Below are 56,185 nucleotides of genomic sequence, written 5' to 3'. Positions count from 1 at the left end.
CATTAGGGGATTGAGATAGTCTTGTCTGCATAGTCCTAAAAGGGAACTATACTGCGCGATTTGCAGCGAATTACGTAAGTTGGCAGCATAGAGAGCGTTTTTTCTTCGACTTTTAATATGCAGCTTTTTCCCACGTTTTGCAAAAAGCACTTCTGTAACATCGGGGATGTTGTAGCGCCGTGCAATCTTGTTTAATATGCAGTTGGGAATATCGAAGTAGGTGACGCGGTTAGCTGTCTTGGGGGGTGATTCGTATTTGACGGGTTTACCTGTCTGCCAATCAATGCGGGGGAAGTTGGGCTTAATGCGCCCCCATTCCATTGGTTCCCAATTATTCAACGGGTCAAGTGACTGAATCCAAGTTCCACCCAGTAATAGATGCTGGTACATTTTTATGTATGCATCTGTGACTCGACCGGCATTTTTGCGAGGGATTTTATCAGAGATGAACAGGTAGTCGTAAACCGATTCTCCCTCGATGTGGAAGAAGTTGCGCTTAATCAGTGCCGAATGAATGGCGCTGCCAGTTAGCAACTCATGGTATTCAGCAGCCGTGAGATTGTTTGGGTATTCAATTGGATGTGATATCTGCTCAACTGATACCTTAGAATCTGGTTTAGGCTCGAATGACTCTTTGCTACCACTCTTAATTGCATTTTTATTTGTAAACACAATCTCTCCTCAATTTTTTCATGACAATCATTGGCGAATTGCAGCACCTAGTACCGCTTTTTCTTAATTCGATGCATTCCGTGAAAGTCATGGGGATTTACACCCCGACACTTTCACGCGCTGCCCAACAAAAGGCAGGGGACTTAAACCCCTAAACTTTGTTAAAAGGTGCTGCAATTCGCTTTTTCTTAATGAGGCGATGCACAGTCGCGCTTCGCTGCCTACCCGGTAGGGGAAGAAAGCGGCAAGCTTTGCGTCTCTAAGAAAAGAGAGCTTTTTCCGTGAAAGTGACGGGGATTAAGTCCCTGGACTTTTCACGGGATGTGGAAAAGTCAGGCTTGCTCCCAAGGGCAACTCATTCAAGTAATACCTGCTTGTTTAAATCTTGTTCTTGAGGTAGAGAAGCAATTTCTAGAGAATTGATTAATTCTGTTTCACAGAGAGTTAATTCCGCCCAATAGTCCTGTTTAATCACTTCGTAGTGTTGGGCAACAGTACAAAAGTCCTGCCAATTACATCCAGGTTTTGCAAGTACTTGCCTGATTTGACTAATAGCCACAGGTAATAGTTGTAATTGCTCCGTCCTTGTTGCGATGGCATCGAGTGTGGGACTAGTACCCAAGATTATCGCCGCAGCCTCAAGAGCTTGGGTATTGTTCATGGCAACGCTTAGGTTTTTCAATGCCATACCCATGAGGCGCAGACATTCAGTCGCATTTTCTTTGGGTGGTTCGGCTGCAAGAGATCGCAAATCAATGGTTTTTTCTAACGCCTCTTTGACTTGCTTGTTCAACACAATAGTAGCCTGTTGGGTCATGGTATTTCCCCATTGTTGAGAAGGACGTTCAATTAGTGCGTGTTCTAGTTCCTGGATACGTTGGTGGAGTTGCTGATTCTCAGTTGAGAGCTTTCTCAACCCTTCCATTTCATCCAATCGCTGCTGCAACTGGATATTTTGCTCCTTTTGCTGGTTGTACAGGAAATGCATGGATTGGATTTGCTCACTTACTTGGGCTTCGGCTCTAGCCGACACTTCTGCTTGTAGTCCAATTCTCAATTCCTGCTCTAGGCGCTCTAACTCAAGCTTGTGTTGCTCTTTGAGTGCTGTGATCGCTTCGGTGTATTCTTTTGGATATGTACGCTCAGTCGAATCGGACACAATTGCGACATCCAAATCAGTGTTGTTTACCAGCAGCCTTTCACCATCAGCGAAAGTTACAATCTGCTGCGAATTATTCGGTGCGTCTGCCTCAATTACTCCTGATTCTCCATAACGGGGATGTTCTGGTGAGGAAATTGTGATGACATTTTTGGGAACCAATGGTTCCTGATGGAATTGCTTTCTCGCTCTTGGCATTGGGGCAACTTGATTTGCCGCAGCAGCGAAATCTGATTCACTAGGGTCTGGGTTTGATTCAAGAGCCAGTGTTATCGCAGCAATAATTTTTTCAGGTTCTTTGGCTAACCTCAAAAGAGGACGGGCTTGGCGCTCATTTTTAATCTGTGACCCCAACTCCCCTGCTGCAACAATAACTTTTGATGCCCCTAAGAGTTGATTTATACGCCGATAGCCGCCATATACACGCAATTCGCCTTGGCAATATTGTGAGAAGTTTTTGTACCCAGCGATTCTGTACATCTGCTCGTCATGCATGAGGCGAATCTGTTCTACTGCTTGCAACTCAAATTGGTCTATGGTAGCGAAGGTGTCTTTGATACTGCTGTTGAGATCATCGTAATGAAGTGCTGATTTGCTTTCTTCTCTATCTAGTGTCAGCATAATTTGTACCCTGATGCTAGCCACCACGCAATAGTTGTGTGGCGTACCACTAGTGGAAACAGCGAACGCACACCAAAAGCTAATTCCACTTCTATAAAAAGTATGACAATTTTCGCTCTAGCCAGGATATTCCTGAAATTACCCTCTACTAGACCGCATACAAGATGTGTAATCTTACTATCTGACCCAATGCGCTCTACTACTGCGCCCTTGGGGGTTTTGCTATAAGTCATGATTTCGCCTCTGATAACTCGGTTTACAAGCTTCAGAGGGGGTTGTATCAGTTATCAGTCAATAGTTGACAGTTATCAAGGACTGTAAATTCCAATTGATAACTGATAACTGTTACTCGCACTGCTACTGCTTTTAACTACAAAATTCGGGATATTTCTTAATCAAACTTAACTTTACAGAAATTTATGAATTTCGACAGCCAAAACACACCGCAAGGAATGGACTTTCCAAGCGGCAGATCCTATAATGGATCTGGCAGCGCGGATTATACTCTCGGACAAATTTAGTAGTCGTCTTGGTCGCCAAACTTCAACGACAACTTATTTTGTTCCTTCGAGATCAACCCCGCTCTTTTAAACGATGAATTTTACAAACAGACAAAGCGCCTACTCCTTAGTGGCGCTTTGTGCTTTAGGCTTTTTGATTGTTTCATATTTACCTCCATGTTTTGCTTCAATTAGCTTGATATTACAGAAGTTTTAGTCGCCTAGTATCGACGCTATCTTCTTTTTTGGTTTTGAGTTTTCAATATCTCCATAGTCCATAAGTGTTTTGGGAGTATCTAAGGACTTGTGATAACCTTAGATAATGTCTAATAGAAAGAGACTTTCGCTCAGACGGTACTTACCGCAGATTTTGCCTCCACTACTACCTTCCAAAATTTGCACCTGAGCCTCTGCCTCCTTGAGTTCTTGTACTTAAAGCTCAATTGTAGCTTTAATGACATTTTTTGAGGACGTGTTATTATTTATGCAATGTAGCACTCTAAACTTATATCCTGTAAAAGGTAATGATAGCAAGTAGCTTTTTATTAAAAATTGTAAAAAAGCTATATAAAAGTTTTAGGTAAAATTTGAATAGCTATTATGGTAGTGCTAATAACGTACTATTGTAGGTAAGTATGTCTTCAAATAAAAATTTAGACCTAGAAGCAGTACTAGAGATTTTAGAAGAGCGGGTGCTTCAGCATACCGGAAGATATTTGTCGCCCTCTGAAATGGTTTTAATCAAAGGGTCTTGGGATGGTAAAGACTATAAGGAGATAGCAAACGATTCGGGGTACAATGTGCATTATTTGCAGACTGGTGTAGGTACTCCGTTGTGGACAATGCTTACAGAAGTTGTTGGAGAGGGAGTACAAGTAAAAAAATTAACTTTAAGAAATATTTTGCTTAAACTAGCAAAAAAAGAATATTTGAAAAAGCTAGAAGCGTCATACCAAAATGTTGATCGTTTAATAGGCACAACTAGATTGTATGGGGATTTTCCAAAAATAACATCTTTTTATGGACGACAAGATGAAATAAGTATTTTAAAAAGGGAAGTCAATCTTTTAAAAAAACGGTGTATATCATTAATTGGAATTGCCGGAATTGGGAAAAGTATACTAGCGTCAAAGTTAATAGAAGAAATACTATTAGAAGATTCAAATAATTACGAATATGTTATTTGGAAAACAATAAAGCGTTCTTCAACAATTGATAATTTAGTTACGGATATAATTAAGAGTTTTAATATAGAACAAGCAGAAGATATAACTCTTCAGTCCAAGCTATCTTTATTGTTAAATTATTTGCAATTACATCGTTGTCTATTGGTTTTAGATGGTTTTGAAGCTATAGCGCCAGTAAATATTTTTGAAAAAAGATTAGAATACGAAGATTTTTTTGTTGGTATTACACAAGAAAAACATCAGAGTTGTGTAATTGTAACAAGCCAAGTGCCTTTAAAAGAAATTACTTATGTGAATGTAAACTCATCTATTGTATCTATTCAAATAGAAGGTTTAGAAGAAGATGCAGCAATCCAGTTAATGCGTGAAAAGGGCATAGCTGGAGAAAAATGTAAAGAATTGATTGAAACATATCGTGGAAATCCGTCAGAACTAGAGGCTGTTTCTGATCGAATAAATCGCATTTTTGGGGGAAGCCTAGAAAAATTTTTCGATTATAGGACTACTGTAATTGGCCCGCGAGTTGAGGCGATGTTAAATCTCCAATTTGGACAAAGTGGGCTTTTGACTGATCTTCAAAAGCAAGTAATGGTTTACTTAGCTGAGGAGATGGCAAAAAGTTCTGCTTTAATCCCTTTCTCAAAGCTTATTAATGATTTAAAAGAGCGATTAAAATTAGAAGCAATGTCAATTTCAAAGGTAATATCAGCTTTGGAAGCTTTAGAGCAACGCTCGTTAATTGAAGCCAGTAAGAAATCAAGTAAGCATGAACTCAGCTATGGTATGGAACCAGTTATTAAGAAATATATCTTAGTAGATCCATACGGTTTAGTATATAAATCATCAAATAAGAAAGAATTAACCAGTTATGTGCAGGAGCAAAACTCTCCGTGAGCTACTGTATAAATCCCTTGTGTAGTAGGCGGCATAATCCTGAAGATACTGAAAATTGTTTAGCTTGTGGTAATCCCTTACTAATAGATGGGCGCATTCGTTTACTGCGCCCATTGCGTTCTTTGGATGAAGATCCGTCTACCTATACAGATGTTTTTGAGGTTGAAGACGTTGAGCCGTCATGGGGGACAAAATCTAGAATCAGAGTAATGAAAGTACTAAGGTGGAGCGATCCTAAATTAGTTCGTCTGGTTCAGAGAGAATCACTTATATTACAGACGTTATATCATCCAGGAGTTCCTAAGTGTGGTGTGGATGACTATTTCACTTTTAAACTGAAGGACGGTCGTCTAGTATTGCACTGTTTAGTAATGGAAAAAGTTGAAGGAGAAAATTTACAACAGTGGTTAAAATCTTATGGAATAATTCCTCAAAAAGTGGCACTGGATTGGTTAGCACAACTAGTTGATATTCTGGAATCTGTACACCGCTCTGGCTTTTTTCATAGAGATATTAAACCAGAAAATATTATCTATCAACCTGATGGTCAACTGGCACTCGTTGATTTTGGAGCATCCAGACAGATTACCACAACATATTTAGCAAAAGTTGGCGCTAGTGGAGTGAATAAAAGAACACGTTTCAGTAGTGGATATGAAGTAACAGTTGTTAGAACGATTCGATTTTCTCCACTTGAACAACTTAACGGTCAAGCATTGCCTCAATCAGACTTTTATGCTTTGGGACGAACTTTTGTGAATTTGTTAACGGGGATATCACTATTGGAATTACCAATAGATCAAAACACAGGAAGACTAATCTGGAGAGATAAAGCACCACAAATTGATAAGCCTCTTGCTGATTTACTTGATGACATGATGGCTCCTTTTCCAGGACAACGCCCACAGACAACTCAAGTAATATTGGAACGTTTGCAGCGTTTACCATTTAAATTAAAACTTAATCGTTTTTTGGTTTCAAATATATTTAAATTATTTTTAGCAGGCTCATTATTAGCAACTATTAATACTAGTTTTAAACAAATTAATTTGGCTTTGTCTGCTTACTATTTTAATCAAGCTGGACATTATATGAATGAACCTAAAATAGCTAAAAAATATTATGAATTAGCATTAATTTACAATCCAAAAGATGATGAAATATATAATAACTTGGCAGTAGCTTGCCAGGTAACTCAGGACTTCAACTGTGCAATTGAGAACTACCAAAAAGCTTTCAAACTCAAGCCTAATGCTTGGGAACTGCACTATAATCTCGGCAATTTTTACGATGAGCAAGGTCAATATGACCAAGCAGAGCAGCAATACAAGTTATCGATTAAGTACGGCAAGAATCAACCGATGAATGCTGTCAACAATTTATCACGGCTCAAAAATATACAAGAAAAATACTCTGAGGCAGCACAACTAGCACTTGAAGGATTGAAAGGCACTTCAGATCCAGTATGGCAAGCAGCCTTGTACAAAAATTTAGGCTGGGCAAGATTCAAACAACAGCGTTACGCAGAGGCCAAAGATTACTTGCAGAAATCGGTGAAATTAGATTCTCGAAGAGTAGATGCTCACTGCTTGCTAGCAAAAACACAAGAAGCGTTAGGTGAGTTGGATAATGCTAGGACACATTGGGAAGTTTGCTTAATATCAAATAATTCTGGTCTACCAGAAATCTCAGAATGGAAACAACAAATTCTACAGCGCATTTTTCCAACAAATTGACTAAGGTGCGTGAATTTCGATAAGCTATCAAATAGATAGAAAATTACTAAATAATAGGAATGCTGATTGTACCAAAGTCAACAGCCAAAAGAAAAAAAGTTTCAAACTCTCAATTCGTAGCCATTGCATTAATACTGTTGTTTTCAAGCTTTAGCAGTGCAGGGGGACAAGCTCAATCAGTAGGTAGAAGCGATTCACATGAGCGAGACTGTGAAGTTGTAGCAAAAGTTATTAGTGGCGATATCAATTGGACACCCCAAAGTAAGCTTTGTAAAGATGACAAAATTCATCCAGTTCGTGGGCGTAAGGTTGAAATTTTTTGTTATTCACATGGAAAGCTTTTATACCTCACAGATAGTACTGTAAGTGAACATTGTTTACCGCTTTCCCAGCGCCGATTTGAGAATTGTACTTTGAAAAATGGGTATACCTGTGTGACACCCAAAGGGCCAGGGGAAGATGAAAATATACCTACATTAATCACTCCCTATGGTGTCGTCATTTTAAATACTAATCCGATACTATCTTGGTCTGCCACTCCTGAAGCTACTAGCTATATGGTGCAAATCGAAGGCAAAGGAGTTAACTGGTCAGTTGAGGTTAAGGCAACTCAACTGCCATACCCGAAAGATCAGCCAGCTATGGAGTCAGGGAATGTTTACAATGTAAACGTCATTGCTAATCGTGGAGATGAGCCGATTGCTGCTAGTGCCTCCATCCTCCTGATAGTCCCTACTGATAAGGCACAAGAGATAGCGACGACAATCAATCGTCTTCAAAGTCTCAATCAGTTCCAAGATGAATTGGCTATTGATGTAGATAGTGTATACGAAACAGAGAACTTGGTGAACGAATCGATTCTGGTGTTAAAGGCAAGAGCAAAAGCAGGTAGTAAAAATCCCACTATCTATCGATTATTAGGCGATCGCTACCTAGAGGCATACTTGCCATCTGCGGCCATATCTGCATATGCAACTGCAACCAAATTAGCTCGAAAAGAGAATAATGCCGATGAATTAGTCAAAGCAGAAGCAGGAGCGAAAATTGCAGATCAGAGCCAGAAAAGACGAGAAAGAGCAAGGGGCGGTTAGATTTAACCAGTGCTGACTCGTTGCAGACGACACCATAAGTTGTTGCACAGTGCTTTGTCGGTGGGACGATAACTCAGGGCGGCCGCATCACGTCAATAAAACTATTTTATTCTCAATAGACTTGAGAATAATCTCATTAAGCTCTGTTTTAGCGACACCGAATAGCCCGTCGTAGACATTGCATTGAGTCTTGGAAAATAAATTAAACGAGAAAAGCTAATTTTTCGTTGCTTCTCAACTTAGTTGTGATCAAGAGTAATTTAGATGCGGCCGCCCTGGACGATAACTGGTCTATAAATGGAAGCAGTAGACAACTTATGCTTCCACTGACATGCTTTTTGACTCAGTTGCCAACAAGAATAAAGCCAGCCCAGTAATAGGGATGGAAATATTTTTCACTAGACAACAAACTCAGTTTTGCAAGTCTTAGTGCTTCTGGTAAAACAAGTCCATTTTTCAATCCTTTGTAGAACTCCTCCATCAATAGAGCAGTAGAATCAGCATCAACTAGCCACAAACTAGCTAATGTACTGCGTGCTCCGGCTTGTACAGCTATTCCAGCAATTCCAAGGGCAGAGCGTTTATCACCCTTTGCAGTTTGACAAGCACTTAAAACAAGTAAATTAATTGTGTCGCCTTCATTTTTGAGCAAAAATTTCAAGTCTTTGACATTTAAAGGTTTGTCCCAAGTCAAGACAAAGGTTTGTTCAGGGTCAGAACTGAATTGAGCGTGAGTACTCAAATGAACTAAAGAAAATGAATTTTTTTCAATTTTTTGTTGAAAGCTGCGACTATTAAAATCACTATCAATTAAAGTTAAAACAGAAGTAGTATTTTTTTTGATATTTTCAATTTCTGCTTTGACTTCTGGCAAAGCTGGTAAATTTTTAGGAACTGAGGGGTCGTTAAGACTAGGACTAGGTTGAGAAATCCCGCCAATTAAAATATTAGAATTTTGGAATTTAGCCGAATGATTGTGCAATTGTTGAAAGCTTGAAGCTGTGACAATGCTATATGAATCAGTCAAATATTTTTTTCCATCATATAACATATCGATAGGTAAATTCTGGAAATAGCTATCTAGAACAAATCCTAAACTTCCTGAACTAGGAAGATACTGCTTAATCGGAGAAAACAAGAGGTTATAAAGAGTTTTAGAATAGATAAAATAGTTAACATCTTCAGTTCTAACAAACTGCTTTTTTTGAACAATTTTAAGTAAATTATCAATGGGGTCAGCTATTTGGTTAAAGTCTACTGTATGGCGATAAAATTTTTGGGGTGTTCTAACAACTACTTCTACTTGCTCTCTCAACTTAATTAAATAAATAATTGGAAATAATTCTTTTAGAGTTTGTTCATTCCTTAAAGAAGATAAATTCAATCTACCACATTGTAAAAAATTCTCTATTTCAGCGAGTCTTAGCTTCTCTTGAATTTCAACTGCTCGTTTTGACTTTACCTCATCTTGGGAAAATAACAACTCCATATATTCATGGTAAATAGGTTCAACTTTATCCTTGAAATTAAATTGAATTTCCGGGTTTACCCCTAGAAGATTACCTCGAACTTGTTCAAGACTGTTAATAGCAGATTCATATACTTGATTGGCTTTATCAACTTTTCTTAAGACTCGATATAAACGTCCTAATTGCCATTGCCACTCATAAGCAATATCCCAAGCTTGTACTGATTGAGCTAGTCCCATAGCTTTTTCAAAATATTGTGTTGCTTCAAGTGTTTTACCTAAAGAGTTGTAGATGGTAGCAATCGTTCCTAATGCATAAGATTCGGCTCGGTTATTATTCAGCTTTTGGGCTAAAGTGTTAGCTTTATTCGCTAATAGTAATGAAATTGATAACGGATTATCTTTTCTGGAGAAAACAAGTTGCTTTAACTGGATATCTTGGTCAATTTGCACTAAACTCTGAGCGATATTAAGTTGAGCATAGATAGATTCGATTGCAGGGAATGATTCAAATCTTTCCGGGCGACTTAATAAGCTATTAACTAATGTTTGAAGGTATTCATTTGTAGTTGGATTTTCTAAAATTACTATGCTCTTCCACTTTTCTATCTCTAAGATTAAACTTAACTGGTTGATTTTTGCTTGCAGGGGAAGTACATTTTGTTTTCTGCCTGCTAACTCTTGATAAAATTTCAGAGCATTTTGAGCTTTTGACTTAAGTTTTTTAAGTGATTTCTGTTTAGTAAATACATCATCAGTTAGCTGATATTTCCCTTTAGCTTGGATGTAAAGGGCACGTTCTGTATTACCTAAACTCAATAAAATTTGATTATAAATATCTGATTGTTTTGAATCTAGAGTTTCAGCCATTGCCATAGCATTGAATAATATAATCGAAGATGCTTCTGGATTACCAATCAGCCGCAGCACATCACCTAGATTGCGGAGTCCAATAATTCTGACTCTTGAAAATGGCTGTTTTTCCAAAGCAAACTTTAACGTCTCTAGATAGGCTTGTTGAGAAATTTCCCGTAATTCAATCGGGCTAGAGCAAATCCAATCCTCTAGCTCTAGAATCTTGCTTAGAGTTTGACAAGCACTAAGATATGAACCACTTGCTTGTAGTGCTAAACTTTGATTAATTAAGCTACCAGCAATGCCATCAGAATCTTTTAATTTGTAGTAAATATTGTAAGCTGCTTTCCATGTTTGTAATGCGGCTTGAGGCTGTCCTTTATTTAACTCTTCAAATCCTTGTTGATTGAGAAGTTGTGCTTGAGACTGTTCTAAATTTGCAGAAGTTTGGGATTTGGCTTGGACTTGACATAAAACTATCACTACCGTTAAAGATAGTCCCAAGATTAAATATTTTAAAGCAGTCGGTAATTGATAGAAAAATAAAATCCGTTTTCTTGCCATGTTTCTAAATTTGAGTTAGTGTCAGCAGGGATCAAAGGAACGCCCCAATCAAGACGAGCATTAAGGCGATCTTCTAACTGGTACTGTATACCAAGCCCGATAGATGCCAGTGTTCCTGTAAATACTGTTATTCCAGTATCTTTACCAGTAGTATTATTCCAGGAAGTTCCCACATCAAAAAAGGGAATGACCTGTAATTGTTCAGTGTCTGTTCTCCAAGCGGGAATACGTGCTTCAATTGATAGTAAAGCTCCGTTATCAGACAAAAATGTATCCTGTCTGTAACCCCTGACCGAATTTATACCACCATTAGCAAATTGTTCTAATGGCACAAGAGGGCGAGAAGCTAGCTGAATATCTGCTCTGACAACCAAGGATGTACCATTCGCTGCTAAACGCTGTAGCCATGAAGCTTGTCCTCGCCAAGAGAAGAAGCGACTGTCAGGAGCGGAATCGTTAACTGTGGCATCAATTGCACCAACTCCCAAATTGAACTGGGAGCGTGCCAATAATGCTCCTTGTCTTGTGCGTTGTGTCCATTCTTGAAAAAATCTGAGAGCGAAAATTCGCGTTCGCCCTTTAGAATCTGCGCCAGCACTTAAAGGAAAAGGAGTGTTGAGTAATGATGACTCGCTCTCTAGTCGGGAAGCTGTCAATCCTAAAGCAAATTCTTGAGTTGAATTAGGGCTGGCTTGTCGTAGTATTGGCTGACGCAAAGTCACTTCGTAAGCACGAGCACCAGAAAGAATATCTAGTCTGCTAAAAGGACGCTCAATAACATTGGCAGAAGAATTTGCATAAAAAAACTGCACAGTCCCGTTTTGGGAATTGAGAGGAATAGAATAATCAGCTGTTAGAGTATTACTGCCCTCAGTGTTTCTATACCCCAGACTCAACCGATCTCCTAGTCCCAAGAGGTTAGCATTGCTTAACTCAACTCGTCTCTGAAAACTGCCAATGGCAGGTGAGCGAGAGTTATCTAAGAAAGCTTCAATTCTAAAGGGTTGACGTGCTTGGACTGTAACGTTTAAAACAGAAGTACTTGATTGAGAGCCTTTATCTATAACTGTAGAAATTTTCTCAACCAAAGGATCTGTTTGCAATAATTGCAAAGCTGTCAGCAAATGTTTGCTATTAAATACTTCAGTAGTGTTTGTCCGTAAGCGTTCACGAATATAATTTTGTAATCGTGCGCTACCCATAACATTGATTTTCTCTAACTTGCCTTCAACAATTTGTATAGTGACTACTCCTCCACTGGCTGTAATCGCTTGATTCTCTTTAACAGGAAAGAAGGCTCCAGAAGTTAGATATCCTTGTTCAGTGTACAGCCTCGTGACTGCTGTACGAGCTTCGAGCAATTCTGAAAATGTAATTTCTCTGCCTGTGTAAGAAGCAACTACTGATTCTAGTTGTTGAGTTGATAAGACAGTATTGCCTTTGAATATGAACCTTTCAACTTTAATTTTTTCTCGGTTTATTTTGGGAATTTCAGGCATAGGCACTGAAGCAGGAGGTATTTGCAGTTCTTCTCTTCTTTCTATTGGAGAAGGAACTTGTGGACTCTGAGGAATTGTTGGTATTTGCTGTGTAAAGAGTCTTGGAGGTGCTGTTTTTGCTAAAAGCGGGTTAGTTGTTGATATCGGAATTGCTAGAAAAAAAGTTGCTCCGAACACATTTAAGTATCGATATTTGGACGACATAGCATTTTCTTAACATAGAAGCAACTTTTTAAACTTTTTCATTATCTAATAAAAGCAGCTAAGTAGATGAACAAAAATATTTACAGCCCTCGCGTTTGCCCTGATAGAAATCGCAAGGACTGGGATTGCTACCCTTCGAGAATGCTTCGCCTACATTAGGCTTCGCTGCATTCGCAATGAAATTATGTCATTAATTATGTTTAGCTACATAAAGCTGCTGTTTTATTTCAATGCTCTCTGTATCCTTCTATTTATATTTCTGAGAATTGTGACAAGGTGAGTCTGATAAAGAACCATAAGAAATCACTTCTTTTGGTTTAGTTGTAAAACTTACTGTACCATTTCCATTGTCTTTCCATCCTTGTGCTTCTACATATTCTTGATCTACTTCGATCTGTATTGGCTGTTGTGATTGTTTAGTGGAAATAGGTTGTCGCTCATCTCTCCAGCCATAAGTGCTGTTGAGGGGATCGCTTGGGCTTTGTGGAATACCCCCAGATCCTCTGTCCACAAACTCATTAGGTGCTTTACCCGATTGCGTAGCGCAAATCTGAGCAACTGTAGGAATATTAATTGCTGGTGGAACGAACGCTGCTTTAATGAAATCAAATTGTAAAGTATTTATTTGAACTATACCGTCAATTCCTCTGTCTGAAGTAGCTGTAATTTTACTATCAGAAGAAGGGAAGATTCCTTGAGTATTGATAGTGACATTACCACCCCGCCCCTCAAAGGCATTTGCTGTAATCTTGCTATTCTCTAAGAGAAGCAATAGTTCCGTATTAATATTAATGTTTCCACCGTTCCCCTTGGTTTCTTGCTGTCCAGCAGTTGTAGAGATATTGCTATTGCGTAATAGAACATTGTTCGCATTGAAGATAATGTCACCTCCCTCACCTACGGCAGTGGTCGCGGTAACGCCGCCGTTGTTTGTGATGTTAATGTCTTTAGCTTTAATTTCAAGTATTCCTGCATTACCTGAGCCATTATTTCTAACACTAACTTGAGCATTGTTATCAATATTCACTTGTTCAGCATTAATAATTAATTTGCCTGCGTTTCCAGTAGGAGTAGGAGGCACTCTATTAAATCTAATCCTCAAACTATTATCTAAAATAGCTCCTGATGAATCTATAAAACTAGGAAGTTTTGAATTTGAATCTACTCCTGAAATATCTACTGAACCAGAAGCGTTAATATTAATATTCCCAGCACTTCCAAACGATACGGTACTTGTAGATATACCCGCACCATCTCTGATCATTAGCTTTGAGGTATTAATTTCTAAATTTCCAGCATTACCACTACCAAAAGTAGCAGCATTAATTGTACTAGGGCCGACAATAGGCGACCTACCTATAATGTTTATGGTATTATTCGCATTTATTAAAACATTACCTCCTTTCCCACTATTAAAAGTTGTAGCTCCTAAACTGCTTCCATTCTTGAGTGTAATATTTTGTGTACTTAATTTTAAATTCCCAGCATTACCAAAAGAACTAGAAGCTGTAGTTATATTACCCCCATCTTCTAATATCAAATTCTTGATTACTCCAGTAATATTTCCACTATCTCCATAATTAATATAACTGAAACTATTAATAGCACCATATCCAAATTGATTAACATCAGATGGAGTAGAACCAGTAATTTTTAAATAATCGTTAGCATTTACTATTATTTCACCACCTGGAGCATTACTAAAAGTAGTAGTAGCTATTTGCGCTCCCCCAATAGTTATTTTATTTGAATTAAGTTCAATATTTTCTCCAGGCGTGTTTCCAAAGTTGCTAGTATAGATACCGCTAATACCAAATTCTGATGCATCTTTAACTTCCAAAACTTCAGAGTTAACACTAAGTTCTCCATTTTGCTTAAATCCCTGATTTTGGCTCATAATTAGCGCACCATTTAATACTTTTACATCGTTTCCCCGAATATTAATAGTATTTCCTTTACCTTCTGTGCTATTAACATAAACTAAAGCATTTTTTAAAAAGCTTATATCTCTAAAAGTCATGTTTTTTTCATAGGTTAAGAATAACCTGTTATCTTCGGGCTTAATATTAACTTCTCCTTGCTGTATACCTGCTAAATCAATTCTTCCATTTTTGGCACTAAGGACTCCTCCATCCAATAATATCTTTCCTCCTATTAAAGCTAAGGTATTTCCAGGCTTTACTTGTAAACCCGTAGAAATTACACTTGCATCTATAGGGGATCTCAAGATAGAGTTCTGAATGGGAAAACCATTACCTTGCACATTAATTTCTCCGAGGGTATCATAAAACTGCAAGCCAACAGGTACATTTAATGTTAGCAAAGGAGGATATTGAGGTTCCGTAGCACTAAATCCTATACTATCAATAAATTTAATACTATTTGCTGTAGTTGCTAAAAAAGAACCACCAATGTCTAATCGAGCATTTGCTCCAAAAGTGATTCCACTTGGATTCATCAAATATAAGTTAGCTGTTCCATTGGCTTTTATCAGTCCATCAATATTAGAAATTAATCCACCAGTAACTCTAGTAATAATATTTTGAATATTTAAAGTGTTATTAAATATAACTGTGTTTCCGGTTGGTATAGAAAAGTCTTGAAAACTATGAAAAAGGTTGTTTCCTACCTGAGTGCCCTCTTCAATAATTCGATTATTTCCTTCTATTTTGATATCAGTGTTATTAGGTAAACTAATATCTGGAGTAATTTGAGCCTCAGAAGGAAAGATGCTTGCAAAAGAAATAAAAACTGTAATTAGAAACGTATTGATGATAGTCTTCATAAAGTTTTCGTCTTTTTAAATAAGGAAGCAAATTTTAATTGATAGATAAAAATAGCTTTTAGATACCTATTAGGAAAATTCTTAAAAGGATTCAGGAATAAACTTTGAAGAACTTCTGCTTAGAGATTCAATTAGCTTAATAATGACTACTAAGTAGGTAGGTACAAATAAACCTAACTATGTAACAAAATGTAAAAATTTAAAAATTTAAAAATTTTTTGTGATTGCTTTACTTCGATTCTGCAATGACATAGTTATAAGTTTTCTCGCCTACCTACTTATTTTATTTAAAGATGTTATGCTGCTTCTATCGTGTCGGTGTCTTTAAGGACATAATCAATTACTTTAAATACTGCCTGAACTTTACGGGTGCGCCATTCATCAACTAATTTTTGCACTTGCCTCGCAGGCATTCGCCGCATCATTGCTTCATAAAGGTAGGCAGCATGACCTGTTTCATCTTTAGCTATGCTTAACATCCCCAACTTTAAGTTATGAGTGGCACGCTCATCATCAGGCAATACATTCGCCATTCGCATATAGTCTTTACCAGCATCCAACTCCATAATATAAGTACTCGCCATAAAGATATCCCAGTCAATCACGGCAGGGCTAAGTTGTTCTTTGCTATAACCTTCATAGTAGGCGGCAAAGAGAGGACTACGCCCCTGTTTTGATTGACCTTTAGGTGCAATTTTCGGCTCTGAATCTATGAAATTTTTATCTATTTGCTTTAACGCATGAGCAAAAATTTGGCTATGCTTAGTTTCATCCAATGCGTGTTTTTTTAATTTTTCTGCTAGCCATGTATCGCCTTCATTAGCTGCACGCTCACTAAGTGCAGACAGAAATCCAACGGAACCAGCCTCTGATAAATGTAAACCCTTAAGTACAATAGGGCGAGTTTTAGAGTCGCGGATCTGGGAAGCGGTATAGTAAGCAACAGCTCCTGAGCTTGCTAGATGCATGAGATAAGTCAAAAAATTCATCAGGTATTTCTGCTAAGTTTTGTAAGCTACATTTCTTATGGTAGTACTCTAATATTTTTTGGCCCCTAATAGTACAATGTGCTTATCTAGAATTACTGAAGTTTTATCGCAAATATAACAAAGAGATTGATTTATTAAGAAATTAAACAATTATGTAGTTGCAAGTCCGGTTTAGTGTGTAAAGTAATACTCAAATATTATTCTTCATCTTCATCTTCATCATCCTCATAATCGAAATCATCATCACCATGTTCTTCATACCACTTTTTCTCTTCAGCTAAGGCCATTTCTCTTTCGATCCTGAATCTCTCTAGGGCTTCCCTTTCAAGCTTTTCTATTTCTTGCTTTTTCCTTTCCAGTACTTCTCTTTCTATTCTTTCTCTCTCTGTGGCTTCTCTTTCAACCCGTTCTCTCTCAAGCTGAATTAATCGCCGCTCCACTCGCCCACAGTAGAAATCCAAAGCAATGCCAGTGGCTGCTCCGGTAATCGCACCACCAGCTAAAAAAATGAGGACAGTTTTCCAGCCGCCAAAGGGATTACCGCTCCACTCCAGAGTACCTTCATTGACCCACACCAGTAAGAAGTAGACAAGAGTTCCAATAACTGTATTGATTAGTGCAAAGACTCTTGGTGTCATCTCGGTTTGGCGAAGTATCAGCCACTGCGCCAGACTGAGAATCACACCAAAGATTACCGCAGCGATAGCACAAAGAATAACATTACCTGGGAAAGTGAAAGGATCTACTCCAAATTTAATGATTAGTGCGATCGTAATCGGGGCAGAGAGCAAAAAGCTTAGGAGTAAGCTAGCACTAATTGCAAGAAACCAGTAGCGACCGAGATAACCCAGGCGAAATTCTAACAACGACTCTTGTACTCCAAACAAAGTCATCCAAAATGCAATACCCGCCGTCAAATAATCAAGCATTAGCCGTTGTTTTAGCTGTGTGTTATCAAGTATCCGCATTATCAGTCAGAAACCGTGATAACTGTTTACTGTTAACTGTTCACTGATTTAAAGAGAGTAATTTCTAGAATACGCCGAAATTCAATCAGGAGTCAGATATCTTGGGAACCAATGGTTCCTAAAATCTAGCTAACTCTTAGTTGATAGGAAAATAAAGTTTAAAATTATACCGCAAGAGTTCTACTAACAGCGGCTTTCATTTAATTTAGAAAAGTAACCCTTATCTTTTATCCGATATTAAATACGATTAATACCATTCCCCCCCCCCCAGACACAACACTTTCACCAACATGCGTAAGCGGGTGTGCATGTTGGCAACGGAATAGAAACTATTGCGCTGCCGATAAATTTTGCTTGTCTTTGGTATCGCCTTTGATGCGTAATCCAGCGATACACACTTACAAGGTGCTAACTTCACGTTAATAGTTAGCCGTAACTTATTATAAGCACGATTCAACTATAGCTTTGACTTAGTGAAAAGATAGTTTACAAAAGTTGCTCAGGCGGTTGCCATAATATTGGTTTAACGAAGATACAGAGGTATTGCTGCACAAGAATGCATTCAGGAAAACTTTTTTCCCTTGCTTCGTGCCTGTTCCTCAATCTCTGACATTTGGATCGTGGATAGCTGCAACCGCCTTGATGCTGAACCGTCTGGGAATACAAATTGTCTACTTTAATTACAAAAATCATCCACCCGAATATCCCGCCAGACATCAGAAACCTGCCAGCCAGAGTTGCCCACAGATTGTACTGGAGGATTGTCAAGGAATGGAATATAGTCAGAAACTCTAGGCTCTGTAGTGATTACTGGTTTTTCCTCAATCACAGGGGCTGTATATTTGACACTATCAGTTTGAAGAAGTTGGTCTTCTGCTTCTTCGATCAACTTCATCTGTTTCAGAGTAAGCTTGTCGGATTTTTTGATGATTTTTTTTGTATGTATCTCATTAGAAGTATTCATTAGCTGTTCCCTCAAAGGCATTGGCTTAAAATTTGGATGAGCAAAGTCGGGGAAGGTAGGTATAAATAATTTGCACGGAATAAACACTCTACTGTAAATCTATGGGAAATACCAGTCCTTTGCTGAAGAATTTATTAATATCTGGCGTAAAAGCAGCACGAAAAATGCTTTAAGTAAATCAATAGAACGGTTGAGCTAAGTTTCGTCAGTTTGATGGATGTCCTAGAGTGCTTAAATCAAGTGAAATTGTTCAGAAAGGTTTAATCCAAAACTCGTAAAACATTTATGACACAAATCCCCATCGTTCGCCAGATTCTATCAGATCCGGATACCGGATTGTTATCATATCTTAGTCAACAACTTCAAACACCGAGCTTTTCACATTTTAAAAGCCAATTTGGTTTTTATGTAGATGAGTCTTGTACACAAGTTACCTCGGTAGACGATTCTTTAGAAATACAAACGATACTTTTGCTGACTCTGAAGTTATCGATAATTGCAGATAGCCAAACTCTCTTGGATGAGGCGACAGTAAACGCTGTTGAGTTTCAAGAATTGCTAGATGCACAAATTATTAGATGGAGTCATTTCCAATTCGCAATTCGCAGTTCGCAATTCGCAATTGCGGACGTAATTGATAATTGATTCACCTTGGAGTCAAAGCCCCTAATTTCAATTATGAAAAGAAACAAAACACGTAGTATCAATATTCAGAGCAAGCGATTCATGCGTGGGGTATTATTAATTGCGAATTGCGAATTGCGAATTGCGAATTGTTCGGTCAAATATCCCGTTCCACGGTGGCTATCTTCCAGGTTTTGAAATTAAAAGCCAGTTTACTCTAATTTACAGTCCTATTACTGCACAGTTAAGCCAGTCAGAGGAGCCTGAATATTCTTGGCATTGTGGGGTAAAGGTAAAGGGATGAAATTTCCCCTTTCCCTTTAACATGCACCCCAACATCTTGGCATTTGTTACTTTTGCAAGATGTCTAAAGTTGATACGGTACTCTGGTCAGCATTAGTAGCAAGAGACAATCGCTTTTGGTGAAGGTGAATTGCTTGAAATTGTACAGCGATTTTTTATTTGTCGCTCCACTAACTATGTGGAGGCGAATTAATGGAAAAGAAAAGTTGGCGATCGCTCCAATCAATATTTCCAGTACTTATACAGAGGCATGAATACTTCCTATTGTACAAAATAAATTTTAGTGAAAGGTAATAAATGTAAATTTATATACTCTGTTGAGATGAATAACTCAGTAGAGTATTTTCTTGAGAGTCACCGCCCTTGAGAAATCATCTTGTCTTGTTGCAACCCAACAAAACCCCGTTCTAACAACCATAAATTGAAAACTGCGGCTGCCCTATCAAGAAACGTAATCGCACTTCTTGAAACATCTATAAGTTGTACTTCTCTCAATTGCGGTCATTGCCATTAGGAGCAGACAGTTGAATCATCTCAGTAAAACGTGAATACTTAACTGCATCGGTAGGGGGATAATCTGCCGACACTGCAATTAACCCAATTTTTATATCCTCGAAATAAATCACACCCCCAATACGCCCTTCAAGAAAGAAATACCAGTTTTTGCAAGTGATAAGGAAGTTGCCCTGCATGGGCAAGAGATTCGATAAAAATCACAGGAGTCTGTTGGTGTTGTTGTTGGCAACTCTCTAGCGCTGACTGGCCAGCCCAAAGTTGATCTCCGAGAACCCAAACACCAATAGTCATGCCCTTGCTCCCTCTTATACCGTGCGTTGGCAATGTGATGACAAAATGCTACTCAATCAAGTGTAACGTTATTGTTACAAAAACTTTCTCAATGAAAAAGCAGATGAAAGCCCAAAAGCGCTAGTGCTAATGTACTATTGTCGTGAGGAATTTCTCAAATATCCAGATTGAATCACAAATTTACCAGAGAATAGTCGTTCCCGCCGCTTGGTAGAAATGGTAATACTTCAACAACAATGCAGACGAGGAAGATAGTTCACGTAGATATGGATGCTTTTTACGCATCGGTAGAACAGAGGGACAACGCTAGCTACCGAGGAAAACCGTTAGTCGTCGGTGGCAGCCCGAATCAGCGAGGCGTAGTTGCAGCCGCCAGTTATGAAGCTCGTAAGTTTGGGATTCACTCCGCGATGCCGTCAGTAACTGCGTTCACTAAATGCCCCGGACTTATATTTGTCAGACCGAGATTCGACGTTTACCGAGAGATTTCTACTGCAATCCACGCTATCTTTAAGCATTACACTGATTTAGTGGAAGGAGTTGCACTAGATGAAGCATATCTAGATGTTACTGAGAATAAGCAAAGTATCCCCTATGCTTCTACGATCGCAAGACATATCAAAACTGCGATTTTCCAGGAAACCCAGTTAACGGCAACCGCAGGCGTGTCGATTAACAAGTTTCTTGCAAAAATGGCATCAGGGCAGAACAAGCCGAATGGACTAACGGTGATTTTGCCAGAGGAAGCGATGTCTACGACAAGCCGCGAGCGTCTACGCCTTTGTAGAGCAACTGCCAATTGAAAAGTTTCACGGGATTGGAGAAGTTACGGCGGCTAAGATGCACTCACTCGGCATTCACACTGGTGTAGATTTGAAGGAGCGATCGCTGACTGAGTTAACACACCACTTTGGTAAAGCAGGACAATACTACTATAAGATTGCCAGAGCAGAAGATGACCGTCCAGTTGAGGCGAATCGGGTTCGTAAGTCCATCGGTGCAGAAACCTCGTTTGCACAAGACTTAAGCGATGTCGGTCAGATGTTGCAAGAACTCGAACAGATTGCCCAAATCGTCGAGCAACGCTTAGAGCAGCACGAAACGCGCGGTCGCACATTAACTCTGAAAGTCAAGTTTTCTGATTATCAGCGTTTAACCCGCAGTAAAACAATGCTTGCTCCCCTCAGTGAACTCTCTACGATTTTTGAGATAGCCAAAGCGCTGTTTGAGTCGATTGATCTGGAAAACCGCAGTATTAGGTTGCTGGGCATTTCGTTGTCTAACCTTGATAACGCCAAACAAACCCAAGTAATTCAACTGCCATTATTTCAGAATGGGAACATCATATTTTAGCGTAGGTGTAGTCTGTTCAGACGCTGACAGCTCGGTTATGGAGAGAGAGCGAATCAACTCCCGAATCACATCAGTTGCAGGTCTACCTGTCATTGCACAATATCGTTCAAGTTTTTCGCTTTCAACTGATGCGAGATTTATTGTGATTCGTTTGATAGCCCATTTTTTGTTCATGACTTGCCCTAATAATTAAATTTAATGAATTATCTAGACTTTAAATGCCAAGTGCAATACTTAACAAATATATAGATGTTAACCACAGCATACTTGCCGTAAAACTATTTTTAGCACATCCCTTTCCAGAGTATTTACTTGTAGCCCAAAACTTCACTGATAAATCATTTATATGAACTTTAGAACATTTGAAATGAACTTGTATTTTTTGTAAATATTGTTAAGCAAAGCGCAATCGAAGTGAGCCTTGCAAGAGGCGTATAATCAGCAAGTATTGCCAATTGAATTTAGTAAACCTTATCTTCATACAATTGCATCTAAAATTCATTTGCTCTTTACCCAAAGGTAAAATTGACTAACTACTCTGGATGTAGACTTTCATTCAAGCACTATATTTAACTCTATAATTTAACGAAACCTTAAGCAAGCTAGAAAATTTTCTAGCTTGCTTAAGGTTTAATAATTTTGGTTCTTCAGTATCTGTTATGCCAAATTATTAGTTAGATATCAAAACTAGGCTCGAAAATTAAGCTCAAAAGCCCGAATCAGTGCTAAACCCATAAATAACTAGTAAATAATGTTGATTTTTCTTGCCTAGTAAGGGTTTCATAGCTTTTTTGAAGGTAATTTAGCATGATATATTAATTTTTATTCAGTCAGAGCTTAATTTACTCACAGAAATCATCAACCCTCAACTCTCGCCACACATCAGACGGTTGCCACCCTGAGTTGCCAATAGAGCGTAGGGGGCGATAGTGTTCTGAAATGTATTCGGATTCGGATTCGGAAACGTAGTCTTCAATGTACACAGGTGGATTTGGTTCAATCACTCGTTCAGGAATATTTTGACTTTCAGGCATCTCAATGGATTCAGTCGATGATGGGGTTACTTCTATTTTCTTGCGAACTGGGTTAGAGGTTTTTTTGATGAGTCGTTGCATATCTATAGGAATCATTTGGCTTTCCACAAAGAACGATATCCCAGAATACAGTAAGTTATCAGGCAATCCGAAACATTTTGCCGAAAGTTAGGCAAGATTTACAGTACTTATACAGAGATATAAATATTTGCTAAAGTATAAACTAAATGCTGGTAAAAGATGATTGTAGTAAATTCATATACTCTATTGATGTGAATAACTCGGTAGAGTATTTTTGTAAGAATCACTGCCCTTCGTAAAGGGGTTTTCTACAGCCTGCAATTGTTGCAAGAGGTATCGTGGACTGTGGAAGAATAATCGCAACAGTAAGATGAAGCGTCAAGTGTATATCACGATATCTAAAATTCTTAATTTTGGTTTCTAGCTTTCCCCTTCCCCTTTTCCCCCGTTGCTTGATTCTGAGATATGTCAACGTGTTTGCGTCGTTTCCGTCAACTGACGCTGAATAAATCTTCTTAACCCGAACTGACATTAAACAGGTTGTCTTCTGAAAACAGGGATTACTTACCCACTATGTGTTGTCAGATATATCAAATCAGCGATTGCCTGATTCATTAGCGTAAAATCCTTTCTTGTTGCTGTATCCTGATATTCAGTAATCTATACTTTTAATAAAAGCAATTATGCTACGCTCATATAGTTCGTGGCTTCTAGGATTCCTTACCTTAGTTGGTTTATCTTCGAGTGTAGAAAGTGCAAGGGCGCAAACTACCTACAAGTTTGATGCCACCTATGACGCATCATCTGCGCTTTTTTATCCCATTACTGAAAATATAACAGCAAGAACTATTTCAGGTTCAAGTAATAACGCACCTTTTGGTTTAACCAAAGCTAGTGGTTTACTCTATGTCCAAACTGATTTAAGCAGTGCTTCATACCGCTTTAGTAGCAATCCAGAAACATTTGGTTTACTTTCTTTACCACTTGGTGGAGTGACGTTATTTGGAGAAGGTAACAATAAATTATTTTACGAAGTTGAAAATGGTACAGGTGTTGTTGATTTAACAAACTTGACTACTACTGGCACTAATATTAACAACATCACTGGTGGTCAAGGTTTATTTCAAGGTGCAACTGGTACGCTTAATGGTTTTGAAATTTATCAAGTAGGCAATCTTTTAGTAGATACAACTAGCCCAAGCAGAGGTTCTGTGAGAATAAGTGGCGCTATCTCTGTGTTGACAACCCAAAAAGTTCCAGAACCAAACACTACTGCCGCACTAACTGGAATAGGTATAATTGTGGCTACTTTTTTGTTGTGGCGAAAACACTATATTAATGCCTCTAATTAACCTAATAAATACTGTGCGCTTAACTTTCACGTATTTCCACGCTTGAGGCTCTCTCTAAGCACGAGTCAGCAATTCTGACTTATGCCCATTGGGGTCATAAAAATAGAAACCACGCGCCCTTACTCTGGTTTATTTGACCTTTATTTTGATGCATCGGGTCACTGTTATATTCAATACCTTTCTCTTTAACCCGTAAGGATTGATATGCAGCCACTGGTAACAATCGTAATTATACGCGCAGTGCGTTATTGACTTCCTGCAATCGGAATATTGCGCTACAGTCCGTAAAAGTGAATACTCAAGTTGTATAAGGCATAAGCCCTCTCTTTCTGCCAGTCCAGCTATGCCTTAACCCAACTGCTGTCAAAACAAGAATATATTACTTTTTTTATGACTATAGATTTACTAGAGTTTTTCCAGCGAACAGACCCCAGCCGGACTTTGTACGTGAATCAAGGTTCAGATAAAAAGTACTACATTGATTTCTCTTCAGTCAGGGGTGGCGATATTATTGGTAAGCTGAAGCAGAAAATCACATTCTTCAAAGCGAACGAACCGACCTGCACCCTTTTCACTGGTCATATCGGCTGTGGAAAATCGACAGAGCTAGTAAGGCTACAGGTGGAATTAGAAGATTCAGGTTATCACGTAGTATATTTTGAGTCGAGTGAAGACTTGGAAATGACAGACGTGGACATTGCGGATGTGTTGCTAGCGATAGCCGTTCGCGCTAGCGTATCTTTTGGAGAAGGCTTAAGAAGAGCTTATCGCTCACCGTGTGAGCCAAAGTCTGGAGAAAATCATGCTTGATGAACTAGAACAAGAAAAGCAACAAAGAAAACTTGGTGAAGTCAAACTTAATAGTTTTTTGAAACGCGCTCTGTTTGGTTCGGTTGCAGCAGGAGTAGTCTTAGCTGTGCTGGCAGTTACAGCGTTCTTTCAAACACACCAAGCCAAAGGACAAAGAAATCTTGATATTGAGCAAAGAAATCTTGCCACAATTAGCGAAATTAATGCACTGACTAATTCTTCAAAAGCACATCTTGTTTCTGGAGAAAGCAAAGATGCTACAGTAGAAGCATTAAAAGCGAATGAGAAACTTCCGTCTTGGGCATCAAATGATATTCAACTGAAAAGTGTTACAGCTTTACAGCAAGCAGTTTATTTACGACCAACGGAGAACTTAGCAAATAGCGCTATAGAGCTTAATACTTTAGAAGGGCATACTGATTCTGTCTGGGGTGTAGTGTATAGTCCAGATGGCAAAACCCTTGCTACTAGCAGTTTAGACAAGACCATCAAAATATGGGATATAAACATGGGTAAAGCCATCAAAACACTCACTGGGCATACTGATTTTGTCTTTGGTGTAGTGTGTAGTCCAGATGGCAAAACGCTGGCTTCTAGCAGTAGAGACAAGACCATAAAGATATGGAATATAAACACGGGTAAACCCATCAAAACACTCACTGGGCATACTGATTCTGTCTTTGGCATAGTGTATAGTCCAGATGGTAAAATCCTCGCTTCTAGCAGTAGGGACAATACCATCAAAATATGGGATATAAACACGGGTAAAGCCATCAAAACACTCACTGGGCATACTGATTCTGTCTTTGGCGTAGTGTATAGTCCAGATGGTAAAACCCTCGCTTCTAGTAGTTTAGACAGGACTATCAAAATATGGGATATAAACACGGGTAAACCTATCAAAACACTCACTGGGCATACTGGTTATGTCTATGGCGTAGTGTATAGTCCAGATGGTAAAACCCTCGCTTCTAGCAGTAGAGACAAGACCATCAAAATATGGGATATAAACACAGGTAAATCCATCAAAACACTCGCTGGACATACTAATTCTGTCAGGGGCATAGTGTATAGTCCAGATGGTAAAACCCTCACTTCTAGCAGTGCAGACAAGACGATCAAAATATGGAATATAAACACGGGTAAAGCCATCAAAACACTCACTGGGCATACTGATTCTGTCTGGGATGTAGTGTATAGTCCAGATGGTAAAACCCTCGCTTCTAGCAGTTTTGACAAGACTGTAATTTTATGGACTGTAACAGAAATCCCGATCTTCAAGGAAACACAGTAATGTAATATCTGCACAAGAAAAGCTGCTGTCTTTGCACCCAAAGCTCAATCAGCTGCTGCCGTTTCTGAAGAATCTCTCGGAACCTACGTTCGTACTCTTTTTTCAGCTTCAGTATCTTGGGCTGATGACTTCCACCACTTCAATCGAAACTCGACCAACTCACCCAAGCGAAACACAGGTTTTTCTTAGGGCAGCGATCGCAGGCCTTGAGTAATGCCAGGAGCAACGCACGAATATAATCTATCCTGTCAAGGGATATCAGGAGATAGCCGCAGTGATGACAGTAGGTTTTGGAGTGATTGCCCTCATGCAGTGCTTCATGCGATCGCTGTAGGCAAGATTTCTAGTACTTATACAGAGGTATAAATATTTGCAAAATTATAAATTGAATGCTAGCGAGAGATGATTATAGTAAATTTATATACTCTATTGATGTGAATAACTCAGTAGAGTATTTTTGTGAGAATCACTGCCTTTGAGGAATCGGTCCGCCTTTGCCACTGCCCTTGGTAAAAAGGTTTCTACAGCCTGTAATTGTTGCCTGAGTATCGTGGACTGTGGAAGACATAATCGCAACAGTAACATGAAGCGTCAAGTGTGTATTACAATATCTGAAATTCTTAATTTTGGTTTCTAGAGGTAAGCATTTGTTCAGAAATAACCAGAGGCAACCCCTTACCTGGATACAACCACTTGTTTGTTTCTTGCTTACTTTGAAAAATATTTAATTATATTTTAATATTTTTGTTGGCTGATGCTCTCAAACCCTCACAGCGTCTTATCCCTATAGATGTAAATTAACTATGTTTATTTAAGTATCTTTAGGTAGAAGTCATAAATTTATAGAATTTGTAGGATTTGAAACGGAAACTTATTTTTGTTGATGTAGTTTCAAAATAACACTTATATTATCTGTTGAACAATGCCAAGTAGTTATTTTACATCAATAGAAGAAAGAGAAAAAATATTTTGCACAGAACTGGTTAAGTACGGTGTGGAGTATGAAAAAGCGGTTATAGCAGCTAAAATTATAGCTTCTGGGCAAGGGGATGAGCATTTATCGCCCTCAGAGATAGAAATCGTTAAAGATGCTTGCAAAAAGTGGTCAGAACAGAATCAGCGCTTAAAGCGTTTGAAAGCTGTTGTAAATCAAATTTAGTTTAAGTTGACAACAAGTTTCATGCAGTACCCAGGAAGCAATAGGAACAATCAGCCCAATTTCATCAGCATAATAAATAGTTAGACATCGATAACAAGGTGTTCGACTATGAGAGTTCTTGAAACAGAGCGTTTAGTTCTTCGTCGGCTGACAGTTGAAGATAGCGAGTTCATTCTTGAGATATTGAATGACCCTTTGTGGTTGCACTTTATTGGTGATAAAGGTGTGAGAACTCTCGATGATGCTCGTGAATATATTTTGAAGAATCTGGTTGCTATGTATGAGCGTCTCGGCTTCGGATTGTATTTGGTTGAGCTAAAGGGGAAGAGCGCCTCGATTGGAATTTGCGGTTTGATAAAAAGAGATTCCTTGGAGGATGTAGATGTTGGGTTTGCCTTTCTTCCTAAGTTCCGGGGAAAAGGATACGCCTATGAATCTGCTTCTGCTGTTATGATGTATGGAAGAAGAACCTTCGGCTTAACTCGTATTGTCGCTATTACTACACCGGACAATTATGGTTCAGCAAAGTTGCTCAAAAAACTAGGACTAAGCTTTGAACGAATGATTAAACTATCTGATGATAGTAAGAGTGTTAGTTTGTTCATTTGTGATGCCTAACAAATGCGGTGTAGAGGATTGAAGAAAGCCACTCGTGCTGAGTTCGAGTTTTTAGCAACCTCTGATCGTAGCCGTTATGCCGCGAATTTCAGTTACCGTCGTAAGCATTTTACAAGCTCATTAGTGACTGCAATTGTGTGTCTGAATTATCTCCCAATTCTTGTTGCAGTTGGGATAGTTGATTCTCTAACGCTTCAGCAGTCTGAATAAGATTTGATTCTTGGGCTATTTTTAGGACATGATATAGTTCACAATCTGTGACTTAAAGGAAAAGATTGCCGAAAATTAAAGGATAAGCTTGCCGCATCATGTCACTTAAAGGATAATGTGGCCGTTTTTAAAGCATTAAGTGGCCGGAGAACAGAACCTATGGCAGAAGCGTATTTGGCAGAATTGAATGCGATCACCGTAGATTGTGTACAACGGGAAAATAAGCATTCCAGCTTGATTGGCGCGGCCATTTTATCCTTTAATTTCGGTCACTTTATCCTTTAAGTTACACAATTTTGGTCAAGTTATGATTCATTTTTGGTCAATTTATGGGTAAAAGCACACCAAGCACTCCCTTTTTTTTACGTTGGTTGAATTTGGAAATTCTGGATACATTGCTAGCAGAACGAGTTCATCGTACCAACCCCAGAGTTGTCAAAAAACCTGTATCTAAGTTTCGCTCAAAAAGATTAAAACACCGAGGTACTGGCACACGAAATCGTCCCCCTATTTTCGTTATTCTTAGCACTGCATAGCCTTAACTTAACAGTATTGCCTTATACAGAAGTAATCTGTTTAGCCTGTATCATGCCTGGTGTTGGACTTTTAACATCCCAAGCCATACCTGTTACTTCAAGAGACCGGATAACCCAGTAACCTAGATCAAATTGCCACCATTTCAGACCAAACTTTGCCGAGTTTGGGAAAGCATGATGGTTGTTATGCCACCCTTCTCCAAGAGTTACAATGGCAAGCCAAATAATATTTCCGCTTTGATCAGCGTTTTCAAAACGGTAGCGACCAAAGACGTGGGTAATGGAATTGATGCACCAAGTCGTGTGGTGAGATAAGAAGATTCGGACAATTCCTCCCCACATAAACCCTTGGAATGCTCCAATAGTACTTCCTGTAAGAATCCCTTCTATAGCCGTAGGAATAGCAAGACCTAGTATTATCCAAATTAGGTAAAGCTGATTAATTTTGACAATGGTAGGGTTGTGAACCAAGTCTTTGGCAAAAATTAATGGATTCACAATCAAGCTCTCAAACAGCCAGCCAATATGGGCATAGCATAGTCCGCGTAATTGATTATAAATTCCGTTTCCATGAAGACGAGGTGAATGAGGATCGTTGGGCTGATCGCTGTACTGATGATGGCATCTATGAGTAGCTACCCAAAAAATTACAGGTCCTTGAGCAGCCATAGAGCCAAGAATGGCTAGAGTGATCTCTATCACTTTGTTTGACTTGAAAGCTCTGTGTGCAAAGTATCGATGAAAGCCTACAGTAATTCCAAGCCCCGTTAAAATGTACATACTAACCAACAACGATAATTCGATCAAACCAATCCCTAATAGCGGCAATAATCCAATGGCGAGAACTGAGCCAAGAAAAGGGATTAATACAGTAGTCCTAGCTATATACCTTTGTTGATTCTGTAACTCTTTATTCGCCAAGGTTATTCGGCTTCTAGGAGTTAAAGCTGTAGAAAACTCAAGTTCTTTTGTGGTATTTGGTTGCATATGTATCTGGTAAGCTACTTACTTCTAAACAAACGTAGTTGTCATTAATCACAAGGGGATTAGGATCTGGCTTCATTACTCGAGTTAGGGAAGTAGCCTTGAAGTGGACTATGTTGATAAGTATTTCAAGTGAAGGCAGAAAAGAAAAAACCCGAACTACAAGCTAGTGGTCTGTTAATTTTCTATTTGTGGATAAAGATGCTTGAGACGGATAGGGGCATCCGCTGTTGTGAACTGCCAATCTAGGGATTTTTGCGAATGATTACGATGCCCGTATCCGGTTGAATGTACCAAGCTGATTGGTGAAGCGAGGTAACTTTGGCTGTAGTATGACCGCTAACCCCAGTAGATATTTACTTGCTACTTAACTTTTAAGGAATGAACCACAATTTTCCTCAATTACGATTTATACAAATATTTTTCATGTTTATCTTTAAAATAGACGTTTTAAATAGAAAACAAAAGTATCTTACGGATAAGTTTTATTGATAAATTAGAAAATATATATTAACCTTAAGGCATAGAGCAGCATTGTTATAATTTTTAGAGTGAATATGTTGAATTTCATGAATACTTAATAAAGGTTATATTTTATTTGTGGGAATGATATTCAAGTAGAAAATTGATTTTAATTTTAAAGTTACATCTGTAATCTACAGACTGGAGGAAAACTTTCTGTGTCGGAGTCCTATGAGCAAATTGAGTCACTTTGGCAGCAGTTAACACAGAGCTATAAGGCACTAGGAATCGGCGAATATATAATTGAGTAATTATTAATACTTGCTTAGAGCTTGTCAAGGAACGAGTTGTAGATTTGCACTCTCGTTTTGATGCCTACGGCAACCAGGAGCGGTGTACGCCCCACATCTGCGATCGCCAAAAGCTTAAGCTTTGAAACAGCCTCGCCTCGGATGAGAGCCACCATAGGAAGAGGCGTACACCGTCATAACCGCACCCTTTCCAAATCGTAATCACTCACCCGCGTGATGGAATCTTTGGAGGTAAAAACAAAATATGACTGATGTTATCTAGTTAGGCTGCTTAGAACTGGTTCTGACCAGCATTTTAGCATAATTTTCGCTGAATAGGAGTGTATTTGTCCTATTTCAGGCTATATGTATGCTGCTGCCTTAGTTGAACTGACGGGATTCTGGAGTCGGCGATAAGCTCTCGCTTAAGCCTTCTCCAAAGGATACGAAGACAGCTTCAGGCGATCGCTGGATGAATAGCAATCGCAATGAAGGACAATCATATGCGATCATCCCTGTGTGGAGTTATTCGGGGTGATAATGGTATGCCGCTTCAGTGGCGAATGACAACCATTGGTTGTCAAAATCCAACTGGATGGTGTCTACACAGGCCCAAGAGGCTCGGTTGAATTTTTGCAAGGAATTATCAATGTCGATCCCGTTTCAAGTCATAAATTACTTTCTCCAAATACCAGTTTGCAGACTTCCCAGGATTGATCTGTTGTTGGTGCTTGAGCAATCTGATAGCAACAGAACCGTTACCAGAAAGCAAGTTCGCCACTTGGTAAGTAAGCGGGAATGCTAAAAGCGAACAAGTCGGGGAACCGCAAGGGCGCAATGGCTCCCCAACCTACGCAAATTTATTTTTCTGGCTTAACCCAAGCGCATTGAGACTAATTCGTAATTAAGCTTTGGCGAAAAACCTTTTTTTGTATAATCCCAGCAATCCAACTACGCTAAGACCAAGTAATGCTGATGGATCGGGTAAAGAAGTTTTTTGTGCTGTAAAGCCAGTTTCGTAAGAAGTCGTTATACCTCCAGATGATATTGAGTAGCTGGCTTCAATTGCTTGTACTAGCCCTTGTGTACCGATGGGAATAGAAAAAGTGCCATCCGCATTTTTTGCTACTTCTTGCCCAAGGTATTCTACAGTAACTGAATCGCTGACTGGTTTGCCTTGAGCCAGAATTTGAACTAATAAACTGCCTGACAAATCCTCAGCAAAAGGGTTTTGTAAAGGTAAGATTTCCAAGGGTAGATCGAAAGATTGTGCTAAGGCATCTGACCAGTTATACAAAGCTTTAGTGTACTTGAGCAAATGCCTAACATTTTGGTAGTTCCCAACTTCCGAGGCTGTAATATCGTAATAAGCATCATCACCTACTTCTGCAACATAGCCATTATCCAATGATGCTGTGATTGCGGCTACTTCTTTATCAGCAGTTAGATATAACTGGTCTGATGTTTGATTAATGCTAAAAGGAATTGTTTGTTTGTTTATATCGTAAACTTCTGCTCCTGTGAATTTTTTCACATCATAGAATTGTGGGCCTTCTTCGGGATGCCCAAATAACAAATTGTATTGAGCATTTTCTTTCTCAAACCAAATAACGTGAGCGGAAGCCGATTGAATAAAGCATGGTAGAATAGCTGCCGCTATGAGCAGACCTGGAATTTTTTTGAGCAGCATTTAATTCTCCTGAAAGTTGTATTTGGTCTTAATACTTAATTACGTAATCAGAAAACCAGTTTTTTTAAGACTGAACAATCCCCCCGCCAGGGATAAAATTTAAATATTTATATTTTCTTAAGTTTTCCTAAATATTCAGAATAAATTAGAAATTATTTATTTGGAGAATAACTATCTTTAGATAGAGATTAAGGTTAAAATAATAAATATTAAATGTATTTTTTCAACTACAAACTTTAGTAAGTTATCAAAGAATCCGAGACATTTTGCCGAAAGTTTGTCTCTTCTGGGATGATCGCTGTAGGCAATATTTCCAGTACTTATACAGAGGTATAGATAATTGCTAAAGTATAAACTGAATGCTGGTAAAAGATGATTATAGTAAATTTATATACTCTATTGATGTGAATAACTCAGTAGAGTATTTTTGTGAGATAGGTTCAAGTTGTTTGGGTAGATACTGGTCAAAGGGTAGTACTATTCGGGTGATCGCCCAATCATCTGTTGCCCGACGGCAGCAATAGCGAAATTTCAGGTATAACTAATAACTTTAAGAAACCTGATTAAAGAGAGCAACGTCTACAAAGGTAAGCATTCAATTCATTATGAAACCTTTGCTCAAATCAACTTTTAATTTTTTGGGTTCACTACCTGCCAAAACGGGAGCAGGTACTACTGCGATTATAGTGTTATGTGCTTTCATGACTAAACCAGTAGTTGCCCAAGTGCCAAGCTTTACCGATGTTGACGCTGATGTTTATGCCCAAGAGATTCAAGAGGCTGTTCAGAAAGGGCTTATTGCAGGCTTCACTTCTAATAATACCTTTCGTCCCACGTTAGACTTAACGCGTGAACAGATGATATCGATGGTAATAAACGCGCTCAGTAAGCTACCCGTAAGTAGTGCGACTGTGCCACATGACCCACCGCCAGCAGCAGGAAACTTATTGAAAGTCACCAGCAAGCCTTTTCGGGATGTAAACGCAACCCGTTGGAGTGCTGCAATGATTGAGTGGGCAAAATTTAACGGGATTATGCAAGGCTATTCTGATGGTACTTTTCGTCCTAGCCAAACAGTAACCCGTGCTGAGTTGATGGCGGTATTGCGTAAAGCCATCCAATATGCTGATGAGGGTGGAGGAATTTCAGCCCTAATAAACAAGCAGCAAGCAATAGTGTTCAGTGATATATCTAACCATTGGGCGAAAAAACCAATTACAGAGATGTCTGTCTATTGCGGTGTTGCAACTCCCGTCAACGAAACTGGAAATGCCTTTTCTCCCAATCTTGGGACACGGCGTAATTATGCCGCAGCAGCTACATTACGCTTGCTCAACTGTCTTAGGAAGTAAGTTTAACTCTGCGTTGTTTATGTGTCCAAAGCAGGAGTAAGCGATCCCCTTTATGCTTAGGCGAAAGCTTATCGCCCGTCACCAATGGTGATTAACAATCTCCTTCCATAACCGTGCGATCGCTACCTTGGGGTAATGGTGCATTCATGTTTAACCAAGTTTTAATAACCATTGGTTTACAGGCATACAAATGATGGGGTTGTATTGGGCTTGGTTTATTAAGTTATAGCAGTTTGATAGCACCATTCAGTCCGCTAGTTTGGGAGCATTTCACATCTCGAACTTTCTAATTGATTAGATGGGTGGAGAGCCTATGAACGACATTTACCAGCACAGCGTCATGAGATAGTTAAACAGAAGATTCAACGAATTGAACAGAAGCACTTGAGATTAAGAACAAGAATCAAACAGCTAGCTTGGAAGACAATTTGCTTTTCTAAAACAGAGGAGATGTACGGCATAGTTATAGGTTTATTCATCAACCGCTATGAGTTTGGTTTACTAGTTTAAGGACATAGCAACCGATCTAGAACATTGCCAATTTATCTTTATGGGTGCAGACATTAGCAATATTGCCCCTCTACAAAGAACAAATCTCTTTTATCTTACATTTTATTCTAGCCGCCTACTTAGCTGAGAACCACCCAAGCGTAGCTAATGACTCCTAAAATTGCTATACCAACAATTGCTTCTCCTTGCTCATTCAAAAGATGGTAAAAGCTATTCAAAACGTAGTTTAATGCTGCCTGGCGACTTTTACCTAATTCAGTCATCAGCAATTTAACCCTCGCATCTACCTCTTCAATAGAGACTTCACCTTTTTGGTAAGCAACTTCTAACTCATTTAACTTGCACCAGTATTCTTTGGTATCTTCCACAAGGTTAGGAAACATAATTGAAGATATATTTAACAATGTTAACTTTCATTACGATTCTATCTTGCCAGCTAAAGCAGATGGTTCTGTCGATTTGGTGATATTTTTCCGAAGATCAAGGGTTGAGCTATATAAGTTGAGCTATATAAATAGACGCAACAAGCGTAGAGGATATTATTGTTTCCCAAGGTTTCCGTCTGCTGTAGGCTAGGGCATCGTTAGGATTAATCTTGATGGCTTAGTTATAATCGGTGATTGCCCTTTGTTTGTCTCTCAATTCAGAGCGGGCAATACCCCGGTTGTAATAGGTATTGGCAAAGTTAGGATTAATCTTGATGGCTTGGTTGAAATCAACGATCGCCCCTTGCAAGTCTCTCAAGTCAAAGCGGGCATTTCCCCGGTTATTGTAGGCATTGGCAAAGTTAGGATTAATCTTGATGGCTTGGTTGAAATCGGCGATCGCCCCTTGCAAGTCTCCTGATGCAGAGCGGACAACTCCCCGGTTGTAGTAGGCTTGGGCAAAGTTAGGATTAATCTTGATGGCTTGGTTGAAATCGGCGATCGCCCCTTGCAAGTCTCCTTTTTTGTACTTATCCCCAGCCTGAATATAGAAGTCATCAGCTTTCGGTACTGTGGCTGTTGGTATCTTAGGTGTACTAACGCCCACATCTGCCCCAGTTTTAGCTGAGAGTCTCAAAAAGGTATTGACTCGTTTAGTGGCTTCAGTACCAGAACTATCATAATTATCAATTTCTACAGTAATAGCTTTGGCAACTTTAGCAATTTCGGCTGAGGAGAGTGCCAAAGTATTTTGAGGTTGTACGAAAGCAATTGATACACCTATTAATGCTGGAGCTAGAAAATAATAAAATTTCATTTAATTTACAATCAAAGAGTAAATAACAGTAACAGATACAGCAAGAGTTCCTAAAATTCCCAAAAAAGACGATTTCAATAAAATACCGTAATTAATTATAGAAAGTCAGTCAAAATAAATGCAGTCCTTTTATAAGCGTATAAATAATTACTTTTATATAAGTTAAACGCTGGTAAACCAAGCATTGGTTTTTATATACTCTGCCCAAGTGGATAATTCAGTAGAGTATTTTATGAAAGTGCGCCTGTCGTAGGCGTTCGCGTATCCGCCCACCTAACAGAGCGATCGCCAAAAGCTTAAGCTTCTCCTATCGCCGCCCCGGCCTCATCCCTGCCCAAGTAACAACCGCTCCTCCACAGACGATTACCAGCTTGAGTCTATGGCGCAGCGTTGAAGGGGCAAATGGGAACCATTGGTTCCCAAAATATAACTAGAACAATGATTCAGCGATCAAAATCATGACGAAAAATCAAGTTTCGGGCAGGAACCGGGCCAAAATGAGGCTTTGATTTTTTAAGCATTTGTTAGCTTCCAGTAAATCTAACCACTGTTTTCAATTGCTATGCTTGGCAACAGTATTGAGGTAGACAGATTTTATACTTTTGTAAACTGAAGACATCATAATAAGCATCTATTAAGCTGTCGATAAAGGAACACACTAATCTTAGAACAGCTAAAAAGCTTTAGCTGTTCTAATTTTGTGATCCAATTGTGGACATTTGATTAGCTGTTGGAACTTCCTCACCCCATAATTCTGGTAGCCATCGCCTCATGGCCTTCCGCCCGACGATATACCTGTGGCAGAAATCCCTGGTTTTTAAGGGAACACAACAAGGTAATATCTGCGCTGGCCTGCTGCTGTTTCCGTACCCAAAGCTTAATCAGCTGCTGCCGCTCCTGAAGAACCAGCAGAAACCGACGCTCGTACTGCTTTTTTCAGCTTCGGTATTTTGGGTAGAGGCTTTCCACCATTTCAGCAGTTCGGAGGTAGGGGCCAACAGTGGAAGGTGTTTGCCTTTCCAGTTTATGGCGGGGTACAAAGAGATGAAGATGGCCTCGCCTCGGACTTCGCCACGTAGGATGAAGTGTGTACTGTCATACTTGCACTCTCTCTAAATCATAGTCAGTTACTGGTGCGATGGGCGAAGCCCCGCCAAGGGCGATCGCATCTCTAAAAGTAAAAACCTCATCACCGTTTTCAGATATTTCTGGGGACATCCATTCGATGCAGTAGAACCAGGAATCGCAAATCAGTTGAATGCCCTGGACAATCCTTGTTGGTGGCCCGTCGCCATGAAATCGGAACTCAACTAATTCACCCAGTCCAAACACAGGCTTTTCTTTAGTAACTAATTGTAAGTTGCCTGTACCAATGATTTCACGTCCTAAAACAGTTAGATTATCCTTGCCGGAGACAATCTGATAATTCCAGCCTTTAGCTGACCACTCTATACCGCAACAGTAACCGAAAGATTTGGTGGTAGTGACGTAGACTTTCTCCAGCAGGGAAACTTCTAAGGGGGGAATCGCGGATTTCTCACAAAATCTGAAAAAAAGGGATCAAAAACTGCGAAAATGTATATATAGCAAGTATTTCAGCAGTTATAGAGCATGACCCCAGCTTCGACAGATCGTATACCAAAACAGTTCAGATTTGAACAGCCAAAGTTAGTTCCAGTCGTAGTTAATTTCCAGGGTGGACAAGTAACATCTGATGCAGGTTTAAGCTTAATTGCTGAAATAGATAGAAAACTGCAAATCACATCACAGTTTGCACTATGTTTCCAAGATTACCGAAAGCCTTATCGAATTGACCATTCAATAGAAAACTTAATTAAACAACGAATCTACGGGTTGGTCATGGGATACGAAGACTTAAATGACCATGAAGAATTACGTCATGATCCGATGTTTGCTCTATCATTAGGAAAAAGGATTGGAGTACAAGATAAGCCTGCAATATTAGCAGGTAAGAGTACATTAAATAGGCTGGAACATTGCCCTGAAGATGTAGAACAAGGAGCAGATAGTCGTTACCATAAAATTGGAAATTCTTCAGCAGAAATTGAAAGTCTCTTTGTAAATATATTTTTAAAATCCTACTCAAAAGAACCACGAAAAATTATTTTAGACTTAGATGTAACCGATGATTTAGTACACGGCAATCAGGAGCAAGTTTTCTTCAATACTTATTACGGAGGATACTGTTATGCTCCACTTTATATTTTCTGTGGAAAACATTTGTTAGCAGCTAAACTTAGACCTTCAAATGTAGACCCAGCAGCCGGGGCATTATCAGAACTACAAAGAGTGATTAAACAAATACGGGAAAAATGGAAAAATGTTGAGATTTTAGTACGTGGGGATAGTGCCTATTCCAGAGACGATATAATGACATGGTGTGAGTCGCAGACTGGAGTTGACTACGTTTTTGGATTGGCGCGAAACAGCCGTTTAATTCAAATGGCTACGGCGACTCAAAATAGAGCCTCGCTTGAGTTTGAGCAGAAGTTATCAACAGTAACTTCATTCTTAGAAACTCTATTTAAACCGGATGAACAAATTTCCGAACTTGCTTGTGGCCTGATTGATAACTCAATTTGGCACAAGTCGTTAGACTATCAGACTCGTGAATCTTGGAGTCGTAGTCGTCGTGTTGTTTGTAAGGTTGAATATGGAATAAAGGGAAACAATATTCGTTTTGTTGTTACAAGTCTTTCTACCAATAAAGTACCCCCTGGTCAACTATACAGACAAAAATATTGTAAGCGAGGGGAGATGGAAAATCGCTTTAAGGAACAACAACTAGAACTTTTTAGTGATAGAACCAGTACTCATACATTTGCGGGAAATCAACTACGTTTATGGTTCTCTTCTCTTGCTTACGTTTTGATGAATGCATTGCGGTCACAATGTTTAGCCAAAACCGAATTAAAAAATTCTCAAGTTGGGACTATTCGGACAAAATTATTGAAGTTAGGAGCTTTAATTACTATAAGCTCACGGCGAATTTTAATTGCGATTACTAGCTCAAGTCCTGTAAAACATATCTTTGCTGCTGCTTACAGATGCTTAAAAATGCTCTCGAATACCGCTTAATTTCGAGTCAAGCAGCATTTCACCTTCTCTCTAATAATATTTTTGGCTTGGTTTGATTCAAGCCTTATTTTGGATGCTTAATTTTATGAACAGAGTGTTTCAATCTCAGCATAAGTAAAAATCTTAGTAACTGTTTTGGCTTGATAATTGCTATTTTGTACCTACTTTGTTTACCATCATAAATTTCAATTGATGATGTATCAAAAAATGTCTTATATCAAGCGATGTGAATTTATTTTTTATTGTTTGTGAGAAATTTCGGGGAATCTCTTTACCCCAAGATGGTGAAAGATACCAACAAGTTTCTAGATTCTGGACAAGGTTAATCATGGTTATGCCTCCTGACAGGACTTTAGACTCCACAAGTAATCAATTCGTTTCCAGGAAACGGCGGACTGTCGTGGTGAACAACTCAAGCCATAAGCGCGACGGGCATCGTAATTGCCCTTAATTCCCTTGGCTACTCCAACGGGAATCCCAAAAGCCACCTCACGAATGCCGGGTTCAAAGCTTCGGTCTTCATGAGAGAGCCGTACTTGCGTAATCTGATTTCCAATTTGGTCTGTCCAGGGGGTCGGCTGTTGACGCAGGAATAAGCCATTGGGGTAGGCAATGATAAAGACTCTTTCTCTTTCATGTGACAAGCCGAGGCAGCACGCGGGTATAGTTTCCCATTCACATACGTACCGGATTTGGGAAAGGTTTTCGAGGACTGTTGCCATTCCTCTAGTGAGTAGCCCTGTTGGGTTTTCGATGAGAGCGATTGCTGGTCTACACTGGTTGATAATGCGGAACATTTCGCGCCACAGTCTTGATCTGGGGTCGTTGAGTCCTTTTTTATCTCCAGCGTTACTGGTGCCACTACAGGGAAATCCCCCACACAAAATGTCGAATTGTCGTCGGTCGCAGTGGTAGTTGGTAATATCTGGGTGAATGGGGATTCCTGGTTGTTCATGGCGCAATTGTGATTGAGAATAAGGGGAGATTTCGACAAATTGCTGGACTCGGAATTTGTGGGATAGACCTGCGGCTGATATTCCGTGGTGGCAGAGTCCGCCGATGCCGGAGAAAAGTGAGAGGACAGATTTCATGAGGCGATCGCACTCCTTACCAGTTCATCTGGTACTTCAAAAATCCCCAACCGCCCAATGTAAGGAATCGGCGTAATCTCGCGTGGATTCTCCAACTGCCAATGGTATTGCCCAGGCATTCCCCAGCCAGATGCAACTTGTGAAAACTTGCAATCTACTATTGTGACAATGCCAATAGCTTGACCGCGACGGAGAGAGATTAATTCTGGGATTACTACCCCCATGCTTTGACAAAATTCTTTTGCTAGCTGGTACTCTTTTTTAGTACAGGTTTTTGCAGCGTGAATCAGAATGTCGCCGCGATAATGAATAGGCCAGCCACGGTTTTCTATATTTTTGAGAGCATAAATTATTGCCCATGCCCAAGGTTGCCTGACTGAAAGTGCTTTCATGGGTTTTAAAGCTCCAGCAATTGAATGTATGCGTCTAATGCCGCGATCGCTGGATATGGATGTGGCTGTGAACGCAGTCCGTTGCAGATTGTGGCGATAGTCCCAAGTTCTGTAAAGCTGAAGCTGATACTGGACTGTCGAGCCGCACAGTGCTGAATAATCGTCAGTAACACAAAATTCAACAATTGAATTGTCAGATCACGTCGATAAGCTTTATGTGTTTCTAAGTTGTCAGTAATAATTAGGCGACTAGCACTAAGAGAATTGCACTTTTCAACATCTGGTAAAATTCGGAGCTTGAACTTGTAATCGCGCTCAGTAGATAAACATTCATCAGGGGCAAGAGTTGCCCATTTATGGAAGAGTTGTTGGACAGTTGTACTCATATCTGTAGTTGTGAGTTTCTGCGAGAATAGAAAGAGAAAGGAGGGATTATGACAAACGCTTTTCCACCGGAAGATATCAGTGCAAGGTTTGATAATATTGATACTCGTTTAGAAGAGATAGGTGACGAACTGGATTTGCTGAGGACAGTACAAAATGCTAACAGGCGGGAAACAAGGGGTAACTCCCAAACCATTGCAAGGTTAGAGCGTACCATTAGAGAACTGGCTGACATTGCACGCCTCCATCAGGAAGGATTACGCGCTGCTCAAAGAGATGCTGAACGTGACCGTCAAACCATAAGGGAAAATGAAATTCAAGCTGACCGCGATCGAGAAGTATTGTTGGCTTCCTTGCTTCAAGCAGAGCGTGACCGTCAAGCTTTTCAAGAAGAAATCCGCAGAATTTGGGAGTATCTGCGTGACCGGAATGGCGGCAGTAGCACACCAAATTAATTAACTCCATATCGTTTACCTGGCCAAGTTCAAAAATTTCGATGTAGATAAATCGCATAACATCGTCGCAGTGCCGAGCTTACCGTAAAGGCGGTTTTTCTCAACAATCAACTCGATAGTGCGATCGCTTGGGTCTTTTGTATAAACAGCATCCCGGTAAAGCATGATTAACTGATCACAAACCTCAAAGATTTCGCCAGAATTACGTAACAGATGACGATTGGGGCGTTTATCAGCCGTTGTTTGATTCCCCCGATTGATTTGACAGCCCAAGAAAACAGGGATTTTGTGAGACTTGGCAATGTCCCGAATCTGGCGGGTAATCTTGCCGACTTCAAAAGCCATGTTCCCGCCTGACTCCAGAGGAATCTGCTGCAAGTAATCAATAAACACAGCACCAATAGAACCACCAAATTCGGCAATGGCACGGCGCACCGCAGAAGCAATCATTGCGGTTGTAGGGGAGGAATGCTCGTAAACCTTCCAAGGCAGTTCCACCATCTGCCCTATGCCTTGTGCTATTTGCTCCCAATAACACTGAGTATTGGTTTGAATCATAGAAGCGTCTACGCCTGTGATTCGGGCTAGCATTCGGGCATTGAGTTGATTCTTGTCCATTTCTGGAGTTACATACAGAACTGGCTTTCCAAGTTTGGTCATGATTTCGTAAGCGTAAGAAACCATGAAGTGAGTTTTGCCCATGTGGGACTCAGCTGCTACTACAACCAAGCTGCTTGGATAAATTCCCCCGGTGATATTTTCGACGTCATACCAGCCAACTTTATCGCCTGCCATACTTCCCATCTCCAACTTTTGAAAAAGTTCAATGCCCATGTCTTGTGCTGAGAAAACCTTACAGCGTTCATCGCTTTGATTTTGGGTAACGCCAAAAACTTTCGCCTCAGCTTGCCCAAGGACAAATGGTAGTTCAGTTTCTGTTTCGTAACCGAGGTGGACAATTTCTGATCCGACTTTGATTAGCTGTCGCCGTCGATATTTCTCCATCACCAGATCAGCCAAAGCATCAATGTTGACGGCGGACACAGTGCGGTCTACCAAAGTCGCTAGCTTATTTCTGCCACCAATGCGATTGAGCAAATTGTGGTCAGCCAACCAAGCGGTGACAGAAAGTAAATCTGTAGGTTGGTGTGTAGCATGAAGTTGGACTGCGGCTTGATAGATATATGAGTGAGCGCTGATGTAAAAGGCTTCCACTACTAGGCGATCGCTGACTCTAGTCATTGCTTCTGGGTCGAGCATAATCCCGCCCAAAATCGCTTCTTCAGCCTCAATGTTTTGTGGGGGTAAGTTGTCAAGTGACCTGTCAGGGTGAAAAGAAACTACGTTGTCTTGATTAGGGTGCATAATTAAAACCAATTTCAAAATTCAAAAGGTTATGCTTGAAGTGCTAATTTGAACTGCGCTTCAACTTCTCGTAAATTCATGGAAGATAATCTGGAGTTGCTCGCAACTTTTGGCTCATTTGCTTTGGCTTGAAGTTTCGCTTTTAGCTCTAGCATTTGTGGGCTGTGTTGATACTCATTGGATGGAACCTGCTTTGATTGCTCTTGCTGACGGCGCTTATGGTCTTGTGCCAACGCATCTTCGAGCGTGGTGCTAGTGATATTGTTTGCTCTGTGGGCCAAAGCAGTGTGCTGTTGAGGTAGGGACTGTTTTTCTGTTTGCAATGCTTGCTGATAACGCTGCATCAGGTTCGTCCACCCACCCTTGGTTTTCTCCCAGGTGTTCATTACTGCGATCGCATGAGTAATTTCAAGTTGTGCCGAGCGTTTCGATTTAGTGGCTAATTCTTGTGCTAAGAAGTCCACGACTATCGGGTTGAAGTTCTGGTACAAGTTATTTAGCTTTCGCTCTCCACTGTGCCAAGGTAAAACCCAGCGATTCCACTTGATTTTTTCTCTGACAACCAGTGGTACAAAATCATCACTCATAGCAGTCGGGTCTGTTAGCCAGGCATCAATCAGTTCTTTCACGTTCCGGGCTGTCTTGTAGGGACAGGTTAGTTGCGGCTTATTCGCTTGTTCGGATTTCTCGAACGACCCCGCCGCAATAGTTGATCTTCTTGAGGGGTTATCGGTTTGTTGCAAAGACTCGGAATTTTTTGACAACAAAGCGGGTAATTCTGGGGTTGGTTCTTTTAAGCTTGGTTTTTCTGGAGTTGGTTCTTCGAGTTCAATTTCTTCCGTTGTCAAATCAAGTTCTTCTTTTTCACACACACATTCTTGGGTGGGGCGCGCGGGTGGCGTTGCCAGGGGCGCGTCCTTGAGTGGATAGACTTCAATTGGATAATCTTTAATTGGATATACTTTGGGTATTCCCCCACTACTACCCTGGTCTTCCCCGATTACTACCCCTGGTATTCCCTCATTACTACCCTGGTTTCCCCCCAATACCACTCCTAGTATTCCTCCACTACTACCGCTATTTTTTCCTCTAATCAAACTTGATTGTTTTGTAGGGAAAACAAACCAGTCGTCAATATCTGTGAGTTGATACTGGTTAGAAGATACTGAGCCATTAGACTTGGTAATGGATGTCTTAGTGATCAAGTTCCACGAAACCAGTTCACTGACTGCTGCGATCGCTTTTTGCCTTAAAGTTTCAGTTGAGGAACCAGGGAAAGAACCACGAAAACAGGCTTCACCGATAGATTTGTATGAAGGGAAGGCGTTATTATCACAACCGGCTCGACGGCAGAGGTGAGAGTAAACTCGAAATGCCTCCATTGTTAGTGGTAGATCATCCAGCTTGCTATCGATATAAATATGGCGTTTTCTTCTGCCGTAGCTAGAGCCATCACTTTGTATTTTTTCTGTTAAACTCATATCTATAGACCTTAAAGGGTTTGGTTTTCCCCTGCACTGGGCTACAGGCGGGGGTTTTGCTTTATTCACGCATCAAAGGGAAATTGTCTAACTTGCAGATGTTCGGGAAACTCTTCAATGTCTCCACCTTTCTTGTCGCGGGTTTTAAATCTTTGTTGGTCAAATATTGCATTCGCCCCCAACTGTTTCACAAATACGGGTGTTTTCGATTGTTGGCATTGTTGGACAATTGAATTAATCCATTCGATGTGGCATGGTCTAGAATTTGGGCCAGACTCCCCACCAACAATTACTAACTGAACATCATTCAAGTATTGGGTGATATCGCCCAAATCTTCTAGTAATGGTTCAACTGACCAGAACCGAATTAAAGCCGGAATTCGAGCAAGAAATTTAGTACGTTCTTCTAAAGTACGGCGATTCTCAATCGAACTTCCTGGCCAAATATTTAAAGGTAACTTGTCTAGTCCATGACAAGAAAGCCATTCATCCATAGATGACAGCATAATTTTTGGGCGTTTGGTGAGAATCTGAAATATTTGGTTGGGTGCAACGAACATTCCGTCCAGCATTTCATGTTGCCAAAAACGCGGAACCCACTCACCAAAAACATCTGTCATTGAAGAAACGAAATGCTTTTTAGGTTTTCTTTGGAATCCCCATTTCCGAATAGCTTCTGTATCTAACACTAGTTCTGGCGGTTGTCCAGAGTAGGGTTGCTTGTTTCCGCCAAAGAAAGAGTTTTTATTTAATTTCTCTGCATAACAATTTGCACAACCCTCGCTTTTCTTATGACACCACCAACCGCCTCCTTTGACACGGATAATATTATCTGTTTGGTCAGTCCAAGATATTTGTGTAACACTACTCATTTGTTTGCTCCTCTGTAAATAAAATCCAAAACACTTCATGAGGGATTATGTTGTTTTTAGCTAGCCATTCGTTTAAATTGGACTGATTTTTTGAACTGTTGCAGTGACGACAGCACGGTACAAGATTTCCTTTTTTTGATTTACCGCCTTTTACAACAGGAATGACGTGATCCAACCCAGTAGCTTGGCTTTTACAGCAATAAACACACAAACCCTTAGATATATTCATCAATTCATTTTTTAAATGCAGAGAAATAGGATTTGTTTTTTTTCGCCTGGCTCTTACGCGCTGCACAATTTTAAATCTAGCTTCTTCATTTTCGTTGTAAATTTCCTTCCGTTCCCTTGCAAGGCAAGATGTACAAGCTCCTTGCCATTTGCTATTAGTAAGCTTTTGAATCCATTGGGAACATCCACGACACCACGCAAAGCCAGTTTTTGCTTTTTCAATTCTTTCGGACTTACTTGGAGAGTTGTCTTTTTTAGGGTAGTCACAATTTTTGCAGATTGCTTTCAAAGCATCCCACCTGCTTTTATCTTGGCTATAATTAGTTTTACTTTTCCATTGTTTGCATTTGTAGCACCATTTTTGATCCGAATCTACCAGTAATTGATACTCTTCTAAAGAAATTCCTATTCGGCGTGCGTGCTTTTTAAGTGTCCCAATTAAACTTCCCATAATTAAAGAGAGCTTTGATAGTAGGTACTAATTTCACTGTTGGCGATCGCACTCACAATCGATAAAGCGGATTGAGGACTAATCGCTTTGTCGGGGGTTTTGTAAAAGCCAGCAATTCTATTAGCAGGGCGTGTAATAATTCGTTGTTGTGTAGTGCGTTTGTCCCAAACAAAACACGAAATCGTGATGTTATCTGTTGCCCAGCGCTTACCTTTCTTATCCTTGCGAAAGCAGTAACGGGGCATGATCAGTACAAGTGATGGCGGATATTCTTCGAGGAATGCAGCACGGTCATCACAGGGTTCTAAAAAGCTGGTTAGTAAAAATGCAGCAACACCCACACGAGCTTTCGCGAATGCATTTTTGATAATTGGTGCAGCAAACTCCGAATATGGTGGATTAGTGCAGATCCAATCGCATTCTGGTAAAGAATCCCATGACTTGGATAATGTTGCATCCAGATGGTAATCAGCTGCTTTATGTGGATCAATATCGTTCGTCCACATTTGCTTGGTGTAGGGCCACACCGATAGCAATGATGCGATTGCTCCATGCCCCACACAAGGTTCACCAATGACACCAGATAACGGAACATGGCGCAGTAGTTCAGTTGTGAACCATGAGGGAGACTCATAGAAGTTCAGAGGATGCCGGGTGACAGTTTCAAAAATAGCTGTCTGGGGTTTTAGTAATGGTGTGGCAGTCATGCTGCCTCCTGCGGTTGTTGAACAATCGTTGCGCTGATGGATTCAAAATCAACCTGAAAAATGTTTAAATCAGGAGTTATTTCACCACTGTTATAAAGTCCAACGATGTGCTGTCTGATTGCATCTTCCGTGAGTCCATCAGGAATGTGAATGTGGGCTTCACTAATGATTTTTTCTACTACTTGAACTACGACTTTCATGAATACTCCTAAAACTCAATTCGGTTCAAAGTTTGTAATTGTGCAGCAAGTGTGGTGATAAAATCCTGTAGTTCTTCTGTTGCTTCTTGAGGGCTAATTGCTTTTTCAGAAACGTAAAGCTTTGTATTGTCTAAATAAACTTCTACACGAGTCATATTTGTATGTGGCGAAGTCAATAGTGTTAAAGTAAATTTCTCATATTTGCAAAAGTAGTATTGACATTCTTCACTCAGAGATTGCCCTCGCTGCCATTTGATAATTTCTGTATCGTCATCGTTGGCAAGTTCAAATTCAACTTCTTCGATTGCAGTGAAAGCCATAGCCACACACGCTCTTTCTGCTGGATGTGTAGCTGATTGCATTCGATATGATTCGGGAACTACATAGCCTTGAATTGCATAGAACTTACGGGCTAACTTTTCAATCAGTGCGTCTTTCAGGAAGTATCCGAGTTCCATATCCTTTCCCCTCAAGGTAGAATTTGCCTTTGTTGTAAAAGTTTTAATTCTTGATTACTGGGCGATCGCTCTGCTTGACCAATGTTTAATACCCAATACCCGATGACCGATGACCATCAAGCAGTAACTACAGCTTTCTTTGAGAAAGCACCTGCCTGCCTTAGCGCTGTACCAGGGCTAGGATGAGCGAAGAACTCTTCTATAGCTTTGGTCAACCCAGCCGCAACAGTTGGCTCGTGACAAGCGTAGACATAGATTGGCTGTTGCACACCGTTAACCAATCGCGTTTCTTGGCGATCGCCTAATTGTGGGTAAAACGTGCGAACCCATGTACCCAAGTGTCCCCGGTAGTGAGCGCCGCTCAAGGGGACTTTCTTTCCAAGTTCGCTCTCTGCAAAGTTGACTACACCGAGCCAGCGTTCTTCTGAAGGGGTTAGCAATTTCCTATTATGTTCAGCCAAAAGGTTCCCGGCATAGTCTTTAAATTGCTGTTCCATGTATGGGTTGAGTCTGCCACCAGTTAACTCAGCTAAAGTCTTCATTGCCAGGACAAGAGTATGCAATCGCTGTTCAACTGGGGGGAGGGCTGGTGTAGTGGGTTGTTCTTGTGGTTGAGTAGCAGGTTTTGTCCAGCCCATAATGTCTTGCATCCAGGCGCGAACACCGATACTTTCAAATGCTTCACAGGCTAGTCTTGCTTGTTCGCTGCATCTTTTCCCTGCTTCATAACCGTAATAGTGAAGTATGGCGGCAACTGCTACGTCAGGGATACCAGACTGCGACCATCCTAAAATCTCTACGGCTTCAAATCCTTTACGGATAAGCTTTTCAACCAGTTTAGACCCAGAATTGTCTACAGCAGTTTTGAGACTTCTGACTAATCCAGTAGCATCGATATTGGCGAGTCTTGCTGTAGCTCGAATACTAGCTTTACCGTGTCCCGAAGCATTAACACTGATTTCTTGCTTTATCTGTTCAATAATTTGAGCTACTTCGATTTGTGACATAACTTTAGTTGGGTGATAATTTTTCGTTGTTGAGTAAAGAGAATTAGACATTTACGCGCACTAAACTTTTTTCACCAACCAGTGAGAAACGATTAGATATAGTCCGTAATTGAGTTAAGGTTGGCGACACCAATTCAACAAGGTAAAACCAAGAGTTATTCACAAGCCCAATCCCCAGAATCAGCCGTTGCTTTGTTCCCTTATCGTGAGAACAGAGCATCACTCTTTCGCCCAGAACAAAAGCAGGTTTTTGCACAGTGATGGCTTCTAACTCTCCAGTCCCGATGATTTGGTTTTGTGTAGCATGGAGTATTTCATTACGGCAGTCAATTGAATAAATCCAGCACTCATGCTTCCATTGCATACCACAACAGTAGCCGAATGTTCTCGTGGTTCGTAGATATACTCTCTCCAGTAAATTAACCTCAACGGGTGGAATTGTTTCACGCCAAGGTGGAGAAAGATACCAACTTGTTTTCAGCGCGTTAATGTGGTCAATCATGCTTTTTTGCCTAATAAGTAATTAATCGCTTCAACATCGAGAGCATCAATGCGTTTTTTAATTGATTGTGGTGGATTTTCAAAAAACTGCTGAAGATGCCATCTCCGAATTTGGTAATGTCTAGCAGAGCGTCTTGTAGCTTCGAGCCATCCTCGTTTTACCCATCTGCAAACTGTTGATAAATTCAACTGAAGAACTTGAGCAATTTCTTTACAAGAATAGTTATCAAGAGTGGGACGGGCTGAATAACCTAAGCTATTTAACTTTAGGTAAATTGCATTGCAACTGATGTACGAGAAAACCCCCGCCTTTTTAGGCTTGAGGCTATTTGCTTGATTGTATAGACTTCAGCTTTCGCCTCAATGATTGCTAGTTCTTCATAACTCCATTTGATATTCATTTGATTACCTCCTTCTCTTGTAGCAGGCGTAAGATTCCCCATCTACTTCCCCCTGATTTACATATAAATAAATCGGTTCGGGAGGGTTGGATAAACTTAGTTTGATTTCAGTAACCATATTTTATTGACCTGTGCAGTAATTAGTGGTTTGTAGCGTAAACTTTCAGCGCTTTACGATTGCTTGAAGAAAAGCTGATATTTAAGCAATCGCTTTTTTACTAAACAGAAGGCTGTTGATTCCGGCCTAACTCCCATTGCAGATAATTGAGCGCAGTTTGAGCATCAGCAATATTTAAGTCAGGTTGATATCCCTCGTCCAGCAGTTGTTTGTAGTCTGGGTGCGTAGTAATTTCGGATATCAGGGTTTGAGCTTGTTCAACTAGGTAGTGGAGATGTGGGTTAGACATTTCTATGCCCAATCGGGAGCATAAATCTTCCGCTTTCACTCCCATAATTCCTGGTTCAATCTCAGTTTGTAACTCTTCAAGCAGAGATTGGAAATTCGGGTGTTCATCGTTGATTTCAATCTCAAATAAATCTACGCTCTGTGTAACGGTGGTTGCCCAATCGGGTAAAGTCTGTGGAATGGTTTTCGCATAAAGTTTCATGATTTTCTCCTCTGGGATTAATAACTTAAAAATCCTCGGCAATCTCTAACAAAAAGCCGCGTCCGGTGTTCTGTACTTGCACCAGTTCTCTATCCAGCAGTGTTTGAATGACTGAATGGGAGAATTGGAATTGCATCTGATGTAATGGAACACAACCGCCACAAAGTCGAATCGAACGCAGCAAATGATTTGCTCTACGTTCAAAGCTGTTGTCAACCGTCTTAGGCATTTGTAAAACCTCCGGTGACTATGGCTAACTGTTGTTGCAGAATTGCTATTTGCTGTTGATAAAAGTCAATCTCTGCGCGTATCTGTGAGAATAATTCTTCTGGTGAAAGCGGCTGAATTTGATTCTCTTGCAAGTACGATATTTCGTCAGAGTTTTTATTAGGCATCAGCGCATAACGCCAGCCATCACCGAATTCTTCAGCCAACTCTGTACCAGTCGGGTAGTAGTAAAGTCCTAGAATCATGCCCTGTTCTGTACGCTGATCTAAAGCAAAGCGAGGGTAGCCCCAGTGTTGAGGAATAGATATTGTGGGTTGCATTGTTGTGATTGGTGAATCGAGCGATGGGTTAGGCAGAGGAGCAAAGGAGCAGGGGGAGCAGAGGAGAAGAGATTGTACAGATTTTTTCCCCTCTGCACCTCTGCCCTCTCCTCTATCCCCCCTGCGCTCTTCACGCTGTTACAGGCTCCCGTAACCGTTGCCAGTTTTGAGCGGTTAACTGCTCAAAGGGTGGGTCTAGCAATTGCTCACAGTTAGCCACTTCAGCAGAGAGGAACTGCTGTAATTCCTCAGTAGTCAGTTGCTCTAAGGGTCGGTCTTGCAAGTATTCGTGAACTGGTTCAGGCAGCGATGTATCCACCATCGACAATGAGCGCACAGCATCAAACACGGAGTTAGAATACTGCTGCTGACTTGAACAACCCTGAATCACCCACCAGTTACCGTAAGTGCATCCGACTTGCCCCAGTTTCACGCCGTTGTTGTTGTAAATGCCATCATCGAGAATTTCAAACCCATAATTCTGGCACTCGTTGAAGATATGCGCCATGATTCGGTTTTCGGTCGTGGGGGGTGTTGCTTCTTTCTCCTGCACTGGCAGTGTGCCATCTTTGTAGTGAGTGTAGATGAACCGATGACAACGCATTACAGTGTTGGTACGAAATACTTCTTTACCGTTGATCATGATTACCCAGCGTTGCGTTAAGTGATCGTCGTCATGGGTAATGCTTGCTACCAGTTTGTCATCAGCGTAATATTCGTGATCCCCAAACGAGATTTCGACTATTCTGAGGGGTTCGGAAGCTACAACTTGGGCTTGGTCAGCGATGTAGTTGTCGAGTTCGGTTTGGGCGAGGGCTTGTTCGTCGGGGGCAGCAGGGATGAGTTTCTGAATCTTGCTGGCTTGATAATTAACAATGGCGGAAATCCACGCGTCCTTACAGCGTTTGTCGCTTACTTCGGCTGTGCAGGCGATTTCGCTGTAGATTTGCTTGAGTCGGGCAATAGATTTCAGTTGCAGCTGTTGATGGCTGTAAATTTGGTGTGTCATGATTGATTAAGTTCCTAACGGGACGGAAAGCGCTTCAGATTGGTAGTCGGGGCGCTTTCTTTATAATGGTAGTTCTATAATATCATTATAGTAATGTCAATATATGTGTAATGTTACGATATTAATATTGCTCTAATGCGTTGTATAAAGGAGGCGTTACATGTCACAAAATCAACTATTAATGAAGGTAGGCTGGGAAATAGATGTTCCTGAGTTGGGGCAACGCATCCGAGATGCAAGACATGAGTCAGGTCGTACTATTACTCAATTGGCTGCTGAGGCTGACATTTCTGTTGCCAATTGGTATGCAATTGAGCAAGAGCGGATAAAAGTATTGCCACTGCCTACGCTAAGACGAATTGAGCAGGTTTTAGGCATTGAGTTTGGGGTGCAACCGTGATTAGAGCAAAGATGATTGACCCTCAGACCATCAATCTTCTTGCTCTCCCCTCTGTTTTATTAGAGAAGGAACTGGAGTTTCCAGCCACGCCCAAAATATACGTTGCAATTGATCGTAAAAAAATATTGTTGAACTAGAGGACGTGGAAATATGAATAGTCCACCTTCTAGACGCAAAAAAGCCACTTCTCCCGCATCTACCGATTCAACTTCAGTAGCAAGCTCTGTAAACGAGGATATTTCCCAGCAAGAAGACCCAGGTTCAGCAACAATTACGGTTACTGCTGTTGAAGTTCCAGAATTAACCCAGCAGGAGCAAAGCGATCGCCTGCACCTGGAGCGAAAGGTAGAACGAGCGTTTTTTGAGGCAGGAAAAGCGCTGGCAGAGTTACGCGATCGCAGACTCTATCGTTCCACCCACCGCACATTTGAGGAATATTGCCGTGATAGGTTTGGTCACAGCCGCCGCCAGTCTTATCTTTTAATGGATGCGGCTGTTGTTTTCGATAATTTGATAGAAAAATGTGATCAATTTGATCACATTTTGCCGACAGCAGAGGGGCAAGTTCGACCAATGACAAAGCTTGAACCCCAAGAACAGCACGAAGTGTGGGTAAAAGCGGTGGAGCAAGCAGGGGGTAAAGTGCCACCAGCTAGAATCGTTAAAAACGTAGTGCAGCAAATAATGGAACGCACCCAAGTACCCAACACTTACCAGTTAGGCGAAGTATGCCAAATCCTTGTAAAGGACAATCCCGAACTCAAGGGTAAGGGTGGGTGTTGGGCAATTGTCAGCGCAGTGAATGAGTTCAGTTGCACCGTGAGAATGTGGGATGGCGAGTACAGCATTGGCTTGCAACATCTGAAGTCCTTCAATTATCTGCCCCAGGAGTGTCAGCAGATGCAGTCCTTGAGCGATCGCATCAGTCGAGTGTATTCCGATTTGCTGGAGGAGACAGTCAAAAGTCTGTTGCAGTTATTGGGGAAGGTGAATCGGCCTTATCTTACTGCTGTGGAAGAGAAGTTGTTAAGTGTTTTGGAGTCTGAATACGCAGAAAGATAACCTCTTCAATGGGTAAGCCTACACAACACTGCATCAAATTCACTAGCTACAGTATTTAGATAGGTGAAGCAACGCAACTGATGGAGTGGTCGAAGAATAACGAATGTGCTAATAATTTTGTAGAACTACATATATTTGAGGTTTGAAATTCAAGGTTATCTTATATGTTTAAAATTTACCATAAGCTAGAAACCAGGATAAAATTTTAATTCATCACTTAATCTTAATAACTCTTTTGTTACGCCTGTCTCATCATTTGCTATGTTAGTCATTCCAGTTCTCATGTACTTACGTTCAAAAGTCGCAAAATTTGTAATTGCATCTAAAACAATAGGCTTTTCCTTAAAAATTGTTGCTCTCTTTTCTCCAGAAACGTAATAATATTTATAGTTCCCACTTCCATAATTAGTTACATTTTGCACATAAAATTTCTGCCAAAGTATATGAATAGTTTTATTAGTTTTAGGAAGCTGTTCATAATTAGAAAATTTGTTAAAACCATAAAACTCACGCTTTCCTTTGACAATACAAAAAGCTAGTCCTTGATTTTTTTCGTCATCAATCCAAGATTTTGATGTTGAAAATCCATATTTATAAATATCTAAGGTATTGTCCCAATTATCATTTTCTAAATTCCAAACTTGAAGAAGTATTTTTATATTGTTAATTTTTCTAGTGCTAGACATATATACTGAAATTTATACAATAAAAAGTTACTACAAAAATAACCTAATTTGTTGTTAAGCATCTCAGTATTTATACTAAAAAGATATAATAGTATCGTTTTCCCTAAGATACTTTGTCCAACTTCTCCTTCCAGAAGCTGTCCAAAATCTTCTTAAAGTCACGCATCGGATACCCAAAACAGATACATCAAATAAACCTAGCGCTGTATAAGTGAGCGCTGGCTTCTATTCGTTACCTTATATCTATTGTTTCTCCAACATCTACTTTTGGAGGATAGTATTCAAATTGGAAGCTATTACCACTTTCCATTACTTTTCTCAATTCTTCGTAGAAAGGATGATTCCCATCAACACCACTTAAATTTACCCAAGCACGAGAGCGAGTTAATGCAACGAACAGTTGGTTTCTCAGTTTAATATCACTTTCATTATTAGCAATATTATCTAAACCAACAATGTAAACCATATTTGCTTCATTGCCTTTTGCTCTGTGAATACGAGATACTGTTACTGCACCTTCATACCAAAAGTTATTAGCATTAGTATTTGGGAAAATTGGATTCAAAATATTAGGCTCTAATGCGCTAGGAATAAAAATATCTACATTATTAGATATTAAGGCTTTTGCTACTTTTTGTTCTAAGCTTTGAGCATCTCGGTTATCTCCTAAAATAACTATTAGAATGTCATGACTAGGTTTTAAAAGGTCATATTTTAGGTTGGCTTTAATTTGATTAGCTAATACTTTCAATTCCTCTTCTCTATTTTTGTAAGTTTCAAATTTAATCAGTGGTGATTCTGTCCATAAAGATGGTATTGGGTTACAAGAATTCTCAGAGGGACGAGATACAACAAGAACTTGTCCAATTTTTCGGAAGTCACCTGTTACTTCATATCCTATATCTTGCCATTCTTTTTTAGTGGTTAGCCCTGTTAACATCCCTTCTTTTCTTAGCAAACCCATTCCAATTCCATGAGCCATTGTAAGAATAGGGCCGGGAGTCCGATAGCAACGAGGCATTACTTCACTCTTTTTTATCCCACCAGGATACTGCCCTTTTAGCATGGAAGTTCCTAGTTCTTGCCCAAATAATTCTTTAGCTGTCGGAACTTTAAGGGCATCTAGACTTTGAGCCATGTCATAAGTCCAGATTAAACGCCTTTGTTCTTGTTTTTCAGGAGTTACAGGTCTTAATGTCTGCCATGCTAACCAGAAGATGGGTTGCTTACCTTCAAATTTAATTTCATCGCTATCTACAACTAAATCCATCCCTTCGTCAATCAAAATGGCATCAAACATAGGCTGAATTTTGTGATTGAGAAGGATCTGTTTACATAGATAAGCTAATTTTTCTGGTGGGCTTAGTTTAGGAAAAGTTGGATGTGAACCATCTAGGACTGTACCTATATTATGAGTTTCTTCAATTAAAGAGTAAAAGCCAGGCTGTCTGGAACCTTGGTCATCATTATCTACATTGTTAACTCCCCAGGCATGAAGTATTTTTAGCTTTGAGTTTGAATTAGTCGGGTCATACTGAACTTCACCATCGCTAAATTGATGTAACCAAAAGTTAACTTCTTTGATAATTAAGTTATAAAGGCTGCGTGTAAAGAATATTAAGGCTATATCCCAATCAGGATGTTTGAGATGCATATTTGCAACTTTTTGACAGAGCAGGACTGTTTTTCCTGAACCTGCGATGCCTGAGAACCTTTGAACACCAGGAGGAATTGTTTTCCCTATATGTTCTTGCTTGATATCTATTTCATACAAATATTTATTTAATTTTTCAATACAATTTTGTTTTAGTGAACTCTCTGGCGATACCGGAGGTTCGTCGTCTGGTACTGCTTTACCACTAATAACCAATTCTAATTTTATCCATTGGGTTTTATTCAATCGATTTCCTGGAATAACTAAAGAGCTATTACGAATTATTTTAAGTAAATCCTTTGGAGCTAGTTCATCTCCAAAAATGATAGGAACTTGATCTGCAATCTGAGTAAAACTTTTCTCTTGCCACTGTTTCCTTGTAATATAAGGAAGAGCAACCATTGCTCTTCCTAAAACTTGATTCCATAGGTCATCGATTAAATTGAAATGACCCGTTACTGCCCTTAACTGTTTTTCAGCTTGTTTATAAGGTTGAATACTTGGAGAATAAAACCCTGGCTTCATTAACCAATGATCTCCTTGAATTCCTTTTAAATCTTCAATTCTAATTCCTTTAACTTCAATAACTATTAAACCTAATTCTTTATCGACTATCAAAATATCAGGTCTTTTCAGAAAATTATTATACTTTGAAGGGAACAACGGATACTGCCAATAGGCTAAACACTCTTCTTGCTCTGCTTTCTGTTTAAAAGCTTTACACATAGCATCCCAAACTATTTGTTCAGCTTTTTCTCCAGGTTCTCCCGTTAACTCTATAGTGATAAATCTGTCTGACATATTAAGTATCCTTAGCGTTATAGTTTTAGTAATCCCAAATTTAAAAAAAAATTACAAATTACAGCATTTTTCATCTATTCGAGTAGATCCAGGTTCAGCAACTATTACGGTTACTGCTGTTGAAGTTCCAGAGTTGACAGAAGAAGAACAGCGCGATCGCCTTCACCTAGAGCGCCGTGTGGAGAGAGCGTTTTTTGAGGCAGGGAAGGCGTTAACGGAATTGAGGGACAGACGACTGTATCGATCCACGCATAAAACCTTTGAAGAATACTGCCGTGATCGGTTTGCTCATAGTCGCCAACAGTCAAATTACTGATTGCCGCAGCTGGTGTTTACGAAAATTTGACAACCATTGGTTGTCAAAATGTGGCAAATGAGAATTTGACAACCAATGGATCACAAATTCTTCCCACGAGTGAGCGTCAAGTCCGACCCATGACAAAGCTTGAACCCCAGGAACAGCAGAAAGCGTGGCTAAGAGCAGTAGAATTTGCTGGCGGGAAAGTGCCTACTGGCAAAATCGTGAAAGATGTTGTACAGCGCATCATGGAGCGTACCCAAGTACCTAATACCTACCAAATCGGTGAAGTCTGCCAAATCTTAGTTAAGGACAACCCGGAACTCAGGGGCAAGGGTGGGTGTTGGGGGATAGTCAGCGCAGTAAACGAGTTTAGTTGCACCTTGAGAGCCTGGGATGGTGAGTACACCGTTGGTTTGCAGCACCTTAAATCTTACAATTACCTGCCTGCCGAGTGTCAGCAGGTGCGGGAGATTAGCGATCGCATCAATCGGGTGTATTCGAGTGGGCTGGAGGAATCGGTGCAGAGGTTTTTGGAGTCGTTGGGGAAACTGAATCGGGCTTATTTGACGGCGTTGGAAGAAAAAGTGCTGAGTCTCTTAGAGTCGGAAATTACACATAAGGAAGCCTGGGGGTAAGGCAGGGATTTATGTGAGCGATTAAGTCATTGTCAATGAAGTCTGCTGTTCAAGCCGAGTTTGTAAATCTACAATCAGGTTTTCTCCACCGCGTCGTGCTTCCCATAAACCAGAATACTGCAAACCTATATTCCACTCTCCCTGCATATAATCTTCATCTTCTGAAACTATGCCTGTATATCTAACTGGTACAGGTGAGGTAACTAAGTAACGTTTAGTAAAACTGATAGTACGCCCAATTACCTCGCCATTGACCTGAGCTTCTCCTAAATAGTTGTTATCCAAAATGGAACCACTAAAAGTATTTCCACTCTGAACAAAGGTTGCTTCAAAGCGACTAGGAATGTCATCTTGCCAGTAAGTTCCTAACCAATTACCGCTAAGGTCTGCCATATTGTTTCCTAGTAAAGATGTCTATGCGCTCACTCGAATTGAAGTAATTGACGCAGCAGGTAGGCGTAGAGCTGGCGAAGCTGTCACCAAGTGCAAACTAAACGGTTTAGTTTAAAAGACGATAAAACTTGATTTAAGTAACTCTAGTTAAAAGTAATAAATAATACTAAAACTAACGGTAAAGGCTTT

The 56,185-nt window shown here is 40.0% G+C and carries 65 protein-coding genes and 3 pseudogenes (1 of these 68 cut by a window edge); 25 read left to right on the top strand and 43 right to left on the bottom strand.

The genetic code is table 11. From position 1 onward, the window contains the following. The 3 genes from LC586_RS15350 to LC586_RS15340 form a co-directional block, all read right to left on the bottom strand. Positions 1-390 carry the 5' end (the start) of a plasmid replication protein, CyRepA1 family gene (locus LC586_RS15350; protein WP_438822905.1) on the bottom strand. The gene continues 3,111 nt to the left of window position 1, outside the view, so only the first 390 of its 3,501 coding nucleotides appear in the window; the start codon lies at positions 388-390; its stop codon lies beyond the left edge, outside the window. A gap of 637 nt (positions 391-1,027) precedes the next feature. Then, a complete protein-coding gene (locus LC586_RS15345; RefSeq protein WP_229485639.1) occupies positions 1,028-2,452 on the bottom strand; it encodes a hypothetical protein in 1,425 nt (474 codons plus the stop codon). Beyond that, positions 2,446-2,685 (bottom strand): hypothetical protein, encoded by a 240-nt coding sequence (locus tag LC586_RS15340; protein ID WP_229485638.1) that lies wholly within the window; start codon positions 2,683-2,685, stop codon positions 2,446-2,448. The genes LC586_RS15345 and LC586_RS15340 overlap by 7 nt, the downstream gene beginning before the upstream one ends. Before the next feature lie 902 nt (positions 2,686-3,587). On the opposite strand from LC586_RS15340, the gene LC586_RS15335 reads away from it, so the two are divergent. The 3 genes from LC586_RS15335 to LC586_RS15325 are packed head-to-tail and all read left to right on the top strand — an operon-like array spanning position 3,588 to position 7,860. After that, positions 3,588-5,033 carry a helix-turn-helix domain-containing protein gene (locus LC586_RS15335; RefSeq protein WP_229485637.1) on the top strand — a complete coding sequence of 482 codons (1,446 nt, stop codon included), beginning with the start codon at positions 3,588-3,590 and terminating at the stop codon, positions 5,031-5,033. Next, positions 5,030-6,769 carry a serine/threonine-protein kinase gene (locus LC586_RS15330; protein WP_229485636.1) on the top strand — a complete coding sequence of 580 codons (1,740 nt, stop codon included), beginning with the start codon at positions 5,030-5,032 and terminating at the stop codon, positions 6,767-6,769. Before LC586_RS15335 ends, LC586_RS15330 begins: the two co-directional genes overlap by 4 nt. Positions 6,770-6,828: 59 nt before the next feature. Then, a complete protein-coding gene (locus LC586_RS15325; protein ID WP_229485635.1) occupies positions 6,829-7,860 on the top strand; it encodes a hypothetical protein in 1,032 nt (343 codons plus the stop codon). A gap of 343 nt (positions 7,861-8,203) precedes the next feature. Here the strand turns inward: LC586_RS15325 and LC586_RS15320 are convergent, their stop codons facing one another. The 6 genes from LC586_RS15320 to LC586_RS15295 form a co-directional block, all read right to left on the bottom strand. Next, positions 8,204-10,747 (bottom strand): CHAT domain-containing protein, encoded by a 2,544-nt coding sequence (locus LC586_RS15320; protein WP_229485634.1) that lies wholly within the window; start codon positions 10,745-10,747, stop codon positions 8,204-8,206. Further along, positions 10,699-12,450, bottom strand: a complete 1,752-nt coding sequence (locus LC586_RS15315; protein WP_229485633.1) for a ShlB/FhaC/HecB family hemolysin secretion/activation protein — start codon at positions 12,448-12,450, stop codon at positions 10,699-10,701. The genes LC586_RS15320 and LC586_RS15315 overlap by 49 nt, the downstream gene beginning before the upstream one ends. A gap of 247 nt (positions 12,451-12,697) precedes the next feature. Then, positions 12,698-15,235 (bottom strand): two-partner secretion domain-containing protein, encoded by a 2,538-nt coding sequence (locus tag LC586_RS15310; RefSeq protein ID WP_229485632.1) that lies wholly within the window; start codon positions 15,233-15,235, stop codon positions 12,698-12,700. Between the two features lie 296 nt (positions 15,236-15,531). Further along, positions 15,532-16,224 carry a ferritin-like domain-containing protein gene (locus LC586_RS15305; RefSeq protein WP_152592808.1) on the bottom strand — a complete coding sequence of 231 codons (693 nt, stop codon included), beginning with the start codon at positions 16,222-16,224 and terminating at the stop codon, positions 15,532-15,534. 197 nt (positions 16,225-16,421) lie between these two features. Beyond that, positions 16,422-17,192 (bottom strand): hypothetical protein, encoded by a 771-nt coding sequence (locus LC586_RS15300; RefSeq protein ID WP_229485631.1) that lies wholly within the window; start codon positions 17,190-17,192, stop codon positions 16,422-16,424. A gap of 676 nt (positions 17,193-17,868) precedes the next feature. After that, positions 17,869-18,156: a hypothetical protein gene (locus LC586_RS15295; protein ID WP_229485630.1), complete on the bottom strand. Its 288-nt coding sequence runs from the start codon at positions 18,154-18,156 to the stop codon at positions 17,869-17,871. Between the two features lie 285 nt (positions 18,157-18,441). Here LC586_RS15295 and LC586_RS15290 point away from each other — a divergent pair, with 285 nt between their 5' ends. Continuing rightward, the gene (locus tag LC586_RS15290) at positions 18,442-18,801 is read left to right on the top strand and encodes a hypothetical protein (protein WP_229485629.1); all 360 of its coding nucleotides are present in this window, start codon (positions 18,442-18,444) and stop codon (positions 18,799-18,801) included. 636 nt (positions 18,802-19,437) lie between these two features. On the opposite strand, the gene LC586_RS15285 is transcribed toward LC586_RS15290, so the two are convergent. The 3 genes from LC586_RS15285 to LC586_RS15280 are packed head-to-tail and all read right to left on the bottom strand — an operon-like array spanning position 19,438 to position 19,890. Beyond that, entirely contained in the window at positions 19,438-19,578 is a 141-nt protein-coding gene (locus LC586_RS15285) for a hypothetical protein (protein WP_229485628.1), read from the bottom strand. Continuing rightward, positions 19,575-19,709 carry a hypothetical protein gene (locus LC586_RS40645; RefSeq protein ID WP_267921679.1) on the bottom strand — a complete coding sequence of 45 codons (135 nt, stop codon included), beginning with the start codon at positions 19,707-19,709 and terminating at the stop codon, positions 19,575-19,577. Before LC586_RS40645 ends, LC586_RS15285 begins: the two co-directional genes overlap by 4 nt. A 16-nt stretch (positions 19,710-19,725) precedes the next feature. Beyond that, a complete protein-coding gene (locus tag LC586_RS15280; RefSeq protein WP_229485627.1) occupies positions 19,726-19,890 on the bottom strand; it encodes a cryptochrome/photolyase family protein in 165 nt (54 codons plus the stop codon). A gap of 236 nt (positions 19,891-20,126) precedes the next feature. Between LC586_RS15280 and dinB the strand changes: the two genes are divergently transcribed. After that, complete coding sequence (gene dinB, locus LC586_RS15275) at positions 20,127-20,693, top strand: DNA polymerase IV (RefSeq protein WP_229485626.1); 567 nt, start codon at positions 20,127-20,129, stop codon at positions 20,691-20,693. Positions 20,694-20,730: 37 nt separating this feature from the next. After that, complete coding sequence (locus tag LC586_RS15270) at positions 20,731-21,243, top strand: DinB/UmuC family translesion DNA polymerase (protein ID WP_229485625.1); 513 nt, start codon at positions 20,731-20,733, stop codon at positions 21,241-21,243. Here LC586_RS15270 and LC586_RS15265 read toward each other — a convergent pair. Together LC586_RS15265 and LC586_RS15260 are read right to left on the bottom strand one after the other, a co-directional pair. After that, entirely contained in the window at positions 21,214-21,417 is a 204-nt protein-coding gene (locus LC586_RS15265; protein ID WP_190733635.1) for a ribbon-helix-helix domain-containing protein, read from the bottom strand. The two genes, LC586_RS15270 and LC586_RS15265, sit on opposite strands and share 30 nt — an antisense overlap. A gap of 668 nt (positions 21,418-22,085) precedes the next feature. Next, positions 22,086-22,373: a hypothetical protein gene (locus LC586_RS15260; protein WP_229485624.1), complete on the bottom strand. Its 288-nt coding sequence runs from the start codon at positions 22,371-22,373 to the stop codon at positions 22,086-22,088. Between the two features lie 608 nt (positions 22,374-22,981). Here LC586_RS15260 and LC586_RS15255 point away from each other — a divergent pair. After that, the gene (locus LC586_RS15255; RefSeq protein ID WP_229485623.1) at positions 22,982-23,650 is read left to right on the top strand and encodes a hypothetical protein; all 669 of its coding nucleotides are present in this window, start codon (positions 22,982-22,984) and stop codon (positions 23,648-23,650) included. Positions 23,651-23,704: 54 nt separating this feature from the next. Here LC586_RS15255 and LC586_RS15250 read toward each other — a convergent pair. Then, positions 23,705-23,843, bottom strand: a pseudogene (locus LC586_RS15250) (VOC family protein); the annotation flags it as partial. Between the two features lie 197 nt (positions 23,844-24,040). Here LC586_RS15250 and LC586_RS15245 point away from each other — a divergent pair. From LC586_RS15245 to LC586_RS15220, 7 genes and pseudogenes are all read left to right on the top strand, one after another. Continuing rightward, a pseudogene (locus tag LC586_RS15245) lies at positions 24,041-24,391 on the top strand (ATP-binding protein); the annotation flags it as partial. Between the two features lie 61 nt (positions 24,392-24,452). Then, on the top strand, positions 24,453-25,754 hold the full coding sequence (locus LC586_RS15240) for a WD40 repeat domain-containing protein (RefSeq protein ID WP_229485686.1): 1,302 nt from the start codon (positions 24,453-24,455) through the stop codon (positions 25,752-25,754). Positions 25,755-25,967: 213 nt separating this feature from the next. Beyond that, entirely contained in the window at positions 25,968-26,120 is a 153-nt protein-coding gene (locus tag LC586_RS15235; RefSeq protein WP_229485622.1) for a hypothetical protein, read from the top strand. 556 nt (positions 26,121-26,676) lie between these two features. Then, complete coding sequence (locus tag LC586_RS15230) at positions 26,677-26,913, top strand: hypothetical protein (protein ID WP_229485621.1); 237 nt, start codon at positions 26,677-26,679, stop codon at positions 26,911-26,913. Between the two features lie 108 nt (positions 26,914-27,021). Then, positions 27,022-27,531, top strand: a complete 510-nt coding sequence (locus LC586_RS15225) for a GNAT family N-acetyltransferase (RefSeq protein WP_229485620.1) — start codon at positions 27,022-27,024, stop codon at positions 27,529-27,531. 369 nt (positions 27,532-27,900) lie between these two features. Further along, positions 27,901-28,026 (top strand): hypothetical protein, encoded by a 126-nt coding sequence (locus tag LC586_RS40640; RefSeq protein ID WP_267921678.1) that lies wholly within the window; start codon positions 27,901-27,903, stop codon positions 28,024-28,026. Positions 28,027-28,070: 44 nt separating this feature from the next. Then, the gene (locus tag LC586_RS15220) at positions 28,071-28,277 is read left to right on the top strand and encodes a hypothetical protein (protein WP_229485619.1); all 207 of its coding nucleotides are present in this window, start codon (positions 28,071-28,073) and stop codon (positions 28,275-28,277) included. 21 nt (positions 28,278-28,298) lie between these two features. Here the strand turns inward: LC586_RS15220 and LC586_RS15215 are convergent, their stop codons facing one another. Further along, on the bottom strand, positions 28,299-29,264 hold the full coding sequence (locus LC586_RS15215) for an acyl-CoA desaturase (protein WP_229485618.1): 966 nt from the start codon (positions 29,262-29,264) through the stop codon (positions 28,299-28,301). 644 nt (positions 29,265-29,908) lie between these two features. On the opposite strand from LC586_RS15215, the gene LC586_RS42630 reads away from it, so the two are divergent. Next, on the top strand, positions 29,909-30,034 hold the full coding sequence (locus LC586_RS42630; RefSeq protein WP_438822904.1) for a DUF7219 family protein: 126 nt from the start codon (positions 29,909-29,911) through the stop codon (positions 30,032-30,034). Between the two features lie 60 nt (positions 30,035-30,094). After that, the gene (locus tag LC586_RS15210) at positions 30,095-30,235 is read left to right on the top strand and encodes a hypothetical protein (protein WP_229485617.1); all 141 of its coding nucleotides are present in this window, start codon (positions 30,095-30,097) and stop codon (positions 30,233-30,235) included. 159 nt (positions 30,236-30,394) lie between these two features. Here LC586_RS15210 and LC586_RS40635 read toward each other — a convergent pair whose 3' ends face one another. Together LC586_RS40635 and LC586_RS15205 are read right to left on the bottom strand one after the other, a co-directional pair. Beyond that, positions 30,395-30,526: a hypothetical protein gene (locus LC586_RS40635; RefSeq protein ID WP_267921677.1), complete on the bottom strand. Its 132-nt coding sequence runs from the start codon at positions 30,524-30,526 to the stop codon at positions 30,395-30,397. Between the two features lie 391 nt (positions 30,527-30,917). Next, a complete protein-coding gene (locus LC586_RS15205; protein ID WP_229485616.1) occupies positions 30,918-31,703 on the bottom strand; it encodes a DUF4198 domain-containing protein in 786 nt (261 codons plus the stop codon). 359 nt (positions 31,704-32,062) lie between these two features. On the opposite strand from LC586_RS15205, the gene LC586_RS15200 reads away from it, so the two are divergent. The 3 genes and pseudogenes from LC586_RS15200 to LC586_RS41895 all read left to right on the top strand — a co-directional run. Then, the gene (locus LC586_RS15200) at positions 32,063-32,227 is read left to right on the top strand and encodes a hypothetical protein (RefSeq protein WP_229485615.1); all 165 of its coding nucleotides are present in this window, start codon (positions 32,063-32,065) and stop codon (positions 32,225-32,227) included. 81 nt (positions 32,228-32,308) lie between these two features. Next, the gene (locus tag LC586_RS15195; RefSeq protein WP_229485614.1) at positions 32,309-33,055 is read left to right on the top strand and encodes an S-layer homology domain-containing protein; all 747 of its coding nucleotides are present in this window, start codon (positions 32,309-32,311) and stop codon (positions 33,053-33,055) included. Between the two features lie 309 nt (positions 33,056-33,364). Next, positions 33,365-33,565: pseudogene (locus tag LC586_RS41895) on the top strand (IS1 family transposase); the annotation flags it as partial. Between the two features lie 119 nt (positions 33,566-33,684). Here LC586_RS41895 and LC586_RS15190 read toward each other — a convergent pair. From LC586_RS15190 to LC586_RS15180, 3 genes are all read right to left on the bottom strand, one after another. Beyond that, complete coding sequence (locus LC586_RS15190) at positions 33,685-33,948, bottom strand: hypothetical protein (protein ID WP_190944757.1); 264 nt, start codon at positions 33,946-33,948, stop codon at positions 33,685-33,687. A gap of 220 nt (positions 33,949-34,168) precedes the next feature. Then, on the bottom strand, positions 34,169-34,807 hold the full coding sequence (locus LC586_RS15185) for a tetratricopeptide repeat protein (protein ID WP_229485613.1): 639 nt from the start codon (positions 34,805-34,807) through the stop codon (positions 34,169-34,171). A 1,095-nt stretch (positions 34,808-35,902) separates the two neighbouring features. Next, positions 35,903-36,334 (bottom strand): DUF1392 family protein, encoded by a 432-nt coding sequence (locus tag LC586_RS15180; RefSeq protein ID WP_309143379.1) that lies wholly within the window; start codon positions 36,332-36,334, stop codon positions 35,903-35,905. An 84-nt stretch (positions 36,335-36,418) separates the two neighbouring features. On the opposite strand from LC586_RS15180, the gene LC586_RS15175 reads away from it, so the two are divergent. After that, complete coding sequence (locus LC586_RS15175; RefSeq protein WP_229485612.1) at positions 36,419-37,906, top strand: IS1380 family transposase; 1,488 nt, start codon at positions 36,419-36,421, stop codon at positions 37,904-37,906. Positions 37,907-38,056: 150 nt separating this feature from the next. Here the strand turns inward: LC586_RS15175 and LC586_RS41890 are convergent, their stop codons facing one another. Genes LC586_RS41890 through LC586_RS15160 form a run of 4 tightly spaced genes read right to left on the bottom strand, consistent with a single transcriptional unit; the run spans position 38,057 to position 39,775 of the window. Next, positions 38,057-38,236, bottom strand: a complete 180-nt coding sequence (locus tag LC586_RS41890) for a DUF1392 family protein (RefSeq protein ID WP_369010525.1) — start codon at positions 38,234-38,236, stop codon at positions 38,057-38,059. Positions 38,237-38,238: 2 nt separating this feature from the next. Further along, the gene (locus tag LC586_RS15170) at positions 38,239-38,997 is read right to left on the bottom strand and encodes a DNA cytosine methyltransferase (RefSeq protein WP_229485611.1); all 759 of its coding nucleotides are present in this window, start codon (positions 38,995-38,997) and stop codon (positions 38,239-38,241) included. After that, positions 38,994-39,389, bottom strand: coding sequence for an ASCH domain-containing protein (locus LC586_RS15165; RefSeq protein WP_229485610.1), 396 nt, complete (start codon positions 39,387-39,389; stop codon positions 38,994-38,996). Before LC586_RS15165 ends, LC586_RS15170 begins: the two co-directional genes overlap by 4 nt. Before the next feature lie 5 nt (positions 39,390-39,394). After that, entirely contained in the window at positions 39,395-39,775 is a 381-nt protein-coding gene (locus LC586_RS15160; protein ID WP_229485609.1) for a hypothetical protein, read from the bottom strand. A 48-nt stretch (positions 39,776-39,823) separates the two neighbouring features. Between LC586_RS15160 and LC586_RS15155 the strand changes: the two genes are divergently transcribed. Beyond that, on the top strand, positions 39,824-40,228 hold the full coding sequence (locus LC586_RS15155; protein ID WP_229485608.1) for a hypothetical protein: 405 nt from the start codon (positions 39,824-39,826) through the stop codon (positions 40,226-40,228). A 15-nt stretch (positions 40,229-40,243) separates the two neighbouring features. On the opposite strand, the gene LC586_RS15150 is transcribed toward LC586_RS15155, so the two are convergent. The 15 genes from LC586_RS15150 to LC586_RS15085 form a co-directional block, all read right to left on the bottom strand. After that, positions 40,244-41,593 (bottom strand): replicative DNA helicase, encoded by a 1,350-nt coding sequence (locus tag LC586_RS15150; RefSeq protein ID WP_229485607.1) that lies wholly within the window; start codon positions 41,591-41,593, stop codon positions 40,244-40,246. A 29-nt stretch (positions 41,594-41,622) separates the two neighbouring features. Further along, positions 41,623-43,074: a helix-turn-helix domain-containing protein gene (locus LC586_RS15145; protein WP_229485606.1), complete on the bottom strand. Its 1,452-nt coding sequence runs from the start codon at positions 43,072-43,074 to the stop codon at positions 41,623-41,625. Between the two features lie 65 nt (positions 43,075-43,139). After that, positions 43,140-43,946 carry a DUF5131 family protein gene (locus tag LC586_RS15140; RefSeq protein ID WP_229485605.1) on the bottom strand — a complete coding sequence of 269 codons (807 nt, stop codon included), beginning with the start codon at positions 43,944-43,946 and terminating at the stop codon, positions 43,140-43,142. Then, positions 43,939-44,625: an HNH endonuclease gene (locus LC586_RS15135; protein WP_229485604.1), complete on the bottom strand. Its 687-nt coding sequence runs from the start codon at positions 44,623-44,625 to the stop codon at positions 43,939-43,941. Before LC586_RS15135 ends, LC586_RS15140 begins: the two co-directional genes overlap by 8 nt. Positions 44,626-44,627: 2 nt before the next feature. After that, positions 44,628-45,332 carry a hypothetical protein gene (locus LC586_RS15130; protein WP_229485603.1) on the bottom strand — a complete coding sequence of 235 codons (705 nt, stop codon included), beginning with the start codon at positions 45,330-45,332 and terminating at the stop codon, positions 44,628-44,630. Then, positions 45,329-45,532: a hypothetical protein gene (locus LC586_RS15125; RefSeq protein WP_229485602.1), complete on the bottom strand. Its 204-nt coding sequence runs from the start codon at positions 45,530-45,532 to the stop codon at positions 45,329-45,331. Before LC586_RS15125 ends, LC586_RS15130 begins: the two co-directional genes overlap by 4 nt. A gap of 8 nt (positions 45,533-45,540) precedes the next feature. Next, entirely contained in the window at positions 45,541-45,990 is a 450-nt protein-coding gene (locus tag LC586_RS15120) for a hypothetical protein (RefSeq protein WP_229485601.1), read from the bottom strand. 116 nt (positions 45,991-46,106) lie between these two features. After that, the gene (locus tag LC586_RS15115; RefSeq protein ID WP_229485600.1) at positions 46,107-46,997 is read right to left on the bottom strand and encodes a hypothetical protein; all 891 of its coding nucleotides are present in this window, start codon (positions 46,995-46,997) and stop codon (positions 46,107-46,109) included. A gap of 43 nt (positions 46,998-47,040) precedes the next feature. Continuing rightward, positions 47,041-47,499 carry a DUF1392 domain-containing protein gene (locus LC586_RS15110; protein ID WP_229485599.1) on the bottom strand — a complete coding sequence of 153 codons (459 nt, stop codon included), beginning with the start codon at positions 47,497-47,499 and terminating at the stop codon, positions 47,041-47,043. Beyond that, entirely contained in the window at positions 47,496-47,705 is a 210-nt protein-coding gene (locus LC586_RS15105; RefSeq protein ID WP_229485684.1) for a MerR family transcriptional regulator, read from the bottom strand. Before LC586_RS15105 ends, LC586_RS15110 begins: the two co-directional genes overlap by 4 nt. A 59-nt stretch (positions 47,706-47,764) precedes the next feature. Next, positions 47,765-47,899, bottom strand: a complete 135-nt coding sequence (locus LC586_RS40630) for a hypothetical protein (RefSeq protein ID WP_267921676.1) — start codon at positions 47,897-47,899, stop codon at positions 47,765-47,767. Between the two features lie 218 nt (positions 47,900-48,117). Then, the gene (locus tag LC586_RS15100; RefSeq protein WP_229485598.1) at positions 48,118-48,507 is read right to left on the bottom strand and encodes a hypothetical protein; all 390 of its coding nucleotides are present in this window, start codon (positions 48,505-48,507) and stop codon (positions 48,118-48,120) included. 25 nt (positions 48,508-48,532) lie between these two features. After that, a complete protein-coding gene (locus tag LC586_RS15095) occupies positions 48,533-48,736 on the bottom strand; it encodes a hypothetical protein (RefSeq protein ID WP_229485597.1) in 204 nt (67 codons plus the stop codon). Further along, entirely contained in the window at positions 48,729-49,055 is a 327-nt protein-coding gene (locus tag LC586_RS15090) for a hypothetical protein (protein ID WP_229485596.1), read from the bottom strand. Before LC586_RS15090 ends, LC586_RS15095 begins: the two co-directional genes overlap by 8 nt. A gap of 130 nt (positions 49,056-49,185) precedes the next feature. Further along, entirely contained in the window at positions 49,186-50,064 is an 879-nt protein-coding gene (locus LC586_RS15085; RefSeq protein WP_229485595.1) for a hypothetical protein, read from the bottom strand. A 160-nt stretch (positions 50,065-50,224) separates the two neighbouring features. On the opposite strand from LC586_RS15085, the gene LC586_RS15080 reads away from it, so the two are divergent. Further along, positions 50,225-50,464, top strand: coding sequence for a helix-turn-helix domain-containing protein (locus LC586_RS15080; protein ID WP_225892625.1), 240 nt, complete (start codon positions 50,225-50,227; stop codon positions 50,462-50,464). Positions 50,465-50,614: 150 nt separating this feature from the next. After that, positions 50,615-51,526 (top strand): hypothetical protein, encoded by a 912-nt coding sequence (locus LC586_RS15075; RefSeq protein WP_229485594.1) that lies wholly within the window; start codon positions 50,615-50,617, stop codon positions 51,524-51,526. Between the two features lie 185 nt (positions 51,527-51,711). Here the strand turns inward: LC586_RS15075 and LC586_RS15070 are convergent, their stop codons facing one another. Beyond that, complete coding sequence (locus LC586_RS15070) at positions 51,712-52,212, bottom strand: hypothetical protein (RefSeq protein WP_229485593.1); 501 nt, start codon at positions 52,210-52,212, stop codon at positions 51,712-51,714. A gap of 232 nt (positions 52,213-52,444) precedes the next feature. Next, on the bottom strand, positions 52,445-54,667 hold the full coding sequence (locus tag LC586_RS15065; protein WP_229485592.1) for a DEAD/DEAH box helicase: 2,223 nt from the start codon (positions 54,665-54,667) through the stop codon (positions 52,445-52,447). On the opposite strand from LC586_RS15065, the gene LC586_RS15060 reads away from it, so the two are divergent. Together LC586_RS15060 and LC586_RS15055 are read left to right on the top strand one after the other, a co-directional pair. Then, positions 54,648-54,983: a hypothetical protein gene (locus tag LC586_RS15060; RefSeq protein ID WP_229485591.1), complete on the top strand. Its 336-nt coding sequence runs from the start codon at positions 54,648-54,650 to the stop codon at positions 54,981-54,983. The two genes, LC586_RS15065 and LC586_RS15060, sit on opposite strands and share 20 nt — an antisense overlap. 50 nt (positions 54,984-55,033) lie before the next feature. Further along, positions 55,034-55,603 carry a hypothetical protein gene (locus LC586_RS15055; protein ID WP_229485590.1) on the top strand — a complete coding sequence of 190 codons (570 nt, stop codon included), beginning with the start codon at positions 55,034-55,036 and terminating at the stop codon, positions 55,601-55,603. A gap of 21 nt (positions 55,604-55,624) precedes the next feature. Here LC586_RS15055 and LC586_RS15050 read toward each other — a convergent pair whose 3' ends face one another. Then, on the bottom strand, positions 55,625-55,996 hold the full coding sequence (locus LC586_RS15050) for a hypothetical protein (RefSeq protein WP_229485589.1): 372 nt from the start codon (positions 55,994-55,996) through the stop codon (positions 55,625-55,627). Between the last annotated feature and the right edge of the window lie 189 nt (positions 55,997-56,185).

Source organism: Nostoc favosum CHAB5714 (genome assembly GCF_020829495.1).
Classification (GTDB): domain Bacteria; phylum Cyanobacteriota; class Cyanobacteriia; order Cyanobacteriales; family Nostocaceae; genus Nostoc; species Nostoc favosum.
This window is presented reverse-complemented; position numbering and strand designations above follow the sequence as displayed.

Bases quoted from the DNA above. Each gene is read 5' to 3' on its own strand.
- LC586_RS15345 (WP_229485639.1), bottom strand. From the start codon at position 2,452: ATGCTGACACTAGATAGAGAAGAAAGCAAATCAGCACTTCATTACGAT.
- LC586_RS15340 (WP_229485638.1), bottom strand. From the start codon at position 2,685: ATGACTTATAGCAAAACCCCCAAGGGCGCAGTAGTAGAGCGCATTGGG.
- LC586_RS15335 (WP_229485637.1), top strand. From the start codon at position 3,588: ATGTCTTCAAATAAAAATTTAGACCTAGAAGCAGTACTAGAGATTTTA.
- LC586_RS15325 (WP_229485635.1), top strand. From the start codon at position 6,829: ATGCTGATTGTACCAAAGTCAACAGCCAAAAGAAAAAAAGTTTCAAAC.
- LC586_RS15320 (WP_229485634.1), bottom strand. From the start codon at position 10,747: ATGGCAAGAAAACGGATTTTATTTTTCTATCAATTACCGACTGCTTTA.
- LC586_RS15315 (WP_229485633.1), bottom strand. From the start codon at position 12,450: ATGTCGTCCAAATATCGATACTTAAATGTGTTCGGAGCAACTTTTTTT.
- LC586_RS15310 (WP_229485632.1), bottom strand. From the start codon at position 15,235: ATGAAGACTATCATCAATACGTTTCTAATTACAGTTTTTATTTCTTTT.
- LC586_RS15305 (WP_152592808.1), bottom strand. From the start codon at position 16,224: ATGAATTTTTTGACTTATCTCATGCATCTAGCAAGCTCAGGAGCTGTT.
- LC586_RS15300 (WP_229485631.1), bottom strand. From the start codon at position 17,192: ATGCGGATACTTGATAACACACAGCTAAAACAACGGCTAATGCTTGAT.
- LC586_RS15295 (WP_229485630.1), bottom strand. From the start codon at position 18,156: ATGAATACTTCTAATGAGATACATACAAAAAAAATCATCAAAAAATCC.
- LC586_RS15290 (WP_229485629.1), top strand. From the start codon at position 18,442: ATGACACAAATCCCCATCGTTCGCCAGATTCTATCAGATCCGGATACC.
- LC586_RS15280 (WP_229485627.1), bottom strand. From the start codon at position 19,890: ATGACTATTGGTGTTTGGGTTCTCGGAGATCAACTTTGGGCTGGCCAG.
- dinB (WP_229485626.1), top strand. From the start codon at position 20,127: ATGCAGACGAGGAAGATAGTTCACGTAGATATGGATGCTTTTTACGCA.
- LC586_RS15270 (WP_229485625.1), top strand. From the start codon at position 20,731: ATGCACTCACTCGGCATTCACACTGGTGTAGATTTGAAGGAGCGATCG.
- LC586_RS15265 (WP_190733635.1), bottom strand. From the start codon at position 21,417: ATGAACAAAAAATGGGCTATCAAACGAATCACAATAAATCTCGCATCA.
- LC586_RS15260 (WP_229485624.1), bottom strand. From the start codon at position 22,373: ATGATTCCTATAGATATGCAACGACTCATCAAAAAAACCTCTAACCCA.
- LC586_RS15255 (WP_229485623.1), top strand. From the start codon at position 22,982: ATGCTACGCTCATATAGTTCGTGGCTTCTAGGATTCCTTACCTTAGTT.
- LC586_RS15240 (WP_229485686.1), top strand. From the start codon at position 24,453: ATGCTTGATGAACTAGAACAAGAAAAGCAACAAAGAAAACTTGGTGAA.
- LC586_RS15235 (WP_229485622.1), top strand. From the start codon at position 25,968: ATGCCAGGAGCAACGCACGAATATAATCTATCCTGTCAAGGGATATCA.
- LC586_RS15230 (WP_229485621.1), top strand. From the start codon at position 26,677: ATGCCAAGTAGTTATTTTACATCAATAGAAGAAAGAGAAAAAATATTT.
- LC586_RS15225 (WP_229485620.1), top strand. From the start codon at position 27,022: ATGAGAGTTCTTGAAACAGAGCGTTTAGTTCTTCGTCGGCTGACAGTT.
- LC586_RS40640 (WP_267921678.1), top strand. From the start codon at position 27,901: ATGGCAGAAGCGTATTTGGCAGAATTGAATGCGATCACCGTAGATTGT.
- LC586_RS15220 (WP_229485619.1), top strand. From the start codon at position 28,071: ATGGGTAAAAGCACACCAAGCACTCCCTTTTTTTTACGTTGGTTGAAT.
- LC586_RS15215 (WP_229485618.1), bottom strand. From the start codon at position 29,264: ATGCAACCAAATACCACAAAAGAACTTGAGTTTTCTACAGCTTTAACT.
- LC586_RS15210 (WP_229485617.1), top strand. From the start codon at position 30,095: ATGCCTACGGCAACCAGGAGCGGTGTACGCCCCACATCTGCGATCGCC.
- LC586_RS40635 (WP_267921677.1), bottom strand. From the start codon at position 30,526: ATGATCGCATATGATTGTCCTTCATTGCGATTGCTATTCATCCAGCGA.
- LC586_RS15205 (WP_229485616.1), bottom strand. From the start codon at position 31,703: ATGCTGCTCAAAAAAATTCCAGGTCTGCTCATAGCGGCAGCTATTCTA.
- LC586_RS15200 (WP_229485615.1), top strand. From the start codon at position 32,063: ATGCTGGTAAAAGATGATTATAGTAAATTTATATACTCTATTGATGTG.
- LC586_RS15195 (WP_229485614.1), top strand. From the start codon at position 32,309: ATGAAACCTTTGCTCAAATCAACTTTTAATTTTTTGGGTTCACTACCT.
- LC586_RS15190 (WP_190944757.1), bottom strand. From the start codon at position 33,948: ATGTTTCCTAACCTTGTGGAAGATACCAAAGAATACTGGTGCAAGTTA.
- LC586_RS15185 (WP_229485613.1), bottom strand. From the start codon at position 34,807: ATGAAATTTTATTATTTTCTAGCTCCAGCATTAATAGGTGTATCAATT.
- LC586_RS15175 (WP_229485612.1), top strand. From the start codon at position 36,419: ATGACCCCAGCTTCGACAGATCGTATACCAAAACAGTTCAGATTTGAA.
- LC586_RS41890 (WP_369010525.1), bottom strand. From the start codon at position 38,236: ATGATTAACCTTGTCCAGAATCTAGAAACTTGTTGGTATCTTTCACCA.
- LC586_RS15170 (WP_229485611.1), bottom strand. From the start codon at position 38,997: ATGAAATCTGTCCTCTCACTTTTCTCCGGCATCGGCGGACTCTGCCAC.
- LC586_RS15165 (WP_229485610.1), bottom strand. From the start codon at position 39,389: ATGAAAGCACTTTCAGTCAGGCAACCTTGGGCATGGGCAATAATTTAT.
- LC586_RS15160 (WP_229485609.1), bottom strand. From the start codon at position 39,775: ATGAGTACAACTGTCCAACAACTCTTCCATAAATGGGCAACTCTTGCC.
- LC586_RS15155 (WP_229485608.1), top strand. From the start codon at position 39,824: ATGACAAACGCTTTTCCACCGGAAGATATCAGTGCAAGGTTTGATAAT.
- LC586_RS15150 (WP_229485607.1), bottom strand. From the start codon at position 41,593: ATGCACCCTAATCAAGACAACGTAGTTTCTTTTCACCCTGACAGGTCA.
- LC586_RS15145 (WP_229485606.1), bottom strand. From the start codon at position 43,074: ATGAGTTTAACAGAAAAAATACAAAGTGATGGCTCTAGCTACGGCAGA.
- LC586_RS15140 (WP_229485605.1), bottom strand. From the start codon at position 43,946: ATGAGTAGTGTTACACAAATATCTTGGACTGACCAAACAGATAATATT.
- LC586_RS15135 (WP_229485604.1), bottom strand. From the start codon at position 44,625: ATGGGAAGTTTAATTGGGACACTTAAAAAGCACGCACGCCGAATAGGA.
- LC586_RS15130 (WP_229485603.1), bottom strand. From the start codon at position 45,332: ATGACTGCCACACCATTACTAAAACCCCAGACAGCTATTTTTGAAACT.
- LC586_RS15125 (WP_229485602.1), bottom strand. From the start codon at position 45,532: ATGAAAGTCGTAGTTCAAGTAGTAGAAAAAATCATTAGTGAAGCCCAC.
- LC586_RS15120 (WP_229485601.1), bottom strand. From the start codon at position 45,990: ATGGAACTCGGATACTTCCTGAAAGACGCACTGATTGAAAAGTTAGCC.
- LC586_RS15115 (WP_229485600.1), bottom strand. From the start codon at position 46,997: ATGTCACAAATCGAAGTAGCTCAAATTATTGAACAGATAAAGCAAGAA.
- LC586_RS15110 (WP_229485599.1), bottom strand. From the start codon at position 47,499: ATGATTGACCACATTAACGCGCTGAAAACAAGTTGGTATCTTTCTCCA.
- LC586_RS40630 (WP_267921676.1), bottom strand. From the start codon at position 47,899: ATGAATATCAAATGGAGTTATGAAGAACTAGCAATCATTGAGGCGAAA.
- LC586_RS15100 (WP_229485598.1), bottom strand. From the start codon at position 48,507: ATGAAACTTTATGCGAAAACCATTCCACAGACTTTACCCGATTGGGCA.
- LC586_RS15095 (WP_229485597.1), bottom strand. From the start codon at position 48,736: ATGCCTAAGACGGTTGACAACAGCTTTGAACGTAGAGCAAATCATTTG.
- LC586_RS15090 (WP_229485596.1), bottom strand. From the start codon at position 49,055: ATGCAACCCACAATATCTATTCCTCAACACTGGGGCTACCCTCGCTTT.
- LC586_RS15085 (WP_229485595.1), bottom strand. From the start codon at position 50,064: ATGACACACCAAATTTACAGCCATCAACAGCTGCAACTGAAATCTATT.
- LC586_RS15080 (WP_225892625.1), top strand. From the start codon at position 50,225: ATGTCACAAAATCAACTATTAATGAAGGTAGGCTGGGAAATAGATGTT.
- LC586_RS15075 (WP_229485594.1), top strand. From the start codon at position 50,615: ATGAATAGTCCACCTTCTAGACGCAAAAAAGCCACTTCTCCCGCATCT.
- LC586_RS15070 (WP_229485593.1), bottom strand. From the start codon at position 52,212: ATGTCTAGCACTAGAAAAATTAACAATATAAAAATACTTCTTCAAGTT.
- LC586_RS15065 (WP_229485592.1), bottom strand. From the start codon at position 54,667: ATGTCAGACAGATTTATCACTATAGAGTTAACGGGAGAACCTGGAGAA.
- LC586_RS15050 (WP_229485589.1), bottom strand. From the start codon at position 55,996: ATGGCAGACCTTAGCGGTAATTGGTTAGGAACTTACTGGCAAGATGAC.